The following is a 57671-nucleotide window of genomic DNA, read 5'->3' as shown; positions in this document are numbered from 1 at the left end:
CAAGGAATTCGCTCAATCAGCAGTTGAAAGGGATGCTCAAGCCGGAGTTCCAGAAGAGGAAATTAATAAACTGCGTGAAAGTGGTTTGTTGCCACTGATTATACCTAAGCAATATGGTGGAATTGGTGCAACTTGGATTGATGCTTTAAAAATTGTTAGAAAGCTATCAAAAGCTGATGGTTCAATTGGTCAATTGTATGGTAATCATCTCAATTTGACGGCTTTGGGTCACGTTTCCGGCACACCAGCCCAAAAGGAAAAATACTATAGAGAAACTGCTAAAAATAATTTATTTTGGGCAAACGCTATCAATACGCGAGATACTAGGCTGAAAATTAACCCAGAAGGTGAAAATTTTCGGGTTAATGGTGTTAAAAGCTTTGGTACTGGTATTTCTGTTGCAGATTACCGGGTATTTTCCGCTTTAGAAGATGGTGTAGAATTGCCATTCATATTCATAATTCCCAAAGACAGGGAAGGGTTAGTTTCTAATCAAGATTGGGACAACATCGGGCAACGTCGCACTGATAGCAGTAGTTATACATTTAATAATGTTTTAGTGGAGAAAGATGAGATTTTAGGGACATCCAATCCTCCTGATAGTGCCTTCTCAACTTTTCTTGGTATTATTGCCCAGCTAACAAAAACCAATGTTTATCTGGGAATTACTAAAGCAGCCTTCGCCGCCGCTCGTGAGTACACAAAAACTACTACTAAAGCGTGGATTACATCAGGGGTAGATAGTGCTACTCAAGACCCATATCTTCTACATCATTACGGAGACTTTTGGGTGGAAATCCAAGCTGCGATCGCTCTAGCTGACCAAGCAGCCGAGAAGGTGCAAGCAGCATGGGATAAGGATGTAGCACTGACTCATCAAGAGAGGGGAGAAGTTGCGATTGCAGTTTCCGCGTCCAAGGCATTAGCTACCCGTGTCGGTATAGATATTACCAACCGCATCTTTGAAGTTACGGGAACTCGCGCCACTGCAACTAAATATGGATTTGACCGTTACTGGCGGGATTTACGAACCTTTACCCTGCACGATCCTGTGGACTACAAATTGCGTGCGATCGGCGATTGGGTACTCAACGATCAACTACCTGCGATCACCCAATATTCTTAGGGCATTGGACATTGAACAAGACAGAGTTTTATTCACAAGTTTCAATCTTCCATTAGCACGATATTGGAGTGGGATCTTCTCACTCCACTTCCTAAGTTTTCCCTCCTAACTATTAAATTTTCATTTCCTCGAGTCGTTGCGGGGTGGGTAATACCCACCCATTCCCTAAAATCATAAATAAACTTTTTAAAATTAGAAAAAATATCTATTGAAGTTTTCAGATAACTTAATATAAAAGATTTTTTGTTTGTTACATGGCAATTAATCATCATTGTTCTAACCACCTAGAGGGAAATCAATAAAACAACCCATGCCAGCTTTAAAAGGAAAGTTTGAATTCAGAAAAAGCCAGAGAACAACACGTCGTTCCTTGTTGTTTGCTCTCGGTTACTGTTTAATGCTATCGACGACCCTATCAAGTTGTAGTGAGGCAAAAAATAACACTCAACAGTCGGCAGCTTCCCCTGAATCGGCAGTTTCATCTAGTACTACAAAGAAATCAACTCAGAAGCAAGTAGTACGGATTGTACGTTCCAAACAACTTTCCGCTTTAGCAGTTTTAGAAAAACAGGGTTCCTTAGAAAAACGATTAGAGCCTCTGGGTTTTAAAGTGCAGTGGGCTGAGTTTGCGGCTGGGCCACAACAGCTAGAAGCCCTGAATGCAAATGGATTAGATATCGCATCTACAGCCGAATCGCCTCCTGTATTTTCACAAGCAGCAGGAGCGCCTCTTGTTTATCTAGCTACTACACGCCCTAGTGGTAAAGCCATTTCACTTTTAGTTCCTGTAAACTCACCGATTAAAAGTGTTAGCGATTTGAAGGGCAAAAAAGTGGCTTTTCAAAAAGCCTCTATTGGGCACTATCTATTAGTTAAGGCATTAGAAGACGCGGGATTAAAACTGAGTGATGTCCAATCAATTTATCTACCGCCGTCAGACGCAAATGCAGCATTCAGTCAGAACAAGGTGGATGCTTGGTATATTTGGGAGCCATTTGCTACCAGAAATGTACAAAATAAAATAGCTCGTGTTTTAGCAGATGGTGGTAAGTTGCGGGATACTGGCAACTTTTACTCAACCTCACGCCAGTTTTATCAGGCTCATCCTGATGTTATCAAAGTGTTTCTAGAGGAAATAGAAAAGGCAGAAATTTGGACTAAGAATCATCCCAAAGAAGTAGCACAACTGCTGGCTCCTGTAACTCAGCTAGATCCACCTACTTTAGAAATAATGCATGATAAATATGACTATGGGCTAGTACCAATTACTGAAAAAACCATTACCAAGCAACAACAGGTTGCAGATAAGTGGTACAGCTTAGGACTTATCCCCAAAAAAGTAAATGTTAGAGAAGGGTTTTTGACGCCTGAAGAGTACGCCAAAATTACTCCTTCAGATGTTTTAGCAAATAAGTAGTTATCCCAAGAATAGACTAAAAATACAGGAGAATGTGATGCCTACCTTAACTTTGACAGAAGTTAAAATTAGGTCTATTGATGCTCCTTTGGGAGCCATAGTTACCAATCTTGATGCCAGTCAAACGATCACACCTGAAGTTATATTACAACTTAAGCAAGCTCTGCGCGTAGACGCGAAGTGGCTTGTCGCCAGACATCACCACATCTTAATTTTCAAAGACCAAAAGCTCTCCGATGAACAGCTTTTGAACTTTTCTCTATATTTTGGCGCACTCTTTGTACCATCTGATGAAACTCCAGTATTGGCTTCTAAACCAGGAGTTATTAACTGATGTTGTGATATCAGTATTTAATCAAAAGTTGAGGTGCAAAAATGTTTAATAATTTTTTGGAAACTAAGACAACGGTAATTAGTAAAATAGCTTTATTTGTAATCCCTGGCTTTGTAGCTTTATCTACTACTTTAATAAGTTGTACGTCAACTGTATCTAATACAAATACAGCAACTAATCCTAAAGCAGAACCAGCAGGGGCTAAGACTATAACTTTTAAAACAAAGTTGCTGCGAATAGGGTATCAAAGCTCTGGTGATTTAGTTAGAGTCAGAGGAGTTTTAGAAAAACGTTTGGAGCCTTTGGGCTTGAAAGTAGAGTGGTCACAATTTGCTCAAGGCCCACAACTCATGGAAGCGATGAATGTGGGCAAAATTGATATTGGCTCAGTTGGAGAAACTCCTCCCATCTTTGCTCAAGCTGCGGGTGCAAAAATCGTCTATTTGGCTGGAAGAAGACTTGGCCCTAATTCAGGTAAAGGTAGTGCGATCGCAGTTCCTAAAAATTCTCCAATTAAAACTTTAGCTGATATCAAAGGTCAAGAAGTTGTCTTTCAAAAAGGTTCTGCTTCTCACTATTTTATCATCCAAGCCTTAAAAGAAGTGGGTTTAAAATATAGTGATATTAAAGTTTTAAGTATGCCCAATGTCGAAGCCCGTGGTGCATTTATTGAGGGAAATATTCCAGTTTGGGTAACTGGTGATCCTCACTTAGCTTTGGTTCAAAAACTTCACGGTGCGCGTGTACTGCGAGATGCCACAAATATTGGAACCCCAGGCGGATATTATGTAGGAACACGCGAGTTTGCTAAGGAAAATCCTGAATTACTTCGGATTGTCTTAGAAGAAATTGATAAAAACGGTCAATGGGCAGAAGCAAATCGTAAAGAGGTAGCCAAACTCATAGCACCAGTGCTTAAAATTGATCTGCCCATTCAAGAAATAATTTCTGGACGCGCTACTTATCGAATTAAAGGAATTACTTCAGAGTTGATGAAAGCTCAACAAAGTGTTGCAGATTTATTTTATAACGAAAAAATCTTACCTAAAAAGATTGATGTTCAAGAAGCATTGCTCACGCCTCAAGAATATGCAGCTATTACTCCACCAACACTAATAAGTGAAAAGTAGAGAATAATCAACATCTTCTTCTTTCCCTACACCCTGCACCCTACACCCTATACCCAAAAGCCAGTAATATCATGGGTTTACGCTTATCAAGCGTGCCATTCTATTCAAGACAAAGTTGAAGTTTGGGTAGGTAGTGACCCTTTTTTGGCTCTTGTGGAAAAAATTATCCCAATTCGTAATTTGAGAAATGCAGCAAGAATTAACACTCTAGGCGGCTTTTATCTAGGTAGACGTCAATTTGTCACTCAAAATCCCGAATTGGTGCGAGTATTTTTAGAAGAAGCAGACAAGGTAGGAGAATGGGCTGAAAAAAACCCAACTGAAGTTGCTAAAGCTTTTGCTCCCGAACTTAAATTAGATGTATCAGTTTTAGAAAAGGTGGCACGCCGACGTACTTTTAGGTTGAGAAAACTAACAGCTACAGACAGGTTTATTCAGCTATTAAGTTAGCGATCGCATCTACTAATTCGGCTGGCTCTACTGGTTTAGCAAGATGCTTGTTAAATCCGGCTGCAAGTACTTGCTTGGCGTTCATTTCTCCAGCATAGGCGGTAAGTGCGATCGCTCGAATTTGCCCTCCTTGTTCTGCTGGCAGTGTTCTCAACTGTCGCATGAACATACATCCATCCACTTCTGGCATCCCAATATCGCTTAAAAGTATATCTGGCAGAGATTGGCTTAAAGCGGTTAGTGCCTCATTTGCTGATGCCACTGCTATCACATTTGCCCCATATTGCTCTAGCAAGAAGGCAATAAATTCTCGCGTATCTGCATCATCATCCACTACTAAAATATTGACACCATTTAAATTTGAGGATGTCTCTGAGTCGCTAATGTCCTGTTTAATCTCTAATTGATTTTGAATCAACGGGAGTCTTACTGTAAAAGTTGCCCCCATATCCTCGCCCTCGCTTTCTACCTGCACTGTCCCGCCATGCAGTTCGACTAAGTGACGGACGATCGCTAACCCTAACCCCAGTCCACCAAACTTTCTGGTTGTGCTGCTGTTCTCTTGGCGAAAATATTCAAACACGTAAGGCAGAAAATTAGGATCGATGCCTTTTCCTGTGTCGCTGACGATAATTTGAGCATAAAGCGGGGAGTGGTTTGGTATTTCTTTACCCCCTACTCCCCACTCCCCACTCCCTACTCCCCACTCCCCATTCCTTACTTGTTCCAGTCGAATATCAACCCGTCCCCCCGCAGGTGTAAACTTAACTGCATTTGAGAGCAGGTTCCAAACGATTTGCTGCAATCGGCCAGAATCACCTAAAACTTGCCCCAAATGTGGTTCCAGGCTGATGTGCATCTCAATTGACTTCGCTTCTGCTGACAGCCGCACTGTTTCCATTGCTGCCGAAATCACAGATGTCAAATCAACTGGGTAGATATTCAGGCTAAGTTTACCTTGTAAAATCCGGGAGATATCCAGCAAGTCTTCAATCAGTTGAGCTTGTAACCTAGCATTTCGCTCAATAGTCTTCAGCGCTTGAGGAACTGTCTTTTCATCAAGTTTTTTGGTTTGGAGTAGCTTAGACCATCCTAAAATTGGGTTGAGTGGCGATCGCAATTCATGAGAAAGAACTGCTAGAAACTCGTCTTTAATTCGGTTGGCGTTTTCTGCTGCTTCCCGTGCCGTTTGCTCTGCCTCGTATAGGCGGGCCCGTTCCATCGCTTGAGCGCACTGCTGTGCTAATGCCAGAATAAAGGGTCGATCATCCTGATTAAACTCCTGAATTTCGGCAAAAGCTAGAGACATGCCACCGATGGCTCGTCCCTCAATGATCAATGGAATTGAAATCCAAGCTGCATAATTGTGCCGTGCATACTCCTGAGCTAGATGTGAGTAACGAGCAACCCTTGTTGTTGTCGGCTCCTGCCAGATAGGCTGTTTGGTTCGTACTGCTTCTGCCAGTGGTGCGGATGTATGAATAGAGAATCGACGCCATGTATCCATCGCTTCTTGTTCAAAACCTACTGCACGGACAATTTCTAGTTCAGTGCCGCTTTTAGTCACTAGGGCTACTAAAGCAGAACTAGCTCCCAAAGCTGCCATACCTTGCTCTACCATTACTTCAGCAACCTGTGCCGGAGTCAGAGATTCAGAAAGTGCGGCGGTAATGGCTTGCAGACGCGCAGTGCGAGATGCTGCCCGTAAAGCCGCCTGTTGAGATTGCTGTGTTTCTGTATAAAGTCGAGCATTATCAACGGCCACGGCAGCCCGGCGAGCCAACTCCTCGGCTAACATTAGGCTTTTGGTAGGGTAGCGACGACCTGAAGAAGAAACCAAAGTCATAGCTCCTAGCACCCGTCCTCGAACTATGAGGGGTACACTAATGCCGGATGTCGGATTTAGTTCTTGCAAAATTTTTAGATGACTGGTATTGCGGCTTATCTCTTGTATCTGTTCATCAGAAATAAAATGAGTAATTTGTGATTTACCTGTCTCTATTACCTCAGCAATACCTTTTTTTAGTGTCAAATCAGGTGGATAATTTTGTAACTGTTCTACCAATTCTTGTTTTTTTGGATCGGCATGGGCTGCTGTAACCCGGCGGACTAATTGATTGTCACAAATAATATCAACTAAGCACCAATCAGCTATTTCAGGCACTACCAAACGCGCTAAACTAGCTAAGGTTGTCTCGTAGTCTAATGATGCAGCCAAAATTTCACTAGCTTCAGCTAGAAAACGCTGCTCTTTCTCCACCTGCTTGCGCTCTGTAATATTCCGCGAAGACGCTTGCATTTCTAAAATTTCTTTAGTTTGGCGATCGCGGATAGCTCGAATAGTTGCTTCTAACCAAATATAATGTCCGTCTTTGTGACGAGCGCGGTGAGTAACAGTATAAATATCTGGTAAATCGGCATTGACTGGATAATTCCTGGCAATCTCTGCCAAATCATCAGGGTGAACTAACTCCTGGCTGTGATTACCTACTAATTCCTCTGGTTGATACCCCAATACTGTGTAGCAAGCTGGTGAAATGTACAGAAGAGTTCCATCTACTCTGTGGCGTGAAATAATATCAGTTGAATTCTCAGCCATCAGCCGAAAACACGCCTCACTCTCGCGCAGTTTTGCCTCTGCCCGTTTGCGTACATTAATGTTACGGAAATAAAGTGATAATCCTGTGGGTGAAGGATAGGCACGAACCGCAAACCATGCATCAAAGGGTGGGTAATAATCTTCAAGCTCAAGGGGCGTTCCTAGAGCAACTGCCCTTTGATAAAGCTGGCCAAAGCTAGTATTAGCCAGTTCTGGAAACTCTAACCATAAATTTTTTCCGAGCAAATCCTCGCAGGAACGCCCTAGAGTTCTGCTTCCCTCATGATTGAGGTAGGTGAAGCGCCACTCAGTATCAAAGGCAAGAAAGCCGTCAGTGATACTTTCTAAAATTTTGGTAACTTGCTCTTTGGCAGCTTCAGCTTCAACACGAGCCGCTTGCTCTCGCTCAAATAGCTGTTGACGTTCGACTTCTGCTTGCTTGCGAGCAGTAATTTCTTGACAGATTGCACCCACCCAGGTAATATCACCTGGTAGTTGAATCGGATAGTAATTCACCGACCAGTATCGCTGCTTTCCAGGCGCGGCGGGTGTCTCTCCACTAGTTTCTTGAGCAACAGATTCTCCCGTCTCGATCACATGGCGAAAAGCTTCCATGACCGTAGAATCTACCCCTGGTAGCACTTGGGCAACAGTCTTACCGATATGCACATCTTGGGGAAAACCGTTAATCTCAGCTAAAGCGTCATTCAATCGGACGTATCTTAATTTCTCATCCCATAAACCAATACCTATAGGTGCGTTATTGAAGAGGGTATCAAGTAGAACATTAGCCTCAACCAAGTGAGTCTGTTCTGTTTTCAGTAACGCTAGTAATTGCTCACGTTCTGCCTCAGCTTGCTTGCTCTCGCTGATATCTACGCACATTCCTACCCATTCCTCGATTTCGCCTGTTTCATCAAGTATAGGTACACCGCGTATCTTCATGTATCGGTATTCGCCGTCATGCCGCAGAACACGATACTCGGCAACTGCAACACTGCGTCCAAAAAAAGCCTGTCTCCAAATAGCACTTACAGAGGTACGGTCATCTGGGTGCAGTGCGTCAACCCAACCCCATCCTTTATATTGTTCGGGACTTTGCCCAGTAAACGCCTCCCAAGTCGGAATATCTTCAACAACGTTGCCCCAAGGCCCGGCGCTCCAGACGATGGATGCGCTTGCTTCTGCCAGTGAGCGGTAGCGTGCTTCACTATGACGCAGATTTTCTTCTACTTGCTCGTATTCGCCCAAATATTGCCGCAAATCTGTAACCTCTTGAGCTTTTAGACGATCAATTAAATCTTTAACAAGGGGAAAATTTTATTTCTCAATCGAGACATCTGAGGTTTCAAAAATCTGGCGACGTGTCCATCCGTTTTCCCATCGGTTTATACTGTGGAACGAAACCTCTAATATCGTTGCCAGTTTTACCTGTGAAAGTTTGAGGCACTGCCGAGTCTAACGAACGAGCTATGCAATTCTTGGCTGTTCGATTGCAGGCATAAGCTAAATATATTTTAATTTTTATAGTAGATATTGGAATATAGCAGATGCTATAACTCTCACTACATCTATCTAGAGTTATAGAGGTTGTAAGTTGGTGATTATGTACTACATCAACTATTAGGCAACCTTTAAGCTAGTAATAGAGTTGTTTCAATCTAGGGAATGAAAACATGAGGGTTTGGCTTGCCTGCTTTTTAGTGCTGTTTGCTTTGGCGGAACTGTTTGACTGGTTAAAAAAATTTAATTTGCCATTACCTATCTATATTTTGGGTGGCGCTTTTTTAGCTGTTGCTTCTAACTATGATAAGATATTTGACTCCTATTTTGCTAATTCAAGCATTGAAGCATCACTCGAACAATCCGAGTTAGATTCACTAACCCCATCTACTAATCCTATTTCTTTCCCAATTGCCAGTCCTGTTGAAGATGCTCAAATATCTCAAACAGATGATTAGCTGCATAGCGCAATCGCTTGTCTAGTCTCTAAGCAGCAAGTAAACTGCTAAATTAATATAGAAGCTTAGGTTAATCAGCTTTTAACCTAGAGTCAGAAAACTAACTTCTGCGCCTGCAACATCTACCCAACTCAGGCTACCGCCGCAACGCCGTGATTAGTAGACTATTAGAAAAATTTCGTGTGTCTTTTGTCAAAGTTCAGGATTCCCGTGAAACTTCCAAGAGCAAAAGCTGGTTGCAAATGATTTTAGTCACCAGTGTAGGAGTCACCACCTTTATCTGGGGAGTTCGGGAACTCAAATGGTTGCAGCCTTGGGAGTTAAGAGTTTATGACCAGATGTTGCGATCGCGTCCGCCAGAAGCACCTGAACGGCGGATTTTGCTGGTAAAAATCACTGACGAGGATCTCAAACAAGACAAAGGGATTATATCAGCTCGTAGAATCAATCAGCTATTAAAAAAAATAGAATCTTATCAACCGCGAATTGTTGGTTTATATCTTTTCCAGCCAGAAAACAAATATTTAGTAACTAATTTACAAAATCAAGAAAACATCGTCAGTACCTGTTTGTTCAGCAGCTTGGGTAGAGATGAAATTCCACCACCTCCAAATTTTCCTATAGATAATGTTGGGTTTAGCAATGTGGTTGCTGACAATGAAAACGACCAAATTCTCCGCCGCAGTTTGTTATTTGTTCACTCTTCAGAAAAAAAATGTACAACATCATTTGCATTTGGTGCGCTCATAGCAATTAATTATCTGGATAAACAAGGCATTAAATATGACTTTATTAATAAAGGAGATTTTCAGTTAGGTAAAATTATCTTTCCGCGTTTACAACCGAATTCCGGTAGTTACGAACATCTGAATGCAGATGGCTATCAAATATTATTAAATTATCGTCACCCCAATAGCCTCGCCGAGGAAGTAAGCCTCACACAAGTCCTCAGTGGACAAGTCAAACCCAGTTTAATCAAAGACCGCCTTGTAATTATTGGCACTACAGCAGCTAATTACCCTCAAAGTAGCTTTTATACACCTTATAGTGCTTTGCCAGATCAACCACCCAGAATGCCTGCTTTGCTTATTCATGCACAGATAGCAAGTCAACTTATCAGTACAGTGTTGGATGGGCGACCTCTAATTTGGTACTGGCCAGACTGGGCGGAACTTATTTGGATGTGGGGCTGGTCGCTTTTAGGTGGAATTATAGCATGGCGGTGGCAAAATCCGTTGCTGTTGCTAGTGGTGGTCGGGACAACTCTACTTGGCTTAGTAGGAATCTGCGTTGCTTTGTTTTTGCAAGGCGGATGGATACCATTAGTTCCCTCTGGACTGGCTTTAGTGATTAGTAGTATCTGTGTGATTACTTATACTAGCCACCAAAATCAGCGACAAACTCAGGTGATTATTCTGCAAGTTGAAAAACAACAAGAAGCGATCGCTCAATTAAATATACTCTTAGAAGATAAAACAGCACTTCCCGACTCATATCTTGATTTTCCTCCCCCAATTGATTCACCAGAAATAAAATCAGGTGATTTACTTTTGGGTGGACGCTACAAAATCTCTCAAGTTCTTGGTGCAGGTGGATTTGGCCGCACTTATTTAGCACGGGATACTCAACGCCCAGGTAATCCGATTTGTGTAGTTAAAAAGTTAATGCCAGCCCGTCAAGATACCCGATTTTTGCAAGTTGCTCGCAGGTTGTTTAATAGTGAAGCTGAAATATTACAATCATTGGGTAAACATCATCAGATTCCCGAACTACTTGCTTATTTTGAAGATGACCAAGAATTTTATTTGATTCAACAATATATCGAGGGACATACCCTAAGTGAAGAATTACCGCCTGTGCAGAATGTGCAGAACGAATCATTTGTAATTGAGATGCTCAAACAAGTTTTAGAAGTTCTACAATTTGTTCACCAGCATCGAGTCATTCATCGTGATATCAAACCGGCTAATATTATTAGATGCGCTCAAGATAATCGGTTGGTTTTGATTGACTTTGGTGCAGTCAAATTGATGCAACCGCCAAGTAGTGAGCAAACAGAATTAGCCACAGTAGCCATCGGAACGCGAGGTTATGCACCTCCAGAGCAATTTGCCGGTCATCCGCGCTTATGCAGTGACATTTACGCTTTAGGAATGATTGCTATTCAAGCCATAACTGGGATACCACCCCAAGACCTCCACCCAGATCCTGAAACGGGTAATATTATGTGGCGGCAAACGGTGCAAGTGAGTGAAAAATTAGCGGCAATTTTAGATAAGATGGTTTGCTATCATTTTAGCGATCGCTATCAATCAGCCACCGCAGTTTTACAAGATTTAAAACGTATGTAGTTATCGTGTGTAGAGACGTTGCAATGCAACATCTCTACAAGGGTTATCGATAGATACTTAATTATTAATGCTATTCATCTTTAGCCCATATTGACCTTGTTTTTCTATAATCTGAGTCAATATTTTGTAGCAATGACAGTCACTTTCACATTGATGTAATATGTCTTGTGGAGCAATTGAACTAGAACCTAAAGCCAGACATATTTTTCCAGTACAAGTAAGCTTAAAATAGTCTCTTAAATTACTTTGGGGGGGCAATTCATTAATTTGATAATTTGTTAAAGGTTCAATAAAGCCTAATACTCGTAAATGTCTCAATCTTTGCTCACAGGATTGTTCTTTTTTATACGGAAACTGTCTTTGCTCTTTTTCAGCATAAAATAAATGTTCCAGAGTTGTTCGCTCTCCATCGTCTAGCAAGTAGTCAAAAAACTTTCTTTGGTTTTCATCATCTTCTATTAAAGTCCCTAGTAGAGCTAAAGCTTTTGACTCCTTTTGACTAGCCTCTATATTAGCTTTAATTTTATTATGTACTAGGTTTAATTCGACTCCATTGCTACCAAATTGTAATTTTTCTAGTCTTTCAAGAACTGAAGAGTTTAACAATAATACAATTGTTAAAAGTCCTACTTCTGTTGTATCTAGTCGTCGATTTTTCTCAAGTCCTTTAGCTGGAATAAAAAATAAATAACTTAAAACCAAAATACTTATTATTCTAAAGCCAATGTTAACTATGCTGCTAAGTTTAGGCTGAAAAGACTTTTTAATGTTTTCAAAAGTGTTCTGACTCATACTACATTATTCTATGAATATAATTGACTTTTGTTGTAGAGAAAGTAATTGCTCGTAGGTTTAAAAAATTAAATAGCTAGTTACATCGAAAAATGACATAGCTTACTACTCTGTTATTATCTCTGGAATAATTGAATATATTTAGCTCAAATTATTGCAGAACTGATAACAGTTGACTTTTCGCGGTATCTGGAAAAGCTCTCTTTAGGAACTTCCAAATAAAAAAATATACCATCGCTATAGAGGCAGGGGGCAGGGAGCAGGCGGAGGGAAAGTCGTACTGAAGTCCAGAAATTAGATAATTTATTTTTTGGAGTTCCCTTAAGTCTCTCTCTTTTTAAGAAAGAGACTTGGGATTTTTCCCCTAAGAGCGTTGGTAATAGAGTTAGGTTATTCGTGGGTTTTTCCACATGACTTAAACCATAATGAGCAACATATCGTTGGGTAAAGATGCGATGAATCGCGTCTCTACAAATGGTCTATTTTTTTTCAAATTGGTATAACACTTTATGTCTACATCCTGAGCCTGTAGCTTTTCGGATATCTTATCAAATTTCTGATTAACAGCTATGACAATACTCGTCGGTTAAGAATATTCGTAGGTTCGGTTGAGCGTAAGCGTTATCCAACGAATAGCAAAATACAATTTTTTCCCACAATCTTGTGGAACGTTGTTCCCGGAGTACGAACCAGTATAATAGCCTGGATGTTCTTTAAAAATTCGCAGCTAATCTACTCTTCCCTTAGCGTCCTACCCTGCGGGAAGCCACTTCGTGTCTATGCGTCCTTTGCGGTTCGATACCCTAACCATGTCCACTCAACCCATAATCCAAAGCATATATACCGATGGTGCTTGCACCGGAAATCCTGGCCCTGGTGGTTGGGGAGTTGTCGTCTATTTTAGCGATGGCTCAATCCACGAAATGGGCGATGCATCCCCTCATACCACTAACAATAAAATGGAAATGCAAGCTGCGATCGCAGCCCTCCAATTTCTGCAAACATCTCAACAAACCCAACCCATCACCCTTCATACCGATAGCGAATACTTAATTAACTGCGTTACCAAGTGGGTGAAAGGCTGGAAACAGAAAGGCTGGAAAAAGTCAGATGGTAAACCCGTCCAAAACCAAGAGCTTTTGGAAACTCTTGATGAACTTAATACCCAACAGGTAAAATGGCAACACGTTAGGGGACATTCTGGTAACATAGGTAACGAACGTTGTGATGCGATCGCTCGCAGCTATGCTAGTGGTAAAATTCCTTCGCTACAACAATTAACACCTACAGAAATTTACAAATCTTTACCCTCTATAAATGAGCTAAATGTAGCAAAAGTAGCTGATTATGAAAAAAACTCTAGAATAATTAACCAAAGTCCCCAAGAAATCAGTACTTCTGCACCAGATATAACCGTTATGGAACCATCTACTGGGCCAACTGCGGCCGCAATCGATGAAAAACCGCCAGAAATGAGGGTTTCGCAACTCCGCAGCTTGGTCGAAACTCTGCGTATCGCTGACGAAATTTCAGAGAAAGGCTATTTAATCACTAGTTCTGAGTTAGCAGACTTGATGGATGTCCACGCCAGCGCTGTTACCAGTCGCGGAGATCAATGGCGCTGGCGAAACTGGATAGTGTCACGGGTACGCCGTGAAGGAAATCAAATTCTTTGGGAACTGGAACGCGGGGATCAACTAGGAGGTGAAGAGGAGTAGGGAAGGCAGGGGAAGAATAATTAATGCCCAATGCCCCACTATATATATTTGCGTCCCCGCCACTCGCGTGGCTTGTGGAATGCAGATAAGAAGATTCGTAGCACAGCTAAGGGATCAGCAAAAGGGGAAAGCCAGAATAACCAGCCGCCTTTTGCGCTTTTGCGATCGTAAGAAGGTGCGATCGCAATTAGCATAGCAAAGCGAATTACCACCAAAAATAAATTTAGTCCTAGCAGAAGAAGTGGGGGAGTGGGTAACGCGATTAATCCCGTGTGTAGCGAGTACGAGAGTGGCGGGGAAATCAAGAAAAAAGTAAGTACTATTAAAAGGGGTAGACCTTGAACAGATGTGAGTAGCCACAAATCTCCCCACAACTGTGAACGAGAAGTTGCATCTTTAAGATCGAGACTCCGCCCCCATTCCTTCCACGTCTCCATCGCCCCTTCATACATCCGTACTTTTAGCACCTTTGCGCCATCTAAAAAGCCCACCTTATACCCTTGAACAGCAATATTTCGTGCCAAAGTCACATCATCACAAAAAGAACCACTCGCACTGCTATAGCCACCCACAGCAGCTAAAACGGAGCGGCGACACAAAAAACACTGCCCATTTGCCATCACCCGTTCTGGCTGCTCTGTATTGATCCCAGCCGGGTCAAATCGGTAAAGCAGAGTAATCAACAAAGCCGGTTGTAGCCAGCACTCTCCCGGATATTTGAGGATAAACTGGGGTGAAAGGGAAACGAGATCATAGCCCTGTGCTTCGGCCGTTTTCACCAAACCAGCAACCAAACCAGGATGTGGTTGGATATCAGCATCCAGCCCCAGAAACCACTGACTACCCTCAGAACTAAAGAGAAAACCATTATGCAACGCCCAAGGACGTCCCACCCAACCAGAGGGTAAGGGGTCATCTGTCATCACGCGAAAACGCGGATCTTTCTGCTGTGTCGCTTTTACCAAGTCGGGTGTACCATCAACAGACTTGCTGTCTACAACAATAATTTCCCGAACTTCGTAGCTTTGATGACTTAAACCAGCCAACAGAGGACTAATGCGAAGCGCCTCGTTCAGCGTGGGAACGACAACGCTAACCTTACCCAAAAGCTCCAGTGTCGGCTGTTGCGGTTCTATTGGAGGAAGCCGTCTTGGCCCCTTTAGCAGGCGCGAAAATAGAATCGCCGTTGCTGGTACTTGGATAAGTAGCAATAAAAGGGAAATGGCGCTTTCTACTATCAAAGCGTTGTCTGCTGTTGTCAAAATACTTATCAATTAAAATCTCGCGGCTATACAAAACAAATGGGCATAGGGAATGGGGCATTGGGCATGGGAAAGAGGACTTGGGGACTCTTGAGAATTGGGGACAAGGGGAAACACTTGTTGCAAGTTCTGATTTAAGTCCCCTTGTCCCCTTGTCTCCTCTGCCCCCCTGCTCCCCCACTCCCCAATCTATAAACTTATTTCAAGGCAACTTTAACGCTTCTTGCCACCGAGACTTCGTTGCTTGCTGGTTCAACAGCAACTGGAATAGGAGTGGTTGAACTGCTTAACCACAGAGCCACGGCGGGAACTACACCAAGAAATAAACCGAGCAACACTGGGATGTAGAATCCAGCGGCCAAGCTTAGTCCGGCGGCGAAGGCAAAGTTAGTTAAATAAACGACTAAGGGTAGATTAAGTTGCGATCGCTCTAATTTAATCGAAGCGTTTCTCCACAACAATCCTGCCACACTCATAAACAGGGCACTAGTACCAAACCAACCTGCATAGTTCTGGTAAGGTGTGCCAAAGAAAGCTCCTGGGTGTTCCCAATACCAAAAAGGTAGAGAAGTTTGACTCATCGCTGGCTCAAGGGCAAAATCCCAGCAAGTGAAGAGTAAAGCACCAACGGCTATAGCCGCAATATGGCGTCCCCAACTAGGTTTTTGTGCCACTTTCAAACCGATTCTCGCAATTAAATAAGACGACAGCCCAACATAAAACCAAGATAAAGGAATTGTGAAAGGAACTAGCCCCGCAATCTTATAACCCAAGCCACTTAAGTAGCTATAATCACCAAATGGAAAACCCGTGCTGGTTCCCAGTAGTTCACTACCCAAGGAAATAAACATAGCCGGCAGCATAAATGCTAGCCAAGTTCCTAATCCTAGCGTTCGGTAGGCATAAATAGAGACAGCTATTGTCCCCAAGATGATATCAACTACACCGCCACCTGCCATACTTAACTGTACGGCAGTTTCTCCAACCTGCGATAAGTTGAAAAGTATTTCGGCATTAGGTACGACCAGTAGCATCCCTACCAGTCCAAAGGCTTTTGACACGATATGACCAATCAGGCATACGCGTTCAGCAATAACAAGTTGTCTCATGATAATTCCTTAACAAGATGTGACACGCGGCTACTCGGCTGCTAACAGTTTACAAATGTTTAACAACATATTTAACTACTTTGTGCCGCAATTCTCTACAAACTTGTTTGGCTTTCTTGGGAAGAGCATAACAGCCTATTGATTGAAGCTATAAAAAATATGATGATAGATTTACTAGTCTAAGCTATATAGTCAAAATCTACATAATTTCATCTGCAAAAACTTTGGGTTTCTTGTGCCACTGATACCCGTATGATGAAGAACTGCTTACATGCAAGGATCTGGTTAAGGCAGGACAACCACCATAGATTAAGCAAGCTCTACAGTAAGTGTGAAGATTGACACATTTATCCCCAAAAATCACGGCAGGGGCTACTAGGTATACCGTAATCTAGAGGTTGTTGATAAACAGCTTCTAACTTAATGACTAACAGACGCCAATTTTTAAAAGGGGTGGCAGGGTTTTCTGGCTTATCTTTAGCTGGTTGTGGCTGGAGGCTAGCTGAAGTCCGTGCTAATTCTAATACTTCGGGTCAACGCGACCAACTTTATATCTTTACCTGGACGCAATATACTGACAACCAATTATTGAAAACCTTTAGCACCCAAACCGGTATGAAAGTGCTAGCGGATGTTTATGATTCCAATGATGTCATGCTGGCGAAATTGCAAGCTGGAGGCGGTGGTACTTACAGCATCATCTATCCATCCGATTACATGGTGCAAAAGATGGTAAACAAAGGTTTATTAACAGAAATAGATCACGATCGCTTAATCGGTTTAGAGAATTTATTCCCCCGGTTTCAAAATCCTAGCTATGACCCAAATAACCGATATAGCATTCCTTTTAACTGGGGGACAACAGGTTTACTTTACAATTCCGAAAAAATCAAAGATGCACCACAAGACTGGGATTACCTTTGGCAAAACCAAAAGCAACTTAATCAGCAGATGACCTTGCTCAATGATGTTAGAGAAGTGATGGGTGCGACGTTACGGATGCTAGGTTACTCTTACAACTCTAAAAATGAACAAGAAATCAAACAAGCTTATGAAAAGTTGAAAGTGCTAAAACCTGCGATCGCACGTTTTGACACCGACGCTTGGCAAAATCAAATTCTAGCAGGAGATTTACTATTGGCAATGTGCTATTCAGCAGATGCTGTGAGAATCTCTCAAGAAAACCCTAAACTCAAATATGTAATTCCTCGCAGTGGTTCTTCATTGTGGACAGACACTATTGTAATTCCTAAAACAGCCCCTAATTTAGCTGGAGCTTATGCTTGGATTAATATGATTTTGCAACCAGAATTAGCAGCCCAAATCAGTCAGCGTCTGAATATTTCTACGCCTAATAATGCTGGATTTGAGCAATTGCCAAAAACAACCCAAAAGAATCCTAATTTATTTCCCTCAGAATCACTTTTAGCAAATTGTGAACGTGTTACTCCTGTAGGAGAATTTGAAGAAGTTTACGATCGCTATTGGACTCAATTAACTAGCGGGTAAAATAGTTAGGAGTTAGGAGTTAGGAGTTAGGAGTTAGGAGTTAGGAGTTAGGAGTTAGGAGTTAGGAGTTAGGAGTTAGGAGTTAGGAGTTAGGAGTTAGGAGTTAGGAGTTAGGAGTTAGGAGTTAGGAGTTAGGAGTTAGGAGTTAGGAGTTAGGAGTGGTGAATTTTCAAAAAAGTGATATTTCTAAAATACAAGAATTGCATCGTCCACGAGCGAATTGGCTGCAACCTTTGGTATTACTTGCACCATCTGGGATTTGGTTATTACTTTTGTTGGTGCTGCCAACTTTGATCATTTTCCAGTTAAGTTTAGTTGCAGACATCCGGCCAGGAGATTTGGTTAATCCCAACGGATTCAAAAATTACATCCGCATATTTGACCCTCTTTATGTGCAAGTAATTGTGCGATCGCTATTTTTTGCGTTTGGCACTACAATAATTTGTTTAATTTTGGGCTTCCCCGTCGCCTATTGGATTGCTCAGATAGCACCGCAGCGTTGGCGGAATTTGCTACTATTAGGCTTTGTCTTACCTTTGTGGACTTCCTCGTTACTCCGTTCTTATGCTTGGATTACAATTCTTCGCCCTACTGGTTTACTGAACAGTTTACTCAGTAATTTAGGCTTACCTACTTTGGAATTACTTAACCAGAGTCAAGCTGTATTTATTGGTATGAGTTACAGCTTGTTACCCTATATGGTTTTGATTTTATATGCTTCTCTCGAAAAGCTAGACAAGCGATTACTAGAAGCGGCGGCTGATTTAGGTGCAAATCCGGGAGAAACTTTTTGCCAAGTAACCGTACCGCAAATTTTGCCTGGAATTGCGGCTGCTTCCATGCTTGTATTTATCACAGGTTTGGGGGATTTTGTCGATCCAGAATTACTTGGTGGTGCTTCTAGTATGACGGCGGCGCGGTTAGTTTATAACCAGTTTTTGGGAGCAACGCAAAATTGGGGATTTGGTTCAGCTTTAAGTATGACGTTAATTTTGCTTGTTAGTATTGCGATCGCACTTTTAATTAAGTTTGGTGAGGCTGCGCCCAAACGCTAAACTTTTCGTCACTCATATATAATAAGGGCATCAAACGCCAGCGAGACAACGGTTATGCTCTCACCTGATCTCAAAAATGCGTTACCAACTACTGATGAACTTCCCTGTTCAGACGATACGCCAGTGGATAACGAAGACCAAAACTTTTTGCCCAACATTTTACTCTTCTTACTCAACTCCATTTGGGCAAATCGTATGGATTGGTACTTCGGAGTAGATATGGGAGTATATCACACCACAGGGATAAATCCCAGAGTACCTGTAGTACCAGATGCTTTTTTAAGTGTAGGAGTAGAACGGAAAAAGGGAGGTAAATCACGCAAAAGTTACGCAGTTTGGGAAGAAAATGGGGTAGTTCCAATATTCACATTAGAAATGGTATCCCACACTCCCGGAGGTGAATACGACGAGAAGCTAGATATATACAGAAAACTTGGTGTATTGTACTACGTAATTTATAACCCTGAGTTTTGGCGACGCGACCAACATCAACCCTTTGAATTGTATAAATTGATAGATGGAAACTACCAACTACAAATAGGTGAACCCTATTTGATGCCAGAGGTGGGGTTAGGTATTGGGCGACACCAAGCTGTAATTGCCGGGATACAACAGGAGTTTTTATGTTGGTATGATGAGCGAGGAAATCGCTATTTGACAGATGCAGAACAGGTAGAACAGCAGCGACAAAGGGCCGAACAATTAGCGCAGTACTTACGTTCTCTAGGTGTAGATCCAAATAATCTATAGCAATCCGATTTGATTTCTGAATCAGTCCTAAAGGTAAGGGATTGGGAACTGGGGACTGGGGACTGGGAAGAAGGAATAAAGGTGTACTGAGTTTTGTTCAAAAATCAAATATGAGTCCTATACCTAGTAATTAAGGCGATCGCATTTCTCAAAATATCTAACCGCAATGGGAGAGTCATTACTTATTAACCAAATGACCAATGACTAATGACTAATGACTAAATGGTTTAAATTATCTGTATTACTGTTAGTTAACTCCTTAATTGTAGAAAGGAACTCATGTTCTAAATAAGGCTTAGTTATGTAAGCCTTTGCACCCAATTCTTGAGCAAGCTGGCGATGTTTTTCAGCGCTGCGAGAAGTGAGAATCACTACAGGTATTTTTGCTAAATTGGGGTATTGACGGAAATTGCCCAACAACTCAAAACCATTCATTCGTGGCATCTCTAAATCGGAGATAACAACTTGTATTTCTGGATGTAACTGTAACTTTTCTAGAGCTTCTACACCATTTTGAGCTTGTATTACTTGATAACCAGATTTTTGCAGTGTGAGAGAGATAGTTTGGCGCAAACTAATTGCGTCATCTACTACTAAAACAACTTTTGGTAATTTATTCTCTGTTTCTTGAGAGTAACTGGGTTGGGTTTCTATCGGTAATTTATTCTCTGGTTCTTGAGAATAACTAGATTGGGTTTCTATGGTTGTTGTGAAAGTAGATGCAGCAAGTAATGGTGTAGATGAAAAAGTATCTCCTGATATCGCTAAGGCTTTCTTATTTGATAAAGAAGGTACTGGTAGCGCCATAATATCAAGTGTTGTTTGTTGAAGTTCGCTAGATATCAGTAATGAAGCATCAATCACTAAGATGAGATTACCATTAGCTAAACTACTACAACCATAAATGTATTTTGGCGGTGCGATCGCATTTCCTAGAGGTCTGATTACCAGTTCTTGTTCACCAATTATTTGGTCAACTTCTAAAGCAAATCTTCCTTGATTTCGTCGCAGCAAAAGCACCGGATTTTTCGCTATGCTTGGGTCGTGATTACTTGATGTGTTGTATAAAGTATCATTGTTCAAGCATGAATCATTATAACTAATCAACTTTGACAGTTGACGGAGGCAGACTATAGTTTCATCATCGTCTGTATTCCAATGTAATACTTTTTTACCTTCAATTTCTTTAATCTGCTGCTCAGAGGGAATCAATATTTTTTCGATGCTGTCCAAAATAAGGGCATAAACAACACCTTTGGCTTGAACTAGCATTAATTTTTCGGTAGTCATAGAAAAAGGAATTTTGAGTATAAATATTGTTCCTTGCTTGGGTAAGGATTGAACCGAAATTGAACCATTCAGTGCGTTCATCTGAGTCCGCACGATATCTAACCCCATACCACGCCCAGAAATTTCACTTACTTTAGCAGCAGTAGAAAATCCAGGTGAAAATATCATATCTAACAATTCAGATTCAGCCAGATTAGAAGCATAGCTGATAATTTTTTCTTCACTTTGTATGGGATAAAATTCAGCAGCTTTTCTGCGAATTCTGTCTAAATTCAATCCCTGTCCATCATCCCTAACCTCGATAACAGTTTGGCTACCTTGATGATAGGCGCGGATTTCGATTAACCCTTGTTCTGGTTTACCAAGCTCTCGGCGAAGTTGCGGAGCTTCAATACCGTGGTCAAAAGCATTACGTACTAAATGTAACAAGGGATCGTACAGCTTTTCTGCGATCGCTTTATCAACTAGTACTTCAGTACCACTAAGTTTCAATTCTACAAGTTTGGCATGAACATTCCCCAACTTATCTACCATGTGGGGGAAGCGATTCAAGATATTACCCAAAGGCGACATTCGTGCTTCTACTAAGCTATCTATAATATTAAGAGTTAAATTTTCTTGTTTGTCACCAATTTGGGCAGCTTGCGTCACAAGCAAGTCAAGAGACTCTGTAGTTTCTTGTAGTTGCAGTATCTCTTCTATTGCCTCGTGCAATGTCATCTGAAAATCTGTATATACATCCATTTCTAAAGAGTCAAAATCCACTGCAAAATTTTGCGTTTGTTGTGAGGCAATATTTTGTATTTGTAATGGTAAATCACGTAATTCATTTAAAGTTGTTTGGTGTCTAGTTAGTTGCTGGATTAATTGGCCAATTATTTCTTTGACTTGTTCATTTTGTAAACTATGCCGTTTTTGGTAAATCAACGATTCTCCAGCTAGATAATTAAGATGTTGCAGTCTCTCTGTATCTACTCGAATAAAAGAAGGTTGGCGAAGGTTTTTAGTTTGAACATACTCTGATTTATCTTCTATTTCTTTGTTGATTTGTGTAGCTAAATCAGGCATGACTTCAATAGCTGTTTCAGGAACATTTACAATTTCCTGCTCATTGACAGTTAAGGAATCAAGCTTTACTGAAGAATCATCATTTGTGGTTGTCACTACTTGCTCTGTAAAGTTTTCGCTAGCTTCTTCTCCCCATATTGCTTCTAGTAAGTTCTCAGTTGTTTGAGAAGAACTATTAGGTATTTCTTTAAGAACTAAGAGCGTTTGTAACTTGGGATTATCAAGCCAGTTTTTCTCTTTATTAGTAACAGGAGGATAGTTTTTATATTCTTGTGCTAATTTATGAATTTGGGTTTGTAATATTTTAATAACTGAGATGTAACTATCAGATTTTTCTACAGAGTACTGAAACTTTATGACGGCAAATAAAATGATTAAAATTATCCCATGTCGATAAAGAGAAAGGCTTTGACTATCTTCTGCGTCTTGAACAAAATTAAGAAAGTTTTTTAGCCAATTATCGATATAACCAAGTAAATTTTCTTTTTCTAATCTGGGAACCATTAAATCAAAATTAAGCTCTGCCTCTGGTACTTTGATTTCGTGATTAAACCAGCCAAAAATGTAACGAATAACTTTTAAATAAAACTTGGCAGTTGTTGGCTTTACTGATTGATTTTTATTATTATCAGATGTAGTGATAAATTGGTAAAATTGTTCTTCTGAATTGTTTTGTAATTCTTCAGATAACTCATTATTTGTCATTGTCGTGAGTTTTTGCAAAGCTGGAGAAGTTTTTCCGCCAGAAGTGCGATCGCCTTCTAATACCAATTTTTGTGCTTGTTGCAAATCTACAAGGGCAATTTCTGCAATTTGCTGCACCTGAGTGGGGTTTGCTTGCAGCGCTGACAGAATTGTTTGAGAAATTTCTCCCAATCCAGGTAAATTTAGAGATTCTGCTAAACCGAGAAACACCTCAGCTTGAGAATGTAAAAACTCGATAAATTCGTCATTACTTGGTGGATTGTTAACAGCTTCAGCAATACTGTTTAAACGTTGCTCTACTCCCACTTCAAAAACGGACTGGACAATATCAAATCCCAATTCTTCAGAAGTGGGAATATGAGTTTCAGCGCCAAATGCATCACCCAGCTTGTCTTGCAACTGTGCAAACACTGAAGTTGCTCGATGGAGCAATTCTTCATTATTAACAGTACTGCCGATTAATTCGGTATTTAGTGCTATGCTAAGGCACTCATAAGCTTGTAACAAAAGTGTTTGTAATTCAGCATCAACTATCACTTTTGGATTATATAGAGCCTTAAATACATCTTCTAAAAAATGGGCTATCATCTTAATTACTTCTAGCCCAACATTAGCAGCGCCACCTTTAAGTGTATGAGTAGCCCGCATTAAGTTATGAACTTTAGCAGTGCTGTAATCTTCTGATAAGCTAAATAGTTCTTGTTCAATAATTTGGACTAATTCTGGGGCTTCAGCCAGAAAGTAGATGTATCCTTGTTCGCGGATTTCGTTATCTGTGATCATAAGTGGGGAGTTAGGAGTTAGGAGTTAGGAGTTAGGAGTTAGGAGTTGGGAGTTGGGAGTTGAGAGTTGGGAGTTGGGAGTTGGGAGTTGGGAGTTGATCAACCAATTGATTTTTCAGTTGTCTTGACTATTGAACTCAAAATCCGAATGATTTCGTCTGCATAGATTAGTTCATTGGTTAAATCAATATTTACTAGTTTGGACTGTTGTAGTAGACGTAGCCAGTATTTGGTTTCCCTAGCCTCTTTGTATGCAATATACATTTTTGCCAAGAAATCCTTTCTACTCTGACCACCGCTAGCCTCTTCAACATTCGCGCCAATACTTGTCCCACTTCGTAGTAATTGCTTAGAAAGCACATATTCCCGTTGCTCTTGCAGTTTAATATATAGGTGAATAATTTCCAAAGCAAATTGAAAACTCTTCTGTTGAATAATACTCTCTGCCAATTACTCTTCTCCTATCTTCAACTCAAAAGTTACAATTAATTAAGGTCAAAGCATTTTTAAATTTGTCAACAAAATAGTGATTTATCTAATTAATGCTTTAACCCAATAACTCCTAACTCCTAACTCCTAACTCTCCACTCCCTATTTCACTTTAAACTTACTAGCAGTTGTTAATAGCTCTTGCGCCATCCCCGATAAATCTTGGAACACATTAGCAATTTCTTGAGATTCAGCAAAAGTCTGATTAGCAATTTCTGCTACATCTTGCATTGATTTTGTGACTGTTACAGATTGCGTCATTTGTTTTTGAGTCGCGGCGGTAATTCGCTCGATTAGCTGACTAATTTCGGCAGTTGCATAAACGATCGCATTCAAGTTTTGGCGAGTATCATTGACCAGATTTGTACCTTCTACAACCTGCTGAATACCAGTTTCCATTGCTACTGCTACTTCTCCGGTTTCTGCTTGAATCTCCTGGACTAATTTTTCTATTTCGATAGTTGCTGCTGCTGACTGGCGAGATAAAGAACGGACTTCATCAGCTACAACTGCAAAGCCTTTGCCATATTCACCTGCACGAGTGGCTTCAATGGCTGCATTCAAAGCCAGCACGTTTGTCTGTGTAGCAAAATTACCAATCAAATTAACCACTTTGGAGATTTTTTGCGAAGATTCACTGAGGCGTTTAATCTTCTTGCTAGTTTGAGCGACGGTTTCACGAATTCCTTGGATTGCTTTTACAGTTAAGTTCATCGCAGTATCGCCAGACTCTACAGTTTCATTGGCTTGTTGTACCGCTACTTGTACTAACTCAGCATTCGTAACCACAGCTTGAGTAGAGTCCACCATCTGTTGAATCTCACCTAAAGCTGCGGTAATTTCCTCAGATTGTTGTTGTGCTAAATTAGTGAGTCCCGTTAGTGAAGCCTCGCTGTTACTGGAAGTTTGAGCAACTTGTTGAGCAGCTCCCTGTACCTGAAGAACGATTTGCCGTAATGCTTGCAGGGTATTATTGTAAGCATCGGCGATCGTACCTAGTTCGTCTTCTGTAATGGGTGCGCGTACTGTTAAGTCGCCGTTGAGGGCGGGTCTAAGGGCTGTTAGCAGTTGAATAGATCGTTGTTGTAGTAACTCCTTGGCTGCCTTTTCTCGGGCTGCGGCTTCTGCTAATTTGGCTGACTGTCCTTGTACTTGTTGCAAATATTCAGTCTGTTGTAATGCTAGCCCTAACTGGTTGCCAATGCGTGCTAATAAAGTGACTTCCGATTCATCCCAATCGCGAGTTCCAGAATTTTGATAAGCTGCCAGCAATCCCCACAATTGTTCCCCGGCAAATACAGGAACAATTACATAAGCTTTAACTTCAAATTGCTCTAAAATCTCAATGTGGCAAGGAGAATGACCTACCTGATAGATGTCATTAACAACAAAGTTTTCCCCTTGGGCATATCGACCCCCTTGAGTTTCTTGTAAGTGGGTATCTTCCCAGACAGTTTTGATATCGGGGCCTACCAGTTTTACCCAAGTATGAGCTACTGATTCTGCTACAAATTCACCGCTCCAATTAGGGTTGAAACGATAGACTGCAACGCGATCGCATCGCAGTAATTGCCGTACTTCTTGAGTGGTTGTTTTGAAGATTTCTTCTACATCTGAAGATTGCCGGATGCGGTTACTGATCTTGGTGACAGCTTTCTCTTGTTCCGCTATCTGAGCTAGTTTTTCAGATTTCAACCGAACTAATTCCAAATAATCTATCTGTGATTTAGCTAGGCTAAATTGCAAACTAGTTTGAACCAAAAAGTTAACTTCCCAAGTTTCCCACTCACGGGGGCGAGAATTTTGATAAGCTGCCAGCAAACCCCACAATTTATCCCCGAAAAATATAGGAACAATTATGTAAGCTTTGGCTTCAAACTGCTCTAAAATCTCAATATGGCAAGGAGCAAGCCCTACTTGATAGATGTCATTAACAATAAAGTTTTCGCCTCTGACATACCTACCTCCCTTAGTTTCTTGCAAGTAAGTATCGTCCAAAACGGTTTTAATATCAGGGCCTACCAGTTTTGTCCAACCAGTACCCACAGACTCAGCCACAAATTCGCCACCCCAGTCAGGGTTAAAACGATAGACTGCGACGCGATCGCATCGTAGTGATTGGCGCACTTCTTGAGTGGTTGTTTTGAAGACGCTATCTACATCTAAAGATTGTCGAATGCGACCTACTATTTTAGTAAAAGCTTTTTCTTGTTCAACTATTTGGGCTAGTTGCTCAGATTTCTTATGCATCTGTTCTAGATATTCGCCTTGTGAGATAGCCACACCAAATTGCAGTCCAATTTGGGTTACAAAGCTTTCTTCCCAAGGTTGCCAATCACGAGGCCCAGAATTTTGATAAGCTGCCAGCAAGCCCCATAATTTCTCTCCAGCAAATATAGGCGCAATGATGTAAGCCTTCATTTCATACTGCTCTAAAATATCAATGTGGCATTGAGCATGGCCCATTTTATAGATGTCTTTGACCACAAAGCTTTCACCCTTGGCATAACGTCCTCCTTGGGTGTCTTGCAAGTGGGTATCTTCCCAGACCATATAAAAATCAGGGCTGACCATTTTTACCCAGCCATTACCTACTGACTCAGCGATAAACTCGCCACTCCAGTCAGGGTTGAAACGATAAACGGCGACGCGATCGCATTTTAGTAATTGCCGGACTTCTTGAGTGGTTGTTTGAAAAATCTTCTCGACATTTGATGCCCGCAAAATTTTATCGATAACTTTAGCTACAGATTTTTTTGCTAGTATGCGCTGCTGTTCTTCTCTTTTGAATTCAAAACTCTGTAATTTGTATATGAGTTCTGTTGTAATTTGGGATAGTAGGCTAATTTCTACTTCTTGCCACTGCCGTGTTGATAAGCAATTATTTACTACCAGTAAGCCCCATACTTTACCTTCTACTACAATCGGTAAACTCAAACTAGCTTTAATTTGAAATTTATCTAGAAGTTGCTTCTGATAAGGGGTAAGTTGAATCTGAGTGATATCGTCAATAGCTACAGGTTCTATATAGTCTTGATTGGTATATAAACCAAAAATAATTCCGGGAATATTTTCGCCTAAAGTTGGTGTCCAACCTAGTGTTCTTGATTCTGCTAAAACATTACCTGAATCAAAGGAAGTAAACTGATAAATTAAGGCGCGATCGCAACCAATTTTTTCTCTTATCTGCGCTACACTAATTTTGAGTAGAGTATCAAAGTCTGGCGCTTGGCGCATGTGAGTTACAATATCTTGCAACTGTCGCCGCCAAGTTTTAAATTCTTGAGCGATCGTGTTTAATAAGGATATTTCATTGCTAGCAATATTTGTTATATTAGCGCTCCCATTTATATTTTCTACTTCCGAGATTAAATCCTGCTTTTCATTGCTATTGTTATACAAAAATGTCATTAGATTGACCTCAAATTTTGTTAGAGTAATAATTGTTACTTAAGAATTAACTAGTACTGTAAGGAGGAAGTCAAAAGTCTAAAAGATTTAGTTTTAGCCTTTCTAGCTGTAACAAAATGCTAAGTTTATTTCCGCCGACTTGTATTAGTATTTAGCTAAGAAAGATTAGGGATTGTTAAAAAAACATGCCTAATCAACCACGAGCAACTGTTCAATTATGAATTTTCCACATGGGAGCTTGGATAATTGTTATGGCATCCAAATTAAAAATCATATCCTCAGAATCATTAATAAAGTATCCCTGTAAAAAAGGTGAGATTTTAGGATAAAATAATTCGCTAGTTGGGGGTTTCATTCGTTGAGTATCTAGCCATTCAATATCTATCAGTTGTCGTACCAATAGCCCCAAATATTTACCTTTGTTTTCGAGAACAATCGCCATCATTTTTGAAAGTAAATTTGCTCCTTGTGAAATTGGAGGATAACCTAACATTGCCTCTAAGTCTACTAACCAAAGCATCTCACCGCGCCAGTTATAGATACCTAAGACGCTACTAGGCATTTGAGGAACGCCACATATTTCTGGTAATGATATTTGCAACACTTCTGTGATGTGTTGTAACGATATTATCGCTGTGTCCCTTACTCCCAAATTAAAACTTAAGAACTGTTCCTTAGTTTCCAAAATTACTTTCCTTTGTGCTTGATTATTGTTCTTTAGCCACTATTTGCAGTATTATGTTATTTTGTAGAGGTTCTAAATTAGAAATATAGACTTCTAGCTTTTTTGTGGATTGATTAAATTTTCGCTAGCTAATTAATCGTTTTAACATTACCGTTAGTTCCTCTCGGTCAATCGGTTTTGATAAATAACCATCAGCGCCCAACATATTACCCCAAATTTTATCTACATCACTATTTTTTGTAGAGCAAAAAACCACAGGTATTTTGCTAGTACTGGGATTATTTTTCAACTCTCGGCAAATTTCAAAGCCACTTTTACCTGGTAAAATTACGTCGAGAAATATTAGGTCTGGCTTATTTTTATCTATTTTGTCTTGAGCTTCTTCACTGCTTGTGGCACTAATCACAGAATAACCTGCCTGTTGCAAGTAACGGCTGATTATTTCCATATCTGTTAAGCCATCTTCAACAACTAAAATAGTATTCATGGTAATTACTCTTGAAAAGTTTTTAAGGATGTAAACAAATTAGACATACAAATCCTCAATTATGCGTGAACAAAGACATTTAAGAAACTAGATACTAGTACAGGTTTGCGGAAATAAACTTACTATTTGAAAACAGTTAGAAAGCCCAAAATTAAAGTATACGTAGATTTTGACTTATGGCTTGTGTTACTAGCTCCTAATTCCTTGTCATAAATAATATTCACACATCAAATAGGACTGCTATAAATACAAAATCTGTATTTGTCTAATTTTGATGCAATCTTTATATATTAACCTCCGAAAAAGTACGTAATGAACATAATTTAATATATGTTTTAGTTACGTAATAAACTTCGATTTTAAATAAAAAAATAGGTGGATTTAAGAGCGCCACCTACTTGCATTTTATGAATTTTTATGTTTACTGTGGTAGAATTTATCGTTTGTAATTTTTTTGTGAGCGCTATTGTTAATCAATAGGCTCATGCTGAGGAATGAAATTTTAAAACTAATTAGATTAGTTGATAATTAATAATCAATAAAAATTATTAATTATCCCTACTTACAAACTTCTAAATTAGGTTGACTCTTGTCGATGGATATACTTGCTGTAGGTAAATATTTACGTACTATACTTATTACCTTGTCAGGCACTACAGGTTTAGTTATAAAATCTGTAGAACCGACTACCTTAGCACGAACTCTATCTAAAAGACCATCACTACCTGTTAATATAATTACTGGTGTATTGGCAAAGGCAGATATTCGTCGCAACTGAGTACAAATTTCGTAACCACTGGCGACTGGCATAATCAAATCCAAGAAAATCAGGTCTGGTTTATCTTGAATGAGGGTTGGGAGAGCTTGTACAGCATCTTGAATTTTGATAAACCTTAGTCCATTGGAAGTGATTATATCCTCTAGCATTTTACAGACTTGAGGGCTATCATCTACGCAGGCTACTAGTGGAGCAATTGATTTTTTTGGTTGTGCGGTGATAGGCTTATTGTTGCCCTCCATCACTACTAAGGGCATGTCAGGTATTTCCACCAATTCGATGATTCCTTTAAGGATATAAGGAAGCAATGAACGGGTGAGCGGGAGTACACTTTGCTTCATTTTCACGGCTAAATCTCGCAAAGTTAATTTGCCGTTGATTAAATTTACAAAGTTTTTGTAGACAGATGGACTTACTATTTGCTGAAGTTGTTCTGGTCGGCGTAGAACTGGTGCTAAGTCAGGAGAAAAATTTGCTAAACCTGCTTCTGACCAAATTTTCCACGAGTCTTGCATGTGCTTTACAGACATTTCTGCACTCGTGAAGCTTATTGGTGCTTCTAAAATAACTTCTTGGCTGCGATTGCAACTTATAGAAGCAAAATTTCCTTGCATAGCTAGGTCAAATAATAATTCTGCTATGGTGTTTTCGGCAATAGACTGAATCTGTTCTCTCTGAATTTTCTGTTTTTTATGAAAGATTTCTAGAATGCGATAATCCCAATAATCTATTGCTACGTCTTGCAAACGTAACTGCAATTTATCAACATCAATCTGAGGACAATTTTGAGCCATCTGTCTACGCCAACGGCGGAAGGGATGAGTTCCACCTGTTGCCCAAACTATCCGCCCCAGCCGATAATAAAAAGTCCATTGGCTACCTTTAGAACTTTTAATATTTAATTTGCCATTGTATTGTAGCTGAGTACAAGTTTTAAATTCATTAACTAGGTTATTTGAAAAAATAAGTTCGGAGTGGGTCATACTTTGTTCCTTATGGTAAAAAGCCAGCTATTGAAAAACCCACACTGATACCGCAAGTCAAAAGTCAAAAGGATTTAATTTTTTGTGCTTTCTGGCTGTTGGGAATGGTAGGTTTATTTCCACCGACCTGTACTAGCTATATAGTGGTCAGCAGATAGGTCAATAAGTGCCAATACATTTCGTATGTAGCAGTTTAAATCAAGTTTATTAAAATCAAGGGATATAGGATAATAGCAAAAATATTACTAGTAAAAAAGTCATATAGCACAGAGTTGATTCTTGGCAATTTTTATGACTCAAATAGGTTGCTGTAGCCCACATCATTAAGAAAAATGCATTCAGTATTTATATCTTTAATTTTAATAATTTCCATACAGAATTATATCCGTATAATTTCTGAATTTTTATTTAAAAAACATTGGCAGTCTCTTTCTAGATTTCACTTATTTAGATTGGCAATGTATCTTAAAAGTATTTATTTTTATTTACATTTATTAATATTTATTACTTGTAGAGAGACGCGAAATTGAACTGGGCAACTCTTGGAGAGGCTACGCCAACGCTAATGCGTCTTTCTACATACCTGAAATTACCACTAATAATCTTAAGTGTATCAAGTATTTATTTAGGAGAACTTATTTAAGGTTTATTGTGGTTTTGATAGCTGATAACAGCTGCCCTAAGATTACTTTGGTGTTCTGAAAGAAGCCGATCGCCTTCATCTTTTTCTAAACCAGTCCAGTGCATTAATAGCGCTAGCTTAACCCATTTACCACTGCGTTCTAATAAAAAACCAGCTGCTTCCCGACTTAAACCTGTGAGGTCTTGCAAAATTCGCAAGGCGCGATCGCGTAATTTTTGATTTGTTACTGCTACATCTACCATCCGATTACCGTAAACTTTGCCTAGTTTGACCATCACCCCAGTAGAAAGGATATTTAAAGCTAATTTCGTGACTGTACCAGCTTTTAGGCGAGTTGAGCCAGCGATTATTTCTGGCCCTGTCAAAAGGCGAATGTCAATATCAGCATCAAAGCTAACTTGTTCTGCGGGAACACAGGCGATAAAAATAGTTTTGGCTCCTCGCCCACGAGCAGCACGAAGCGCACCGTGGACATAAGGCGTTGTCCCACCTGCGGTAATGCCAACTACGACATCTAATTGGGTAATTTGTCGCCCTGCGATCGCAGCCTCTCCATCTTCGATGCTATCTTCTAAATCCTCCGAACTGCGTACCAGTGCGCCAGCACCACCAGCAATAATCCCCTGTACCAACTCTGGCGGCGTACAAAAAGTAGGTGGACACTCAGCAGCATCTAACACTCCTAACCTGCCACTTGTACCCGCACCGATATAAAATAAGCGTCCTCCGTGGCGCAAACACTCTGCGGCGCTATCAATTGCTTGTGCCAATTGAATTTTCGCCGCCGCAACCGCCTCGATTGCCTTTTGGTCTTCGCTATTAAACAGCTCCACCAATTCCAGAGAACTGAGCTGGTCTAAGTTAAGACTGTTAGGATTTACCAGCTCGGTTAAAAGATGCCCACGTTCCTGCAAGTTTGTCATTTGTCATTTGTCCTTTGTTCTTTGTCACGTTGTCCGTTGTCATTAGTCACTTAGCGACCAATGACCAATGACCAATGACCAATGACCAATGACTAATGACTAATGACTAATTACAACAATCCTTCCAATTTGCGACGCATCTTCTCTAGTTCAGAATCAGACAATTCTGGTTCTTCTAGTGGCTGTTGATTGAGAGGGAAAGTATCTTCAACAGTATCCTCCTTCTGGGCATCTACTTGCCAGTCGGTTTGTTCGACGTTAAGTTCTGGGGGAGTTACAACTAAATTGCTGTTTTCTGGGATGATTTCCCATTCATATCCAGCACTTTCGCAAAATTCCTTGATTTCCTCAGCATCGAACGGCTCTGGTGTAGGTGAGGGAAAATCCTGAGCTTCTAACATCAGGGCAAAGCGGGTAGCATCGTCTTCTGACTCGAACATCAGAATTTTATTGCGTAGCTTGCCGCCTTCGGCATCGCCTTCCCGAATGGTATGAATTCCCTCATTTTCCGTTCGAGCATTAAAAATTAACACAAAAACACGCATAGGTGTAATCATCTGTCTTTTTTAAGGTCTATCCATATTAAAGTTCTACGTTGTGCCTCAGCGAAAGTCACAGGAACAATTTTCATTTTATTGGGATCAGATTTACCTGAAAACGCCAATATTATGAAGCATAAGTATTGGATTAAGCAAATACCGTAACTTAAGCAATGAGGTCTTGCGTTTGGTTGACGTATCCTGGAAATGGCATACTGAATCAGCGTCTCAGTTAATGCTTGTGTGTGCCAGCGACATCTGGCAATTAATAATGTAAAAGCAAATGACTAAATCTCCCAATCAAGATATTCCCTCACCGTGTCCTATCCGCAAGCGTCTATGGTTGCTGGTGTTAAGTCGGGGTAGCATTGCTTTGGGCGGACTTTTGCTGTTAGGAGTTATTGTCGGTATTTGTCGATTATGGACTTTTGTCCAAACAGAGTTAACACCCTTAGCACAACAAAATCTCACTACTACACTCAACCGTCCGGTAAAACTGGGAAAAGTCACACAATTTTCGTTAACGGGAGTGCAATTTGGAGCTTCAGCTATCCCAGCCACATCCACAGATCCAGATCGGGCCATAGTCGAAGCTGTAGAGGTGAGTTTTGACCCTTTACAACTAATCTTTAACCGCCATTTAAAGCTAGATGTTACCTTAGTCAACCCAGATATTTATATTGAACAGGATAAACAAGGACGCTGGGTTTCCACTAATATAGCGCCATCGCGTGAAGGCGCCGCTATTAAAACCGATTTGGACAAATTGTGGTTTCGCAATGCCAAGCTGGCTTTGATGCCGCAGAAGAGGGCAGGGGGAGTAGGGGAAGAAGCAAGGGAGCAGGGAGCAGGGAGCAGGGGGGAAGAGTTGCCCCCCTCTGCCTCATCTCCCTTATCTGCCGTAACATTTTCTCAAATCAACGGTTCTGCACAACTTTTAGCAAATAACCAGTTCATTAGGTTTGATGTGGGAGGGCTAGCAGACAGTGGTGGCAGTATTTCTATTCAGGGAGAGACGCGTTCTAGGGTGCTAGCAGGGAACTTTCAAGTGCGATCGCAAAACTTCCTGGCTGCGGATATTTCTCGATTAATTAAGTTACCAGTGAGCTTACAGGCGGGTCGAGCCAATGGCGACTTGTTAGTTAGGTTAGCACCAGGACAACGGACTTTATTGTATGGCAACGCTACTGTGCAAGGCGTAACAGTTCAAGTGCCCAAAGTCCCACAACTGTTGAGCAATAGCCAAGGAAATCTCCGCTTCCAGGGAACGGAGTTGCAGTTAAACAATGTTACTAGCAACTACGGCAAAATTCCCCTAGTGGCTACGGGAATCATCGACAATCAAGCAGGTTTTAACTTGGCAGCGCGGGTAAATGCGGTGAGTTTGGTTAATGCCCAAGAGACTCTTAAGGTAAAACTACCTGTGCCGATCGCTGGACAAGTAAAAGCTGATTTGCAGATTACCGGATCGACTACCCAACCAATTCTCTCAGGCACAGTTACCACTATTCAAACTGCTCAGATTGATAAAGTTGATTTTAATACCATCAGTAGTAAGTTTGAACTTGCGACTAGTTCCTCTTTAATTACCCTAAAAGATATTCAAGGTAAAGCTAAAGTTGGTGGTGATATTACAGGGGCTGGGACAATTCAACTCGGTAAAAATCCGCAACTGGATATAAATTTCGCTGCAAAGAATGTTCCAGGGGATGCGATCGCAAAAGTTTATGACATAACACCCAACTTTCAAATCGGCAATGTCTCTGGTACTGCTCAACTAACTGGCCCTCCCACCAATGTCCAAACTGCGGTACAATACCAAGCTCCTAACGGGACTTACCCAGGAACAGGTGAAGTTGCGTTCTCCTCTGGAGTTGCCGCAGGCATCGCTCCAAATCGTAACGTCTCTTTCCGAAATGTAGCTCTGAATGTAAGTGGTGGTACAGTTCGGGCAACTGGTAGTTACGCCAATCAGCGTTGGCAAGCTGTGGCTGTTGCTTCCGGGGTAAAATTGCAACCCTTTGTAGACAAAAGTCAACTGCAAAATGTCTCTTTGGGGGAAGCACAGTTTAATGGTCGTCTCATTCTCTCAGGCAGCACAGCACCATTTAAAATTGCTACGATTCGCACTGATGGAGCAGGAGTTCAAATTGGTGGCGGCACAGTTGCAGTTTCTAATGTCCAATTACAAGACCAAAGCTTCTCTGCTCAACTCGTAGCTAATGGTGTGCGGTTGGGAGAAATATTAAAACAGTCTCCCCCAGCTTTAAATAACCCATTGGCGGGTACGTTCCAAATCGCAGGCAACAGAGATAATTTCAGCCTAAAAACCCTCCGTGGCAGTGGTGAGGGTCGTCTTGCTATTGGCGGTGGTACGGTTACAGCCTCTAATATTCAAGTGGCGAATGGTTTATATCAGGCGCAAGTTCAAGCAAATAATGTACCTGTGCAGCAGTTGGCAGCAGTACCACCGCAGTTTCAAGGAGCGTTAACTGGTCAATTCAACGTCGCGGGTTCTGTTGATTCTTTTAAGCTGCAAACTATTCAAGCCAACGGTCAAGCACAGATAAATGTTGCGCGTGGGATTATTACAGCATCTAATATCCAATTGGCTAATGGTGCATATCAGGCGCAAGTTCAAGCAAATAATGTCCCGTTGCAGCAGTTAGCAGCAGTACCACCGCAGTTGAGAGGGACGTTAACTGGTCAAGCAAACGTGGCGGGTTCCGTTGAGTCCTTCCAACCACAAACTATTCAAGCTAGTGGTCAAGGACGGGTGAATCTTGCAGGTGGAACGATCGCAGTTTCTAATATCCAGTTGGCTAATGGTCGCTATCAAGCTGTAGTTAATGCTTCGGATGTAGAATTAAATCGGTTAAATCAGCAATTGCGGGGTCAATTTGGCGGTCAGTTGCAATTAGCTGGCAAGTTTGGGTCATCCAAATTAGCTGATGTACGTGCTGCTGGACAGGTGCAATTATCCCAAGGTATTCCTGGTCTTGAGCGACCCTTGAGTGCTGCGATCGCTTGGAGTGGTGAAAGGCTGACCATTGAACGAGCAACTGCTCCCGGTTTAAGTGTTACTGGTAACATATTAGCCAATGCAAGAAAGGCAGGTATACCGGAAATTACTGCATTAAATCTCAACGTGCAAGCCCAGAATTACAACTTAAAACAGTTACCGATCAATCTTCCTAATCAGGTTGCTGTGGCGGGAAGAGTTGATTTTAATGGACAAATCACTGGTAAGCTGCCTTTGCCAAATGTGGTAGGGCAAATTAATTTACGAGACTTAGTTGTTCAAAATATTGCTTTTGAACCGTTGTTAACTGGAAACATCGATTCAGCACAGGGACGCGGGTTAAATTTGAACTTGGCGGGTAATAGCGATCGCCTGGCCTTCAATTTAGATGCCAACAATCGCCCGAAATCCTTCTTAGTAAAATGGCAGCAAGCATCAGCTACAGGTAATGCTCAAGGGAATGATTGGGCGCTGAAACTTGCAAATTTCCCCTTACAAATATTGAATTTGACTCCACCAGCAATTACTAGATTGGGTACTGGTAAGATAGCTGGGTTGTTAACTGGAGATTTGCTATTTAATCAGGAGACATTGGCAGCAACGGGGAATTTAGCGATCGCTAATCCGCAAATTGGCCGGCTTAAAGGCGATCGTTTAGCTGCTCAATTCCGCTACAGTGATGGAAAAGGCACACTTACCAGTAGCGAATTTGTCAAAGGTAAAAGTAGCTACGCCTTTGTCGGTAGTTTTGCTCAAAGCCCTAAAGGCTCTCAACTACAAGGTAAACTGAACGTCAACCAGGGAGAGATTCAAGATGTTCTAACGGTAGCGCAGATATTTGATTTACAAAACTTGCCTGGTGGTTCAGCAGAAATCTACGGCACAGCAGAGGATCTAACCACCACTCCCCAAGGAGCGCCAAATCAACCTTTGTTAACCCAAATCCAACGGTTTTCTGAAATAGAAGCTTTGGTAGAGCAACAGGAAGAACAGCGACTTAATTCCACTCCCATACCAGATTTGGCAGACTTAAAGGGGACTTTCAACGGGGAAGTGGCTGTAAATACAGCTACAGTTAATGGATTATCAGTAGATTTTAATTTGAATGGACAAGACTTTGCCTGGGGTAAAAAGGAAGAACGAAATCGTTATTATACTGCCGAAAAAGTGATTGCCGAAGGCAACTTTGAAAACGGTGTTTTGAGTTTGCGACCTTTACGGCTTGAATCTGCAAACAGGTTGATTGCCTTCACGGGTAACGTTGGTGGTGATGAACAATCTGGCCAGTTGCGGGTGAATAATTTGCCAGCACAAGTACTGAATAATTTTGTCAAACTGCCAGTTGGAATCAGAGGTAATCTTAACGGTACAGCAGCTTTAGCAGGCAGCATTGCTAATCCCCAAGCTAGAGGAGAATTAGAAATTACAGAGGGATTATTGAATCAAAATAAAATAGACTCAGCGATCGCAAGTTTCAGCTATGCCAACGGACGCTTAAACTTTGGTAGTACAGTAGCAGTTGCTGGGCCAAAACCTGTTGATATTACTGGTAGCATCCCTTATAAATTGCCTTTTGCAACCGTTGCACCAGACAGCGATCAAATCAATTTAGACATGAAGTTAGAAAACGAGGGATTATTGCTGTTAAACGCATTGACTAATCAAGTAGTATTTGAGAAAGGTGGAGGAGAAGTAGACCTCAAAGTACGCGGAACATTGCAAAAACCCGAAGTAAATGGAATTGCTAGTATTAATAATGCTACTTTTTCAGCCCAGGCTTTGCCAGGTAAACTGAGACGTGTTACAGGTAGAGTGCTGTTTAATTTTGACACCATTTTAGTAGAAAATCTTCAGGGTAGATTTAGCCGTGGCAAGGTAGAAGCTGCTGGAGAAATACCCATTTTCAACAATGACAACAGTATCAACAATCCCCTGACTGTTAATCTCGATCAGCTAACGTTAAATCTGAAAGGACTTTACTTGGGTGGCGCTAGCGGCAATTTACAGATTACTGGTTCTGCCCTTAACCCAGTAATTGGCGGTAAAGTAAATTTATTTGATGGTCAGGTATTACTGGCAGAATCTACCGACACCACTTCATCTACAAATAGTGGTTTTGGCGTAGCACCCACAAAAGCCGATAAGCAGAGTAAACCTGAAATTGGGAATGGAACACGAAAGGCGTCGCCGACGGCCTTGCCAGTAGGTATCCCTAGATTTAATAATTTAGATTTAGAACTTGGTAAAAACGTCGAAATTACCCGTCCGCCTATTCTCAGTTTCCGTGCAACTGGTAATCTCATAGTTAACGGCTCAATCAATCAGCCAATACCCGATGGTACTATCCGATTAGAACAAGGTGGAGTAAATTTATTTACTACCCAATTTAACCTTGCTCGTGGCTATACACACACCGCAACTTTTAGTCCCTCTCAACCCCGCGATCCCAACTTAGATATTCGGCTATATGCCAAGGTATTGGACGTAACTCAAAGTAATGATTTCAGCCGGGCAAATACCACAGGTTTATCAGCCTTAGAGAGTGTTCGAGTCGAAGCCACTATCAACGGTCTAGCCAGCAAACTGAATGAAAATCTAGAACTGACAAGTAGTCCGTCACGTAGTCAAACCGAAATTGTGGCTCTTTTAGGAGGTGGGTTTGTAGACACCCAAGGACGAGGTGACAGTACTTTGGGTTTGATTAACATCGCAGGTTCGGCTGTGTTCAACAATTTTCAGTCAGCTTTTAACCAGATAGGGAGTACCTTTGGCTTAAGTGAACTGCGGATATTTCCCACCGTTATTTCTGATAATCCTGAAGCTGGAAGGAGCAGTTCAACTTTAGAATTAGCAGCCGAGGCTGGGGTTGATATTTCTTCAAAAATCTCGGTTTCCAGCATCAAGATTTTGACAACAAATGACCCATTCCAGTGGGGTGTTAATTATCGGATAAACGATAAGTTTCGTGTGCGTGCTTCCACTAATTTAGCCGATGATAGCCGTGCAGTAGTGGAGTATCAAACACGGTTTTAAAGAAATCTCTTAAATTTGAAATTACGAATTACTTTCTGTTTCCTCTTCTCCTTGTTTATCAATAGCTTGTCTTACCTGTTCAACATTCAATTCTAATGCTTGGGCGATTTGCTCTATACTTAAACCAAACTTAAGCAAGCGGGGTATAGTCTCCAGCTTTGTTTCTTCTCGAACCTCCTCTTTTACTTCCTGCTTTGTCTCTTCCTTAACTTCCTGGTAAAATTTAGTTTGTCTCCAATCAGTTAATCCAAACATGGCTTCCAACTCCTGCTGAGTTTTGTTTACAAATTTATAGATAAGCATTCTCTCTACTAATTCTAAGAGATTGCTACGGTTAGCTTCATCTGTTTGCTGTACTTGATTTATCAAGTTTTTCGCTTGCTGTACGGCTTTATCTTCTGTTGCAACTACTAACTTAATCACACCTAGCCCAATCGAAGACGATGGGACATCATCTAACTCGTCTAAATAAATTATCCGAATTTGCTGTTGAGCTAATGATGTTTGATAAATAAATGGCACGCCTGGGTCGAGACTGCGTTGAGCAAAAAGTAATACCGCTTGCCAACGACGTTGAGGTTTATATTGATTTATATACAGGAAAGCTTCTGTTATTATTCGCCAATAAATATCATCATCGCGCTGAAACTGTACCTCAACGAAATAGATTTGGTCTTCTGGAAAATCAGGTTTTGGTAGGAATAAACCATCGATACGGCGTGCTAGTTCTTTGATTTCTACCGAGGTAAATTGGTAGTGCAACGCTAGAGCTTGAGATTGTTCCAAAAGTTCAAATAAGACACCTGGAAGAGTTTGAAATAATGTATAAAAAATTGTGTCTGTTTTCATGAACTCTCGATATTTAAATATTTTAAGATGATCATGGCTGATAGAGCAATATCAAATTGTGATATTATCAGCTCTCTCCTGATTGATAACTAATCGCAAAATTGATAATCCTAAAATTATCAAAAATAGCACTAAACCAATTGTGCAAGCATAGCTGATTTCTAAGTTACCAAAAGCTTGCTCATATAGATAATAAACAATCGTTTTTGAGCTACTGAGTGGGCCTCCTTGGGTCATAATGTATACTTCTTCAAAAACTTTGGTGGCAGAAATAGCCGAAATCACCGCCACTAGTGCTAAATACGGCTTCATCAAAGGTATGGTGATATCCCAATGTTTGCTGATACCATCAGAACCATCGATCGCAGCAGCTTCGTAAACATCAGCAGGAATTGATTGCAATCCTGCTAAATAAATCACCATGTAGTAGCCTAGACCCTTCCACACGGTGACAGCCATGACACTGGCAAGAGAAATTGGTACAATACCAAAAATTTTTTCTGGGCTAGTTAACCAAGGAATTCCTTCTGGAAAAAGACCCAAAGCTTTCAACAACTGATTCAATAATCCGTTTTCTGCATACAGCCATTTCCAAGCTATTCCGGCAACCACCATTGAAATTACCACTGGGGTGTAGTATGCTGCTCTAAACCAATTCATCGCCCGCAGTTTCTGATTTACCAAAATTGCCAGTACTAGGGGAGCAATTACTAAAATTGGGACTACACCCACAAGATATAAAAAAGTGTTTTCCAAGGTTTTCCAAAAAACTGCATCCTTCCAAAGCTTGAGGAAGTTGGCAAAACCTATCCATTGTGGCGGCTGGGCAATATCTTCATAGCTGGTAAAGCTAAGGTAAAACGCTTGCAGTGCAGGCCAAAAGACTGTTAACGCCAAAAGAACTAAAGCGGGTAATAAAAATAAATAAGGGGTCAATCGCTGTTTGATGAATATCCAATCTTTAGGTGTTAATTGATTCATATAAGGTCTAATAGTTGTTTTCAGTTTGTCAGCAATAATTTGGGAATGTGAGTAGATTTAAGCTTCAATATTTTAAAGGCATATATTTGCGTAGCACTAATTAATAACTTGGAGATAAACTGCGATGGAAACTCAACACAACCCGCCAATTGAACATCAAAATGTCCCCATAAACCACCGTGGACTACATGAATTTTTGTATAGTTCTGACGACGAACACACCGCTACTGAGGTGAGTATAACCCCTGAACTGGCAAACGATGGTACTGAAATCGTTAACCTTGAGGCTTGGAGTGCATCTGCTCAGAACGCTAAAATTGCAGGTGTTTACGCAGTATTAGACGCAGAACGCACTACGCAGTACATTGGCTATTCTCGGAATGTGTTGCTTTCCCTAAACAGTCATGTCAGCCAAAATGGTCAGCAAAAATGTGCTTTTCTACGTGTGCAAGCGTTCAAGTTCCCCAAGCGTCAAGAAATGGAAGATTTGCGAGATGCGTGGATAGCAGAACTCGAAAGTACACCACCTGGTAATGCAACTGATGGCGAAATGTGGGCTAGTACGGTAGGTGAAGCTGCAAAGGCGGTAATGTCAGAGGCGGAACGTCAAGCTTACGAAGAGAAAAAGCTAAAACTGCGGAAAGCAATGGCTGACACAACCCTCTCTAAAGAGTCAGAAACAATAGATGCGACTATAGCCGAACGTCAGCGTCAACTTGAAGCTGCTGTGACAAATGATGACTGGAGTGTAATTATTGACGCGCAGACACAAGAAACCAAGTCTTAGGATGAGTGTTCAGTCCTCTGGTTATTTCCCCACTTGGATACCCTATTATGAAATGCGCTTATCCTGATGTTTTAGGATATGGAGGTGCGATCGCAGTTTACATATTTTTGCATAGAAAGTAATTTAATTGGAGCGATCGCTTTATTATGCTTACTCATTTGAGCTGAATGAGTATTCGTGCCAATCGCTTAGGGGGTAATACCCAATCGCTTGATAAATATGATTGGCTGTGGGATTGGCTAAATCTGCTATGAGGAAACAATGGCGGCATCCTTGGTCTAGCAGTTTTTGGCTTAACGCTGCGACACAGGCAGTAGCATATCCTTTGCGACGATACTCTGGTGGTGTATAAGCTAAATTGATCCGACCAATTGTAGGTAACACTTGTTTACTAGATGCAATTGAAACTGGAGTGCTATCAACCCAAAAATAAGTATTCTGCTGTTTCAACCAATTATCTACCTGGTGTTCGACATCTTCGCTCACCGCCTCATCTATCTCAGACAAAAATGCAGAAAGCCACTCGACCAAAAGAGAGCGATCGCTTTCAGTTGCCAGTCTGAGATATCCTCTGGCCGTTGAGGCTCTTTGCACTGCCGTTAATTGGTAAATTTTCATTACCACCGACCGTTGATAGAATTGTCCTGTCAGCGTTTGCCAAGTTTGCGAAAATATTTCTACCTCTTTAGCCAGTCCTATGCTTCCTGGGAGTTGCTCTTGACGCAAATCTTGAGCAATCAATCGCAAAGTATCCATATTCTGGGCTTTGGATAAGATCAATTTTCGGGGTGGGGTGCGGATGGCAACAGCCAGAATCTCACCATTTGTTTGGACAATTGCTAAATAAGGCTTACCCAGATAACGTTCTGGGTTATGCAACAAGGTATGCAAGATACTGAGCAAAACATTATTTTCTACTTGATGCTGAAGTAAGTAAGCCTGAGTACAGTCCCAAAATTCCTGAATGTTGTCGAATTTATGTAGTTGCATGATTTACTCCCTTACGAACCAAGTAAAGAGTTGTGTTATGTAGAACCTTAGTAGAAAAAGGGTGTCAAACTCTGGTTAGCAAAGTAATAGAGTTATGCTGACACAGCCGAAATTGCACAAACTTGTAAACCTACAGGTGTGTGAATAATCACAGATTCCACACCAAATACTTGAGCGATCGCACTTGGTGTCAAAACTTCTTCAGGTTTCCCAACTCCCCAAAGATGACCCTGTTTTAATAAAGCAATGCGAGAACTGTATCGTGCCGCTAGGTTGAGTTCGTGTAGAACTGTAACAATAGTTAATTCTTGCTGTTGATTCAGATTTTTCAGTAATTCTAATAGTTGTAATTGATAGTTGATATCTAAGAAAGTTGTCGGTTCATCTAAGAGTAAAACTTTTGGTTCTTGCGCCAATGCTAAAGCTAAAAAAGCGCGTTGCCTTTCACCCCCAGAGAGTTCTTCAACTAAGCGATCGCTCAATTTTTCTAGTTGCGTCTTTTTAATTGCAGTTTCCACTCTCACCCAATCTTCGGCGTTTAATTCCCATTGCCACCAAGATTGATGTGGTGTGCGTCCTAAGCTGACTAATTGTCGCACAGTTAAGCCAACGGGAAGCGTTTGTTGTTGCGGTAACAATGCAAGTTTCTGTGCAACTAGATTTGGAGGTTGAGAATGAATTGCTTTGCCATCAAGTAGCACTGTTCCCTGCTGTGGAGAAAGAATACGACTTAGCAATTTGAGTAAAGTAGATTTACCTGAACCATTCGCACCAACTAAACTCAACCATTCTCCTGTTTGTAGAGTAAGGTTAATGTTTTGAACAATTGGGATTGTGGTGTAACCGCCTGTGAGGTTTTGCAGTTCGAGTGGCATTTAAGAAATTCAACAATAAGAAACTTAATTTTATAAGGTTTCCCCGATATCTGCATTATTAAAATTTACAAACTTTGGATTATACTTGCTGCGATCGCTTCAAATCCCCTATCAAGTATCATGATGCATAACTAGGAACATCTCCTTCAATGCTCCTAGATTACATCTTTTTCCTAAAGTGGAATTCTACTTATTGCCGCACAATAAGCCAAATCGAATTAACCCACGTTCATAACCGCGACGCATTAATCCCAGTGATAATGCCCCTTGGATGGTAGTCCAACCAGCATTTAGTAAGCCCCAAAACGCTTGGGGAGTTAATGCGGAATCAATCACCACGTTCCAAAAAGGGGCAACAGCAGTTGACCAATCGGCGGTGCGGATATTATGTAATGGTAGTTGATGTGCGATCGCTTCGTACTCTGGCAAAGAAATCACATAAGGCAAACAATACACCCGGTAAATATCCTGCAAATGCTTTTCCTCATCCGCCGTTAGTGGAGACTCATCAGTTGGGCGATGACACCAAGTCACCATAATTAACTTGCCACCAGGCTTCAATACTCGATAGCACTCTTGAAGAAACTTGGTTTTATCTGGCATGTGTTCACCGCTTTCTAGCGACCAAACCAAGTCAAAAGAATCGTCAGCAAAGGGCATTGCTTGAGCATTTGCGACTTGGAACTGTGTTCTTAGGCTCAAATTAGCCTCCATTGCGCGTTCCGTTGCTCTCGCGGCTTGTACAGGACTCAGTGTAATGCCTGTAGCCTTAGCATTAAACTTTTGTGCAAGGTATAAAGAACTGCCGCCAATACCACAACCCACATCTAGGATATTGTCTGCTGCTTGTACTCCTGCCCAATTGAGCAGTTCTTCGATTAAATCAATTTGAGCCTGACGACGGTCTTTTTTCTGGCTACCATCAGCGCCGTAATAGCCGTGGTGCATGTGTTCGCCCCAAATCTGTTCCCACAGACCAGAGGAAGCATCGTAAAATTGCTGAATTTGCTGGTAAAGTGTTGCGCTCATGAAAAAAGCTGTGTTAAGACAAAGCCGAATTTAAAAAAACATACACATTAGGCTACCATGTGTGTTTTTAATTAAAATAGGTCTTTTGGTTTGCAGGGATCATAAACTCCGGTTTCTCTTCCCTGGAAAATTTTACTGATTTTACCTTAATAAGCTGCCTTCGCTGTCGTTTGCATACCGGATGTTTCCGAGATGCCTAGCATAATTGAGTTTTTGAATTTGAAATTTTCAATTAATTTATGACTGTTGCTCGCACAATTTGTTTGGGTTTTCTAACTGTCATCGCTGTAGGTACTATTCTGTTGATGATGCCGTTCTCGACTAGTAATGGTACGTGGAATGACCTGATTGTGGCATTATTCACCTCGACATCCGCAGTTTGTGTCACAGGTTTATCAGTAGTTGATCCTGGTACTTATTTTTCTTTTTGGGGCCAGTTCTTTATTGCGCTATTAGCTCAGATTGGCGGTTTGGGCTACATGACAACTACCACATTTCTGATTTTGCTCATTGGTCGTAGGTTTGATATGCGGCAAAAAATAGCCATTCAACAAGCTTTAGACCGACCGGGGATGAGTGGTAGCGCCCAAGTAATCCGTTCAATTATTGCCACCACTTTAATTTTTGAAATTACAGGTGTCTTTTTACTTCTACCAGCTTTCGTTCCTGAGTATGGATGGAGTAAGGGACTTTGGTTAGCAATTTTTCATAGTATCAATGCTTGGAATAATGCTGGTTTTAGTTTATTTAAAGATAACTTAATTGGGTATCAGTCATCTTTCTTAGTAGTCTTCACTATCACTATGTTAATTATCTTTGGGGGAATTGGCTATCAAGTAATTTTGGAAATGTACCTTTGGTTGCGCGATCGCATTTTTAAAAAAACTATTAAAATCCAAATATTTTCTCTAGATTTTAAAGTTGCAACCAGCACAACTGTTATATTATTACTAATAGGATTTGTTGCTTTCTTCTGTATAGAAATCAGAAACACTGAAACATTTGGTTCTCTAAATTTACGCGACCAGATATTAGTAGCTTGGTTCCAATCAGTTACTCCTAGAACTGCTGGCTTTAACACCATCGATATTGGCAAAATGACCAGCGCTGGTCTATTTATTACAATAGCGCTAATGTTTCTTGGTGCAAGTCCAGGTGGTACAGGAGGAGGCATGAAAACAACAACCTTGAGGGTCTTGACCAGTTGTACTAAAGCTATTCTCCAGGGAAAAGAAGAAGTTTTATTGTATGATCGCAAAATAGCAATATCTTTAATTTTGAAAGCTGTGGGTGTATTAGTGGGTTCAGTAGCGACCGTGATTTTAGCTACAATTTTAATAAGCCTCACAGATCCAACATTAGATTTTATTAAAATTTTGTTTGAAGTAGTATCAGCCTTCGCCACTGTAGGGCTTTCTACAGGCATTACAGGAACTATCTCTACAGCAGCAAAGCTCATCTTAATTGTCACGATGTACGTTGGAAGAGTAGGTGTTTTACTACTGATGTCTGCCGTACTAGGAGATCCCCGCCCCACCAGAATTCGCTATCCTGAAGAAAATTTACTTGTGGGATAATAAGTAAGGGAGATGAGGAAGAAGAGGAAGAATAATAATTTCTAATTCCTAACTCCTGTCAGACGCGATTAATCGCGTCTATACTCTTAACTTATAACTACTGACCAAACTGATAAAATATACATTAGAAGGCAAAAATAAAATTTTTAATTCAAGCGGTATAACCATTTTTTGCCCTAAATACAGGGAGCCATAATAAGGATAACAAAGGTGAATCTGTCATCATTAAGTTTTTTTCGCAGTTTACGTAAAGATAACCACCAATTTGCTGTAATTGGGTTAGGTCGCTTTGGTAGGTCTGTCTGTTCTACATTGCACAATTTTGGTTATCAAGTGCTAGCAACAGATATTGATGAAAAACGAGTTTCAGAAGCATTAACTGAGGGAATAGTCGGTCATGCTTTGCAATTAGACTCTACAGAACCAGCCGCACTCAAAGAAGCTGGAATTTTTGAATTTGATACAGTAATTGTAGCGATTGGCAACTACGTTCAGGAAAGCATTATAACTACCCTAAATGTGAAAGAGGCTGGTGTACCCCATGTAGTTGCCAAAGCTTCTAGTGAAGTTCACCGTAAACTGTTGCGGCGAGTAGGAGCAGATCATGTTGTTTTTCCTGAGTATGAAGCGGGCTGTGCCTTAGCGCGTACACTTACCAAACCAGCAATCTTAGATCGGTTTGACCTAGACCCAGATAACAGTATTGTAGAGTTGATTGTGCCTGATGAATTTCACGACAAAACAATCACTGAGCTTCAACTTCGTAACCGCTACGGTTTAAATTTGCTAGCAGTGAGCCAGGATGGTAAATTTATAATTAATCCTAACCCTACTAAGCGTTTAGAGCGTGGGTCAGCAATGGTAGTTATTGGCTGCAACAAAGATATTAATCGTTTGCCGATTTAAAAAATTAAGAGTTGAGAGTTAGGAGTTATTAACTATCAAGGAAAATAAAAGCGCCAGTCCCCAGAATTGATGCTGAATTCTGAGGACTGGCGGATGACTTCTTCTTTTATTTCTAACTCTGAGTTTTTTATTGTCCGGGACTTGTTAAAGTAGGCTGGAATTCAATTGAGCCAGGCACATTGCTAGGGTCGGCTGAAGTTTCTGGTTGATTTGGCGTTTGTCGCTTAAGTTTTTCTACTAAATTACTTGTAGTAGCTGTCTGAGAAGGAGTTGGTGTTTGATTGGCTTGAGGCTGCTGTTGGCCAATTTTCTGGGCAATTTGCTGCATTAGCTGCTCAATTTTTTCAGCTTGTTCAATGTTCCCTTGCTCACGATACTTGTTATGGGCATAGTTCAAGACTCTACTAGCTTTCTTGATGTCGCCCTGATTATATAAAGTGACTCCCAAGTTATAGTAGGCTGAGGCATTTTTCGGATTTAGGCGAATAGCTTGCCGATAAACAGAAATAGCCTCAGAAGCTTGACCATGAGTTGCTAGCAAATTTGCCATATTATTGTATGCAGTGGCATTTTTAGGATCTAGCTGCAAGGCTTGGCGATAACTGGCGATCGCAGGCTCTATTTGACCTTGTTGTTGCAAGGCGATCGCTAAGTTAAAATAAGCGTTGGCGTTGCTACTATCTAGATTAATTGCTTTTTGGTATGTTGCGATCGCATCCTCAAGCTGCCCTTGTTCATACAGCGCCAAACCTAAATTATACAACGCTGCTACCCTTGTGGAATCTATCACAAGACTCTGGCGATAAGCTATAATTGCTGCATCTTTTTCTCCTTGTTGGTGCAACACTAACCCTAAATTGTAATAAGCTTCGCTAAAATTGGGATTAGCTTTAATCGCCTCTGCATATTCTTGTAAAGCTACATCCAGGCGATTTTGCTGCATAAATATATTACCCAGAAAATTTCGGGCTGCTGCAAGACTCGGATCTTGCTGCACTGCTTGGCGAAAAGCATATTCCGCACCCTGTAAGTCTTGGCGATTATAGCGCGTGACTCCTTGCTGGAAAAAGCTCGCGGCTTCGAGATTTTGAGAAACTGCGGTTTCTGCTAGCAGCTTACTTCCAGGAAAATTAGTAATTGCCGATGCAGCTAAGACCAAAAACGCAGAACAGCCACAGAATGTCACACGGCAAAATAAATCTAACCACTGAGAAAATAGGGATTTTTCTGACATAAATCGCAGACCTATACTTACTTATTCGCTCCTCATAAGTCAGAGTACCCACTGCGAAAGAAAAAATTCCAAATTCCCAACTTTTGTACAGACGTGATTAATCACGTCTCCCAAATCTTGTACAGACGCGATTAATCGCGTCTCCCAACTCCCATAGATGACGGCAAAATTAGCATTGCATCGCCGAATGAATAAAAGCGATATCCAAAAGCGATCGCTTCGTTGTATATATTCAATAACCGTTGTCTGCCAATTAGCGCACTTACCAACATCAGCAAACTTGAACGCGGTAGGTGAAAATTGGTAATTAAACCATCCACCACCCGCCATTGGTAGCCGGGATAAATAAATAGGTCTGTTTTGCCGCAAAATGATTGTAAATTCCCAGATTGAGCCGCCCCTTCTAAAGCCCGTACTGCTGTTGTTCCTACAGCAATAATTCGACCGCCAGCTGCTTTAGTGGCCCGGATTTGCTCTACTGTAGCGGCGGGAACTTCAATCCATTCTTCGTGCATCTGGTGGGTAGTTACATCCTCCACTTCCACAGGACGAAATGTACCTACACCAACATGCAGCGTTATAAAAGCTTGATGGATATTGCGATCGCGCAACTTTTGTAATAATTCTGGGGTAAAATGTAGCCCTGCCGTAGGAGCTGCGATCGCTCCTGGCTGTTTAGCATAAACTGTCTGATACTGCTCATCAGCAGCTTCTGAGGTAGTTATGTACGGTGGTAGCGGTACTTCACCAAATACCTCTAACAGTTGTATCAAAGATTTTCCCTCTGGCACATCAAATTGCAACAAGCGCCCCCCGGTTGCTGCGTCTGTTTCTAGAACTGTAGCCGTGAGTTGGGGACTGGAGACTGAGGACTGGGGACTAGGGACTAGGGAAGAATCTTCCCAATCCCCAATCTCTAATCCCCAACCCCTAGTCTCCGCTTGCCTTGCTTCAAAAATAATCTTCGTTCCGTGTTTGAAGCTTTTTCCTGGCTTAACCAAAGCTAACCAACAGTTATACTGCCGTTCTTCCAACAACAACACCTGGATTTTACCACCAGTGGATTTATGACCATAAAGCCGCGCTGGAATGACTCTTGTATTGTTCATAACCAACAAATCACCAGAGCGCAGCAGTCCAGGCAAATCATGGAAAATGTGGTGCAAGGGTGGTGTTTCAATGCCCGTAGTTGGAGAATCAACAACGAGTAACCGTGAGCTATCTCTAGGAACTGCTGGGTTTTGGGCAATGAGTTCTGGAGGTAGTTCGTAGTCATAGCCAGCTACCGAGCAATCTAATTCAAAATCTTTTTCTTGTGGGCGAGAGGTATCTTTCAAATTGGCTTCTACTAGTTTTTGGTTTATTTAGTATTTATACTCTCTTAAAAAAGCTTGTTTGAGCTTCTCCTTCTAAAGGAACTTTAAGGGATTTTCGTTCAGTTTCATCACTTGACTATAAGATGGGTACTATTAGGTAACATGGAAAAATTAACATAAAAATTGGGTAAACCTCCCCATCTAAAAACGGGGGCTTTTACCCTACCGGGAATAGGCAATGATTGACGAATATATATATGTAGGATTGGCTTTGATCCCAAGCACCAACAAACATGGAATACTTGTACTATCTGGCAAATGCCAGTCTAACCCTGAGGGTCGTTCAACACCTGCACGCTAGACCCCAGACACCAGTTTCTTTCGTCACCGTAATTCATCAAATTGATGGCTGGGTGGTTAGGATCAAACTCAAAGGTCAAGTCTCGCCCCAAGAAGATGGCGACTTTCGCGCTTTTCTAAATGAATTAGGAATTAGCTACGAACCGCCAATGAGGGTACAGATGGCACTTTGGAGTTTGGAAGCGGGACAGTGCCCTGTGGACGTAATGCGTCGCTATCAGGTTGCGATCGTCTCTCATGGTAGCCCAGAGAGAGATGAAATTGAAGCATTCCGGCAACAATTTGTCCGGGGCTTAGGCTACTGTCCAGAAACTTTGGCGTAATCCTATTTGGTTTTAACGCCATTACAAAATTATTGGTCATTGGTAATCAAAATATTTTATCGATTACCGATTAACCATTATCAATTGAAGAGTCGAAAGCTGCCAGAATGTATTCTTGCAGCTTAAACTTATATCCGGCGGCTGATGAAGTAGCTAGAGCTTCCTGGCTTGCTGTAACCCCAGTCAGATTTTTTGATATCCTTTGACAGTAGACAATAGCAACATCAAATCGACAAGAATAATCTGCTTTCTCAGGGCACTGGGCTAAAAACATTCCAGCTGTTCGCCAGATTTTTGCTTGCTTTTGTGGGGTGATTGCGCTTCTTCCCCCTGCATCCCAACTACCTGAACTGCGGGTTTTGACTTCCACAAATGCTAGTAATGAATGGGGAGTGGGGAGTGGGGAGTGGGGAGTGGGGTATTCTCCCTTGCTTTCCTGCTCTTTCCCAGTTACTCCATGATATTCAGCAATAATATCAATTTCTCCCCAGCGACTAGAAAAGCGACGATGGAGAATTATCCAACCTGTAGATTGCAACCATTGGGCTACTAGGTCTTCTCCTAATTCACCAATATCTGGATAATGAGATGGAGGAAGGTTAGCCATTGACTAAAAATATCATGAATTCTATGAATTCTAGGTTAAGCGATGCCTGCGGCGGGCTACGCCTACGCATAACAGGTTCTAAGGGAAACTCATTCCGTACTGAGTTGGGGCACAAGTGTAAAACAGACCATAAGATTTGGACAAGTATACTCAGCTTATTCCTTTGGGGAATAGTTGGCATCACGACAATGGTCGGTTTTGCTCCCACAGCTTTGGCACTTGAATATAACAAAGAAATTTTGGTTGACGCTGATTTCTCAGGACGTGATTTAACAGATTCCAGCTTTACCAAAGCTAATCTTCGCCAGAGCAACTTCAGCCACGCTAATTTGCAGGGTGTGAGTTTCTTTGCAGCAAATTTGGAGTCTGTGAATTTGGAAGGAGCTGACTTGAGAAATGCCACTTTAGACTCAGCTCGTTTAGTCAGAGCAAATTTGACAAATGCACTGTTGGAAGGTGCTTTTGCTGCTAATGCCAGATTTGATGGCGCAATCATTGACGGGGCAGATTTTACCGATACGCTGCTGCGTTCCGATGAGCAAAAAAAATTGTGCAAACTTGCTAAGGGAACTAATCCCATTACAGGACGAGATACGCGTGACACGTTATTTTGTCCTTAGTATTTTTTAGCTGGGAATTGGGAATCGGGCATTAGGCATTGCTTATTCCCCATTCCCCATTCCCTACTCCCCATTCCCCATAATATATTCAACACCTACCAACCACTGACACCAATCTTTTGACAAACAATTTTCATTCCTTTGCCTGGTGAAGAACTTGCTACAAAAGGGATTTCTCCTTTTTCCTTATCCTCTTCAAGTAGCTGTCCTTCTGGCCCGTAAATCGCAATGCGATTGCGAAAAAGCCGCGATTCTTTGCACGAGGCATCAAAGGTAGTCTCGAAGACGCCATCTCCGTAGATACCGTAAAGTTTGTATGTGGTGCCCTTAATAGTTTCCATGTCCAGAGCTACGCTGTTTCCCAATTTATCATGCCCTACAGTGATATATCTTTCTGCATCTTGAGCGAATACACTGCCACTACTCAATAAAATAGCGATCGCTCCCACCATGCCGCATATCTTAAAATACATACGCTTTAAAAATATAAGATTTCATATATTTTTATCCGCAATCAAAGTGGTTTTAGCAGGGTAGAAGTACTGAAATCAAGACGGAGCAGAGTGTTATACTACTTCGCAACACCTTATGGGAAGCGTAAAGCACTAAATAGGGCTTGCTGATATTGCCATACGTTGTACACAATGCAAGAGTTACTGAGTCCAGCAATATACGCTCAAAGTGTTTCCGTAAAACTACCCAAAATGACTTGCATTGAGCAATCGAATGAGAGATGCTAAAAATAGCACCTCCCAAACTGTAGCGCTTGGTAATAGCAGAGTGCTAATAAGGATTAAACAACCACAAAATTCTTTTCGGTTACTGATAATCCAGCAGATAATTGTGCAAATTGTACCTGAGTAGACCCAGACGCACTGCCATCAAGGTCAAAGAACAATCCACCAGTAGCGCTATTGTAGATAAATCGCTCTTCACTACTAGTTGCAGATGTTCCGAGGGTAAACTGACTTGTCTCAAGTGTACCTGATGATAACCCGCCACCAAAGCCAGCAGCTGATATCTGAATCAGTTCATTAGTCGCGTTAAAGTCATAAATAGTATCAATACCTTCATTGAAACTATTGAAAGCAAAGGTGTCAGTACCAGATCCTCCAATTAGACTATCATTACCTTTGCCACCTGTGAGGGTATCATTGCCATTACCACCTGTAAGTGTGTTCTTACCAGACGCACCAAAAGCTGTAAGATAATCATTGCCATCGCCACCAGAGAGGAGATTATCGCCTGTTGAATAGTCAACAATCAAGCGATCGTTACCAGCACCACCGTTGAGCGTGTTATTGCCAGAAACAGTATAAACTCCGTATGAGGAGTATAAGGAGGCTGAACCAGAGGCATTAAGAGAATCATTCCCATCGCCCCCAGAGAGTAGGTTATTCCCTGATGAATAGTTTGTAACTAAGTTATCATCACCAGTGCCACCATTGAGGGTATTATTGCCAGAAACAGCATCAAGATAAAACTCGCCTCGGTAGTCGTTGTAGTCACCAGAGATATTAAGAGAATCATTTCCATCGTCGCCAGAGAGCAGATTATTCCCTGATGAATAGTTAGCACTCAAGTAATCCTTACCTGCACCGCCGAAAATTGTATTATTTCCACCTGCCCCATTTATCGTATCGTTGCCATTGCTCCCCACTATAGAATCATCGTATTCTGTACCTGAGATATTTAATTGTTCGATATTCTTATAAGTAACGTGACTCGTGCCTGCTGTGATCGAGCCAGTGTTAGTAGCAGCATCGAATGCCGAAGTAATTCCGTCGCTAGTAGTATAATTATACAACGACAACAAATCGTCACCTATCCCTCCATCGATGGTATCGTTGCCGCTATTGCCCCCGTGGAGTGAATCGTTGCCATTGCTCCCCACAATCAAGTCGTCGTAGTCTGTACCATAAATATTTAATCCTTCGATATTCTTGTAACTAACCTGACTCGTGCCTGCTGTGATCGAGCCAGTGTTAGTAGCAGCATCGAATGTCGAAGTGATGCTCTGGGTTGCACTATAGTAAGAGAACGATAAGTAATCGTCACCAGCGCCGCCATCTATTGTATCATTTCCACTAACGCCCGCATTTATCGTATCATTACCATTGCTCCCCACAATTAAGTCATCGTATTCTGTACCTGAGATATTTAATTGTTCGATATTCTTGTAATTAACCTGATTCTTGCCTGCTGTAATTGAGCCAGTGTTAGTAGCAGCATTGAATGTCGAAGTAATTCCCCCAGTAGCATAGATATACGAGACTTCTAATAAATCGTCACCTGTCCCTCCATCTACTGTTTGAGTTACTAAGTCAGACGGGGAAGTATATAGAACCAAAGAGAAGGAATCATTGCCATCGCCTCCAGAGAGTAGGTTATTGCCAAACCCGCCATCAAACCTTCCAGAATAGTCATAGTAGCTAGAGATAAAGAGAGAATCATTGCCATCGCCTCCAAACAACAGGTTATCGCCTGTTGAATAGTTAGCAATTAAAGTATCGTCACCAGCACCACCGTCGAGGGTGTTATTGCCAGAGGTGTCAAAACCGTACCTATCAGAAGGGTAGCTAGAGGCACTAAGAGAATCATTGCCATCGCCTCCAGAGAGTAGGTTATCGCCTGTTGAATAATCAGCACTTAAATTATCATCACCAGCACCACCGTTGAGGGTGTTATTGCCAGAGGTGGCATTGGTATTTCCCCCGTCGTAGTCGATGTGAGTCCCAGAAGTGGAGAGAAAATCATTGCCATCGTCCCCAGAGAGCAGGTTATTACCTGTTGAAGAGGTAGCACTCAATTGATCGTTACCAACGCCACCGTTGAGGATGTTATCGCTTGTTGAATAATCAACACTCAAGTAATCGTTACCTTCACCGCCAAAAATTGTATCATTACCATAACTTGGATCATTGCCACTACTGCCCCCACAGAGAAAATCGTTGCCATTAGTCCCCACAATCAAGTCATTGTAGATAGTACCTCTAATATCTAATCGTTCGATATTTTTGTAGTTAACCTGATTCGTGCCTGCTGTAATCGAACCAATGTTAGTGGTTGCATTGAATGTCGAAGTCATTCTCCCCGTAGCATTGGTATAATAGGCTTGTAAAAAATCATCACCTTTCCCTCCATCTACCGTTTGAGTTACTAAGAAAGAGGGGGCAGTAGATGAAGCCCTCAAAGAAAAGGTGTCATTGCCGTCTCCACCAAAAAGCAGGTTATCGCCTGTTGAACCCTCAACACTCAAGTAATCTTTACCAGCACCACCGTTGAGGGTACTATTGCCTGTTGAATCCTCAGCATTCAAGACATCGTCACCAGTACCACCAACGAGGGAGTTATTGCCCATACCACCAATTAGGGTATCTTTCCCTGCACCACCAATGAGAGTATCATTTCCCGTACCACCCCGCAGCAAGTCGTTACCACTTTTGCCGTCGATTTTGTCATTACCGCCCTGACCATTAACCACATCATTTGAGTCGTCTAAACCCGTAATTTTGTTGGATAGGTCATTGAGGAAGGTTACCGTGTTTTTCCTGCCCAGCTTAGTTTCGGTGGAGTTGGCATCAAAAACATCAAAGCTGTCGGTGATACTAGTTTGCCCATTAAACAGGATATTGCCAATCGCTGGTGTTGCTCCAGTTGCTTTCTGGTTCTCCAAGTTTTCTAATTTGAAGTTTTGCAGAATGACTATGGTTTCATTTACCCCTTCAAACGCAATTTCTAAATTGTTGCCATTCTGGGTAAGCAGCAAATTTTCGGCACGAAAGAAGTCATAGCCGTCGAATTTTAGGGTGTCTACTTCGGCAATGACTGCTGCTGTTGGGTTTGTTCCTTTACCGACGCCACCGAAATCGGTGATAGTATCAGTGCCGTTGAACACGTCAACGATTTTAAACTTATCCTTGCCGCCACCACCAGTCAAAGTGTCGTTGCCATTAGTAGCTGTGATGGTATCGTTGCCTGCAAGACCATTAATCGTGTCCGCTAACTCGCTGCCGACTAGCGTATCATTACCCTTGGTTCCAATTATATTTGCCATAACTTTTACTATTTCAATCAATTTTTTCAGTAACTTCAGTTGTCAATTTGCTATAAGTGCTATTTTCGGGCACTAAAATCCGCCTCAAGGTTGATACTTGCGGTATACTTTAGTACACTAATTTTGATACTCACTTAAATTTTTGGTTTCGGTTTAGGAGTGTTATTGAGGCAACGCTCTTGCATTTAACAGAGGTTTATTGAGGAATTATGCAAGAGCCGAAGAATCGTTTCTTCTAAACTCGACTTTATCCATTTTTTAGCAACACTCAAGCGTGGAAGGTGATTTGGTGACTTCTGATGGAGATGCAACTGTTTTCTGAAAACCAAGAAATGCTAGATATTGCTCAACCTGAAGTTAGTTGGTCATCTGGAAGTTGAGCAATTTGTTGTTGAAGTTGACGGCGCCGCTCAAGCATAGTGATCGGACACCTCTGAGGAACTACTGAAGTTTCATTTTACTTAATTGATACAATAGGAATGGTTTTGACGATCGCACTATAAAAGTCACAAAGTTTGAACAAAGAGCGATCGCACTCCACCAAATATCATAAAGAACTAGTGTTGTACCTCAAAATTTATCTCACACTCCTAAACCACTCAGTAATTCCCTGAGCGATCGCATTTGCCGTTTTTTTCTGTACCTCTGGGTTGACTATCTGCTCAAATTCATCGGGATTGCTCATAAAACCCAATTCCAGCAACACTGATGGTGCAGCAGTTGGACGTGTCAGCGCCAGGTTATCCCAAAACACACCATAAGAAGGTTTGCCGATTTTTTTAACTACATACTTCTGTAAAAACATTGCCAGGTTATGGGCTTGGGGTTGATACCAAAAAGCGGCGAATCCCTTAGTTTTTTCGGCATCGCCATCATCGGGTAAGGAATTGTGATGTATCGAAATAGCGATCGCAGGTTCTTCTTGACTGATAATTGCTTGACGTTCTGCTAGAGAAAGTTCGCGATCGTCCTCCCGTGTCATCACTACCGTTGCTCCTCGCTCCACCAAATCATCCCGCAGCAACTTGGATACCACCAAATTTAAATCTTTTTCTAAATATCCAGTTGGCCCACTGGCACCAGTTTCTTTACCTCCATGCCCTGGATCTAGTACAATCTTGAAATTAGCTAAAGGCTTGCGTCTTGTGTTACCAATTTTCGGCGGATGACGCAAAGCTAAAACCAGGGTTGTACCGTCGTATCTTAACTTATATCCCCACTGTTGAGCTTTTTTGAGGTTAAAGGTGTATTTTACTTGTTCTGGAGCCTCCTGTTGCCAATCTAGGCGAGAAATTAGAGGGTCATCATCCAGACGAATAATGTCCGTTTGGGCAGTGGTATTGTAGAGAGTGAGAGCGAAAGCACCCTCACTTTGTTGCACGCTCACAGGTACGGGAACTTGTAAGGGGAAAACTATCTCTGTCGCACCAGGGAGTTGACGGTATCCGACACTGCGAATTATTGTCTGTGGCGGAACTGCACCAGGGAGAATGCGGGTTTCTTTACTATTAATCCAAGCGCCATAGTCTAGGCGCAACCATTCACCTTCCCTACCTGTTACTGTTGCGCGTGTGCCTTTGGGCAGTGGTGTAAGTCGAGAATAATCGGTGCTTGGGCCAGTGCGAGCCACGCCTGACTCTACTGTAACCTCAGAAACTGGCAACTCTGCTCTTGAAAGGATTTGAATTTTACCAGTCCCTGGTTGAGTTATCGTCTTGCCATTGAGCGTCAGTTGAAACTGAGGTTGTCCCAAATCGGCGGCTGTTGCCACTGTGGTGCAACCTTTATAATTGCCTACGCTAGACTGGGCATAAGGCTGATTTTGCCCTGTCAAAGCTGCCAAATTACTTGGTAGCTGTGCCTGTTGAGGTTGTGGTGGAAGGGCAATAATTTGATTAGCCAACTTGACAGATACGCTAGCGTTAGGGGGTGCGATGGCGCTAAAACAAATTAGCTCTCCCGGTAGTCTGGCAATGTCAACTGCGGGAGTCAGGGAATCTTTAGCAAAGGCTAACCCCTGTGGTAGCTCAGGATCAGTGGGAAGCCTTGTCACTTTAATCTGGAGTTCTTGATTGTCGTGACGCACAGTAAAAAGATTTTCCCCCAACTGCAAGGGGAAACTAGGGGAAAAATGACCAGCTTTGCTGCGGGTAATTGGCTTACTATTGATCAAAACCTGACCATCTGGTGGTGCAGTCCCCAGAAAGAAGATTTTTTGGGAACTCGTCTGGTAGCTTGTTTGGGGAAAAACGACTTTAAGAGATGGCTCTGCCAGTGCTACAGAGGAGGTGACAATACAGCCTAATATTACTAATCCTAAAAGGTTTTTCACAAGCTCAATCACAGAAGATTACACCACAACAACTGTGGCACAATGGCGGGATGTATTTTTAGAAGTTGTTAAAAATTCAAACTAGTATGACTAAGTTTATTTTTGTAACTGGGGGCGTAGTTTCCAGTATTGGTAAGGGCATTGTAGCAGCAAGTCTAGGGCGTTTGCTCAAGTCGCGCGAATATTCCGTGTCGATTCTCAAACTTGACCCTTATATCAATATCGATCCTGGCACAATGAGTCCCTTTCAGCATGGGGAAGTATTTGTTACCCAGGATGGTGCAGAAACAGATTTGGACTTGGGACATTACGAACGCTTTACCGATACTTCGATGTCGCGGTTAAATTGTGTAACTACTGGCTCGATTTACCAGGCAGTTATCAATAAAGAGCGGCGCGGAGACTACAATGGCGGCACTGTCCAGGT

41 protein-coding genes (2 of these 41 only partly in view) are annotated in these 57671 nt (G+C 41.4%); 18 read left to right on the top strand and 23 right to left on the bottom strand.

Annotation, left to right across the window (positions count from 1 at the left end; all coding sequences use genetic code 11):
- From CDC33_RS11505 to CDC33_RS11485, 5 genes are all read left to right on the top strand, one after another.
- Positions 1-1126 carry the 3' portion of an acyl-CoA dehydrogenase family protein gene (locus CDC33_RS11505; RefSeq protein WP_181373972.1) on the top strand. Its footprint begins 56 nt before the window's first position, so the window shows 1126 of its 1182 coding nt (coding positions 57-1182); the start codon falls outside the window, past its left edge; it ends in the stop codon at positions 1124-1126.
- A 310-nt stretch (positions 1127-1436) separates the two neighbouring features.
- Positions 1437-2543, top strand: coding sequence for an aliphatic sulfonate ABC transporter substrate-binding protein (locus CDC33_RS11500; protein ID WP_109008596.1), 1107 nt, complete (start codon positions 1437-1439; stop codon positions 2541-2543).
- 37 nt (positions 2544-2580) lie between these two features.
- Positions 2581-2877, top strand: a complete 297-nt coding sequence (locus CDC33_RS11495) for a TauD/TfdA dioxygenase family protein (protein ID WP_181373971.1) — start codon at positions 2581-2583, stop codon at positions 2875-2877.
- Positions 2878-2918: 41 nt separating this feature from the next.
- The gene (locus CDC33_RS11490) at positions 2919-4007 is read left to right on the top strand and encodes a sulfonate ABC transporter substrate-binding protein (protein ID WP_109008595.1); all 1089 of its coding nucleotides are present in this window, start codon (positions 2919-2921) and stop codon (positions 4005-4007) included.
- 144 nt (positions 4008-4151) lie between these two features.
- On the top strand, positions 4152-4457 hold the full coding sequence (locus tag CDC33_RS11485; protein WP_244919200.1) for a type 2 periplasmic-binding domain-containing protein: 306 nt from the start codon (positions 4152-4154) through the stop codon (positions 4455-4457).
- On the opposite strand, the gene CDC33_RS11480 is transcribed toward CDC33_RS11485, so the two are convergent.
- Positions 4438-8319, bottom strand: coding sequence for a hybrid sensor histidine kinase/response regulator (locus tag CDC33_RS11480; protein WP_109008594.1), 3882 nt, complete (start codon positions 8317-8319; stop codon positions 4438-4440). The genes CDC33_RS11485 and CDC33_RS11480 overlap by 20 nt on opposite strands.
- A gap of 413 nt (positions 8320-8732) precedes the next feature.
- Here CDC33_RS11480 and CDC33_RS11470 point away from each other — a divergent pair, with 413 nt between their 5' ends.
- Together CDC33_RS11470 and CDC33_RS11465 are read left to right on the top strand one after the other, a co-directional pair.
- The gene (locus CDC33_RS11470) at positions 8733-9017 is read left to right on the top strand and encodes a hypothetical protein (protein ID WP_109008593.1); all 285 of its coding nucleotides are present in this window, start codon (positions 8733-8735) and stop codon (positions 9015-9017) included.
- 152 nt (positions 9018-9169) lie between these two features.
- The gene (locus CDC33_RS11465; protein WP_109008592.1) at positions 9170-11368 is read left to right on the top strand and encodes a CHASE2 domain-containing serine/threonine-protein kinase; all 2199 of its coding nucleotides are present in this window, start codon (positions 9170-9172) and stop codon (positions 11366-11368) included.
- A gap of 57 nt (positions 11369-11425) precedes the next feature.
- On the opposite strand, the gene CDC33_RS11460 is transcribed toward CDC33_RS11465, so the two are convergent.
- Positions 11426-12160 (bottom strand): hypothetical protein, encoded by a 735-nt coding sequence (locus tag CDC33_RS11460; RefSeq protein WP_109008591.1) that lies wholly within the window; start codon positions 12158-12160, stop codon positions 11426-11428.
- Positions 12161-12969: 809 nt separating this feature from the next.
- Here CDC33_RS11460 and rnhA point away from each other — a divergent pair.
- A complete protein-coding gene (gene rnhA, locus CDC33_RS11455) occupies positions 12970-13878 on the top strand; it encodes a ribonuclease HI (RefSeq protein WP_109012541.1) in 909 nt (302 codons plus the stop codon).
- Positions 13879-13916: 38 nt separating this feature from the next.
- Here rnhA and cruG read toward each other — a convergent pair whose 3' ends face one another.
- Both cruG and cruF read right to left on the bottom strand, forming a co-directional pair.
- Positions 13917-15140: a 2'-O-glycosyltransferase CruG gene (gene cruG / locus CDC33_RS11450; RefSeq protein WP_109008590.1), complete on the bottom strand. Its 1224-nt coding sequence runs from the start codon at positions 15138-15140 to the stop codon at positions 13917-13919.
- Between the two features lie 197 nt (positions 15141-15337).
- Positions 15338-16249 (bottom strand): gamma-carotene 1'-hydroxylase CruF, encoded by a 912-nt coding sequence (cruF, locus tag CDC33_RS11445; protein WP_109008589.1) that lies wholly within the window; start codon positions 16247-16249, stop codon positions 15338-15340.
- A 423-nt stretch (positions 16250-16672) separates the two neighbouring features.
- Between cruF and CDC33_RS11440 the strand changes: the two genes are divergently transcribed.
- From CDC33_RS11440 to CDC33_RS11430, 3 genes are all read left to right on the top strand, one after another.
- On the top strand, positions 16673-17758 hold the full coding sequence (locus tag CDC33_RS11440) for an ABC transporter substrate-binding protein (protein WP_109008588.1): 1086 nt from the start codon (positions 16673-16675) through the stop codon (positions 17756-17758).
- A 161-nt stretch (positions 17759-17919) separates the two neighbouring features.
- Positions 17920-18813, top strand: a complete 894-nt coding sequence (locus CDC33_RS11435; RefSeq protein WP_109012540.1) for an ABC transporter permease — start codon at positions 17920-17922, stop codon at positions 18811-18813.
- Positions 18814-18867: 54 nt separating this feature from the next.
- On the top strand, positions 18868-19563 hold the full coding sequence (locus CDC33_RS11430) for a Uma2 family endonuclease (protein WP_109008587.1): 696 nt from the start codon (positions 18868-18870) through the stop codon (positions 19561-19563).
- Between the two features lie 204 nt (positions 19564-19767).
- Here CDC33_RS11430 and CDC33_RS11425 read toward each other — a convergent pair whose 3' ends face one another.
- The 8 genes from CDC33_RS11425 to CDC33_RS11390 form a co-directional block, all read right to left on the bottom strand.
- Complete coding sequence (locus tag CDC33_RS11425) at positions 19768-23409, bottom strand: hybrid sensor histidine kinase/response regulator (RefSeq protein ID WP_109008586.1); 3642 nt, start codon at positions 23407-23409, stop codon at positions 19768-19770.
- 98 nt (positions 23410-23507) lie between these two features.
- Entirely contained in the window at positions 23508-23858 is a 351-nt protein-coding gene (locus CDC33_RS11420; RefSeq protein ID WP_109008585.1) for a four helix bundle protein, read from the bottom strand.
- 141 nt (positions 23859-23999) lie between these two features.
- A complete protein-coding gene (locus tag CDC33_RS11415; RefSeq protein ID WP_109008584.1) occupies positions 24000-27308 on the bottom strand; it encodes a GAF domain-containing protein in 3309 nt (1102 codons plus the stop codon).
- Positions 27309-27519: 211 nt separating this feature from the next.
- Complete coding sequence (locus CDC33_RS11410) at positions 27520-27993, bottom strand: chemotaxis protein CheW (protein ID WP_109008583.1); 474 nt, start codon at positions 27991-27993, stop codon at positions 27520-27522.
- A 124-nt stretch (positions 27994-28117) separates the two neighbouring features.
- Positions 28118-28480: a response regulator transcription factor gene (locus CDC33_RS11405; protein ID WP_109008582.1), complete on the bottom strand. Its 363-nt coding sequence runs from the start codon at positions 28478-28480 to the stop codon at positions 28118-28120.
- 558 nt (positions 28481-29038) lie between these two features.
- Positions 29039-30241 carry a response regulator gene (locus CDC33_RS11400; RefSeq protein ID WP_109008581.1) on the bottom strand — a complete coding sequence of 401 codons (1203 nt, stop codon included), beginning with the start codon at positions 30239-30241 and terminating at the stop codon, positions 29039-29041.
- A gap of 639 nt (positions 30242-30880) precedes the next feature.
- Complete coding sequence (murQ, locus tag CDC33_RS11395) at positions 30881-31807, bottom strand: N-acetylmuramic acid 6-phosphate etherase (RefSeq protein ID WP_109008580.1); 927 nt, start codon at positions 31805-31807, stop codon at positions 30881-30883.
- Between the two features lie 110 nt (positions 31808-31917).
- Positions 31918-32364: a DUF3110 domain-containing protein gene (locus tag CDC33_RS11390; RefSeq protein ID WP_109008579.1), complete on the bottom strand. Its 447-nt coding sequence runs from the start codon at positions 32362-32364 to the stop codon at positions 31918-31920.
- A gap of 265 nt (positions 32365-32629) precedes the next feature.
- Here CDC33_RS11390 and CDC33_RS11385 point away from each other — a divergent pair, with 265 nt between their 5' ends.
- On the top strand, positions 32630-38401 hold the full coding sequence (locus CDC33_RS11385; protein WP_109008578.1) for a translocation/assembly module TamB domain-containing protein: 5772 nt from the start codon (positions 32630-32632) through the stop codon (positions 38399-38401).
- Positions 38402-38422: 21 nt separating this feature from the next.
- Here CDC33_RS11385 and CDC33_RS11380 read toward each other — a convergent pair whose 3' ends face one another.
- Complete coding sequence (locus CDC33_RS11380; RefSeq protein ID WP_109008577.1) at positions 38423-39250, bottom strand: Rpn family recombination-promoting nuclease/putative transposase; 828 nt, start codon at positions 39248-39250, stop codon at positions 38423-38425.
- A 51-nt stretch (positions 39251-39301) separates the two neighbouring features.
- Positions 39302-40231: a carbohydrate ABC transporter permease gene (locus CDC33_RS11375; protein ID WP_109008576.1), complete on the bottom strand. Its 930-nt coding sequence runs from the start codon at positions 40229-40231 to the stop codon at positions 39302-39304.
- A 124-nt stretch (positions 40232-40355) separates the two neighbouring features.
- On the opposite strand from CDC33_RS11375, the gene CDC33_RS11370 reads away from it, so the two are divergent.
- Positions 40356-41018, top strand: a complete 663-nt coding sequence (locus tag CDC33_RS11370) for a GIY-YIG nuclease family protein (RefSeq protein WP_109008575.1) — start codon at positions 40356-40358, stop codon at positions 41016-41018.
- 150 nt (positions 41019-41168) lie between these two features.
- Here CDC33_RS11370 and CDC33_RS11365 read toward each other — a convergent pair whose 3' ends face one another.
- The 3 genes from CDC33_RS11365 to CDC33_RS11355 all read right to left on the bottom strand — a co-directional run bounded on the left by CDC33_RS11365 (position 41169) and on the right by CDC33_RS11355 (position 43912).
- Positions 41169-42008 (bottom strand): GNAT family N-acetyltransferase, encoded by an 840-nt coding sequence (locus CDC33_RS11365; protein ID WP_109008574.1) that lies wholly within the window; start codon positions 42006-42008, stop codon positions 41169-41171.
- Between the two features lie 92 nt (positions 42009-42100).
- Positions 42101-42883: an ABC transporter ATP-binding protein gene (locus CDC33_RS11360; protein WP_109008573.1), complete on the bottom strand. Its 783-nt coding sequence runs from the start codon at positions 42881-42883 to the stop codon at positions 42101-42103.
- Between the two features lie 186 nt (positions 42884-43069).
- A complete protein-coding gene (locus tag CDC33_RS11355) occupies positions 43070-43912 on the bottom strand; it encodes a methyltransferase domain-containing protein (RefSeq protein WP_109008572.1) in 843 nt (280 codons plus the stop codon).
- Between the two features lie 239 nt (positions 43913-44151).
- Between CDC33_RS11355 and CDC33_RS11350 the strand changes: the two genes are divergently transcribed.
- Together CDC33_RS11350 and CDC33_RS11345 are read left to right on the top strand one after the other, a co-directional pair.
- A complete protein-coding gene (locus CDC33_RS11350; protein ID WP_109008571.1) occupies positions 44152-45489 on the top strand; it encodes a TrkH family potassium uptake protein in 1338 nt (445 codons plus the stop codon).
- Positions 45490-45699: 210 nt separating this feature from the next.
- On the top strand, positions 45700-46395 hold the full coding sequence (locus CDC33_RS11345; protein ID WP_109008570.1) for a potassium channel family protein: 696 nt from the start codon (positions 45700-45702) through the stop codon (positions 46393-46395).
- A gap of 127 nt (positions 46396-46522) precedes the next feature.
- On the opposite strand, the gene CDC33_RS11340 is transcribed toward CDC33_RS11345, so the two are convergent.
- Positions 46523-47629 (bottom strand): tetratricopeptide repeat protein, encoded by a 1107-nt coding sequence (locus CDC33_RS11340; protein ID WP_109008569.1) that lies wholly within the window; start codon positions 47627-47629, stop codon positions 46523-46525.
- 131 nt (positions 47630-47760) lie between these two features.
- On the bottom strand, positions 47761-48966 hold the full coding sequence (gene queA / locus CDC33_RS11335; RefSeq protein ID WP_244919199.1) for a tRNA preQ1(34) S-adenosylmethionine ribosyltransferase-isomerase QueA: 1206 nt from the start codon (positions 48964-48966) through the stop codon (positions 47761-47763).
- A 272-nt stretch (positions 48967-49238) separates the two neighbouring features.
- Between queA and CDC33_RS11330 the strand changes: the two genes are divergently transcribed.
- Positions 49239-49628 (top strand): hypothetical protein, encoded by a 390-nt coding sequence (locus CDC33_RS11330; RefSeq protein WP_012412259.1) that lies wholly within the window; start codon positions 49239-49241, stop codon positions 49626-49628.
- Between the two features lie 70 nt (positions 49629-49698).
- Here the strand turns inward: CDC33_RS11330 and CDC33_RS11325 are convergent, their stop codons facing one another.
- On the bottom strand, positions 49699-50235 hold the full coding sequence (locus CDC33_RS11325; protein WP_109008567.1) for a YraN family protein: 537 nt from the start codon (positions 50233-50235) through the stop codon (positions 49699-49701).
- A gap of 23 nt (positions 50236-50258) precedes the next feature.
- Between CDC33_RS11325 and CDC33_RS11320 the strand changes: the two genes are divergently transcribed.
- On the top strand, positions 50259-50855 hold the full coding sequence (locus tag CDC33_RS11320; protein ID WP_109008566.1) for a pentapeptide repeat-containing protein: 597 nt from the start codon (positions 50259-50261) through the stop codon (positions 50853-50855).
- 95 nt (positions 50856-50950) lie between these two features.
- Here CDC33_RS11320 and CDC33_RS11315 read toward each other — a convergent pair whose 3' ends face one another.
- The 3 genes from CDC33_RS11315 to CDC33_RS11305 all read right to left on the bottom strand — a co-directional run bounded on the left by CDC33_RS11315 (position 50951) and on the right by CDC33_RS11305 (position 57244).
- On the bottom strand, positions 50951-51328 hold the full coding sequence (locus CDC33_RS11315) for a hypothetical protein (protein ID WP_146195803.1): 378 nt from the start codon (positions 51326-51328) through the stop codon (positions 50951-50953).
- A 320-nt stretch (positions 51329-51648) separates the two neighbouring features.
- Entirely contained in the window at positions 51649-54912 is a 3264-nt protein-coding gene (locus tag CDC33_RS11310) for a beta strand repeat-containing protein (protein WP_109008564.1), read from the bottom strand.
- 577 nt (positions 54913-55489) lie between these two features.
- Positions 55490-57244 carry an N-acetylmuramoyl-L-alanine amidase family protein gene (locus CDC33_RS11305; protein WP_109012539.1) on the bottom strand — a complete coding sequence of 585 codons (1755 nt, stop codon included), beginning with the start codon at positions 57242-57244 and terminating at the stop codon, positions 55490-55492.
- Between the two features lie 86 nt (positions 57245-57330).
- Between CDC33_RS11305 and pyrG the strand changes: the two genes are divergently transcribed.
- Positions 57331-57671, top strand: the start of a protein-coding gene (pyrG, locus tag CDC33_RS11300) for a CTP synthase (RefSeq protein WP_109008563.1). Its footprint extends 1297 nt past the window's final position; only the first 341 of its 1638 coding nucleotides appear in the window; its start codon is at positions 57331-57333; its stop codon lies off the right edge, out of view.

Origin of the sequence: Nostoc commune NIES-4072, assembly GCF_003113895.1 — a bacterium.
Lineage (GTDB): Bacteria > Cyanobacteriota > Cyanobacteriia > Cyanobacteriales > Nostocaceae > Nostoc > Nostoc commune.
Note: the sequence above shows the minus strand (reverse complement) of the source record. Positions and strands in the feature narration are given on the sequence as shown.

What these genes read in the sequence shown, in the direction of transcription:
- CDC33_RS11355 (WP_109008572.1), bottom strand. Translation starts at nt 43,912, where the DNA reads ATGAGCGCAACACTTTACCAGCAAATTCAGCAATTTTACGATGCTTCC.
- CDC33_RS11370 (WP_109008575.1), top strand. Translation starts at nt 40,356, where the DNA reads ATGGAAACTCAACACAACCCGCCAATTGAACATCAAAATGTCCCCATA.
- CDC33_RS11330 (WP_012412259.1), top strand. Translation starts at nt 49,239, where the DNA reads ATGGAATACTTGTACTATCTGGCAAATGCCAGTCTAACCCTGAGGGTC.
- CDC33_RS11390 (WP_109008579.1), bottom strand. Translation starts at nt 32,364, where the DNA reads ATGATTACACCTATGCGTGTTTTTGTGTTAATTTTTAATGCTCGAACG.
- cruF (WP_109008589.1), bottom strand. Translation starts at nt 16,249, where the DNA reads ATGAGACAACTTGTTATTGCTGAACGCGTATGCCTGATTGGTCATATC.
- rnhA (WP_109012541.1), top strand. Translation starts at nt 12,970, where the DNA reads ATGTCCACTCAACCCATAATCCAAAGCATATATACCGATGGTGCTTGC.
- CDC33_RS11360 (WP_109008573.1), bottom strand. Translation starts at nt 42,883, where the DNA reads ATGCCACTCGAACTGCAAAACCTCACAGGCGGTTACACCACAATCCCA.
- murQ (WP_109008580.1), bottom strand. Translation starts at nt 31,807, where the DNA reads ATGACAAACTTGCAGGAACGTGGGCATCTTTTAACCGAGCTGGTAAAT.
- CDC33_RS11460 (WP_109008591.1), bottom strand. Translation starts at nt 12,160, where the DNA reads ATGAGTCAGAACACTTTTGAAAACATTAAAAAGTCTTTTCAGCCTAAA.
- CDC33_RS11495 (WP_181373971.1), top strand. Translation starts at nt 2,581, where the DNA reads ATGCCTACCTTAACTTTGACAGAAGTTAAAATTAGGTCTATTGATGCT.
- CDC33_RS11430 (WP_109008587.1), top strand. Translation starts at nt 18,868, where the DNA reads ATGCTCTCACCTGATCTCAAAAATGCGTTACCAACTACTGATGAACTT.
- CDC33_RS11385 (WP_109008578.1), top strand. Translation starts at nt 32,630, where the DNA reads ATGACTAAATCTCCCAATCAAGATATTCCCTCACCGTGTCCTATCCGC.
- CDC33_RS11440 (WP_109008588.1), top strand. Translation starts at nt 16,673, where the DNA reads ATGACTAACAGACGCCAATTTTTAAAAGGGGTGGCAGGGTTTTCTGGC.
- CDC33_RS11470 (WP_109008593.1), top strand. Translation starts at nt 8,733, where the DNA reads ATGAGGGTTTGGCTTGCCTGCTTTTTAGTGCTGTTTGCTTTGGCGGAA.
- CDC33_RS11415 (WP_109008584.1), bottom strand. Translation starts at nt 27,308, where the DNA reads ATGACATTTTTGTATAACAATAGCAATGAAAAGCAGGATTTAATCTCG.
- CDC33_RS11405 (WP_109008582.1), bottom strand. Translation starts at nt 28,480, where the DNA reads ATGAATACTATTTTAGTTGTTGAAGATGGCTTAACAGATATGGAAATA.
- CDC33_RS11380 (WP_109008577.1), bottom strand. Translation starts at nt 39,250, where the DNA reads ATGAAAACAGACACAATTTTTTATACATTATTTCAAACTCTTCCAGGT.
- CDC33_RS11500 (WP_109008596.1), top strand. Translation starts at nt 1,437, where the DNA reads ATGCCAGCTTTAAAAGGAAAGTTTGAATTCAGAAAAAGCCAGAGAACA.
- CDC33_RS11490 (WP_109008595.1), top strand. Translation starts at nt 2,919, where the DNA reads ATGTTTAATAATTTTTTGGAAACTAAGACAACGGTAATTAGTAAAATA.
- CDC33_RS11375 (WP_109008576.1), bottom strand. Translation starts at nt 40,231, where the DNA reads ATGAATCAATTAACACCTAAAGATTGGATATTCATCAAACAGCGATTG.
- CDC33_RS11315 (WP_146195803.1), bottom strand. Translation starts at nt 51,328, where the DNA reads ATGTATTTTAAGATATGCGGCATGGTGGGAGCGATCGCTATTTTATTG.
- CDC33_RS11365 (WP_109008574.1), bottom strand. Translation starts at nt 42,008, where the DNA reads ATGCAACTACATAAATTCGACAACATTCAGGAATTTTGGGACTGTACT.
- CDC33_RS11350 (WP_109008571.1), top strand. Translation starts at nt 44,152, where the DNA reads ATGACTGTTGCTCGCACAATTTGTTTGGGTTTTCTAACTGTCATCGCT.
- CDC33_RS11320 (WP_109008566.1), top strand. Translation starts at nt 50,259, where the DNA reads ATGAATTCTAGGTTAAGCGATGCCTGCGGCGGGCTACGCCTACGCATA.
- CDC33_RS11310 (WP_109008564.1), bottom strand. Translation starts at nt 54,912, where the DNA reads ATGGCAAATATAATTGGAACCAAGGGTAATGATACGCTAGTCGGCAGC.
- CDC33_RS11340 (WP_109008569.1), bottom strand. Translation starts at nt 47,629, where the DNA reads ATGTCAGAAAAATCCCTATTTTCTCAGTGGTTAGATTTATTTTGCCGT.
- CDC33_RS11425 (WP_109008586.1), bottom strand. Translation starts at nt 23,409, where the DNA reads ATGATCACAGATAACGAAATCCGCGAACAAGGATACATCTACTTTCTG.
- CDC33_RS11325 (WP_109008567.1), bottom strand. Translation starts at nt 50,235, where the DNA reads ATGGCTAACCTTCCTCCATCTCATTATCCAGATATTGGTGAATTAGGA.
- CDC33_RS11400 (WP_109008581.1), bottom strand. Translation starts at nt 30,241, where the DNA reads ATGACCCACTCCGAACTTATTTTTTCAAATAACCTAGTTAATGAATTT.